Origin of the sequence: Pseudomonas sp. CFBP13509, assembly GCF_005233485.1 — a bacterium.
GTDB lineage: Bacteria > Pseudomonadota > Gammaproteobacteria > Pseudomonadales > Pseudomonadaceae > Aquipseudomonas > Aquipseudomonas marginalis.
On record NZ_QGAA01000006.1, the window covers coordinates 282238 to 336600 of the forward strand.

Genomic DNA, 54363 nt, shown 5'->3' on the forward strand with positions numbered 1-54363 from the left:
ATGTGCGCGTGCATGTGCAGGTGGTGCCCACCGAGGCGGGCGGCAAGATGACCCTGCGCGTTGAAGACAGTGGGCCAGGGTTCGACGTGGAGCAGGTGCTGGCCCGGCCGCTGGACATTGATTGCCTGTCCGGTCGGGGCCTGAGCCTGGTGCGTCAACTCAGCAGCGAGGTGCGCTGGTCCGACGGCGGGCGCAGTGTCTGCGTAGAGTTTTGCTGGGGGGCTCTGGCATAATCCGCCGATTCTTGATCAAGGAGCGAGCAAGTGGCTGAGATTCATATGGACCCGGACGTGTTGTCGGGTTTGCAGGAGGTCATGGAAGGCGAGTACCCCAAGCTGCTCGATACCTTCCTCGATGATTCCCAAAAACGCGTCGAAGCGTTGCGCAAGGCACGGGACGACGCCAAGGCACTGGGGCGTATCGCCCATAGCTTCAAGGGCAGCAGTGGCAACCTCGGCGCAGTGCGGTTGGCGTACCTGTGCCAGCGCTTGGAGGCGGAGTCGGTCGAGGCCGCGGCGGACCTGGGGGCGCTGGTGGATCAGATCGATCATGAGTTTGCCTTGGTGAAGCCGATGTATGAGTCGGAGCGGCAGCGGTTCCAGATTTGATTCCATCAGTTTGAAAACCTGGCCCGACTCTTGCTCTACCTCCTGATACTGCATCCCCGATCCCCATGCAGTGGAGACCTTTACCTATGCCAGTCGCCCCGAATTCGCTTCTCCAGGCTGCCCCTGCGGCCAAGCCTCAAGCGCCTGCCGTCAATCCACCGGCAGTGGCTGCGGACCCACGGGACAAGGGCCCTGGCTTCGCTCAGGTGTTCGCCAGCCAGGGTTCCAAACCCACGGTCAAGGCTGATGACAACTCGGCCAAGCCCACGCGGGACAAGCCTGCCGATGCCAGCGCCAAGCCTGCGGCGGGCAACGACAAACCTGCCGCCGCCACGCCAGCGGTTGCCGATAGCGGCAATACCTTGCCTGCCAAGCCTGCGGCATCGTCCGACGACACTGCCAGCAAGGATGACGCTGCACCTGTGGATCCGGCCCTGGCGCAGCAGCCTGCGGTGGACCCGGTGGTCGACCCGGCATTGATTGCCACGGTCACCCCGGTGGTGGTGGTGCCAGTACCGGTGGAAACCCCGGCACCCGTTGCCGCTGCCAAGGATGATAAGGCCGCACCCGTGGTTGCGGCGCCAATCGCAGCGACCGAGGACGCCACGCCGGCCTTCGACCCTGAGGCCGATCCCCTGGACGCCATGCCGGCCGTACGCCTGGCAATGGAGCAGGGCGGGCACGTGTCGGCCAGCAGCCAGGCACCGGCCAAAACTGCCCCGACGACCACCCAGGACCAGCCAACCGCCGCCCAGAACTTTGCCGCTGGCCTGGCCACCATGGTCGACCAGCAAGCCACCAAGGACAGTACGGACCAGGGTGGCGACAAGGCCTTCAGCGGCTTGATCGAAGGCGGCCTCAAGGACTTGAAGGAGGCCAGCAGCGACACCCGCGTCGATGACTTCGCCAACCGCCTGGCCGCATTGACCCAGGCGGCCACGCCGAAAACCGCGAATGCCTTGCCGCCGGTGACGAATGCGCCGCTGGCCATGCATCAGAGCGGCTGGACCGACGAGATCGTCAACCGTGTGATGTACCTCTCCAGCGCCAACCTCAAGTCGGCGGAGATCCAGTTGCAACCGGCCGAACTCGGGCGCCTGGACATCAAGGTCAACATGACCGCCGACCAGCAGGCCCAGGTCAACTTCATGAGCGCCCACCCGGTGGTGCGTGAAGCCCTGGAAAGCCAGTCCGGTCGCTTGCGCGAGATGTTCGCCCAGCAGGGCATGGGGCAGGTGGATGTGAACGTGTCCGACCAGTCCCGTGGCCAGGAGCAGCAGCAACAGCAGGCGCAGACGGGGGGCGTTAGTCGTAGCGGGCGGGGTGGCGACAGCGGCGACAGCGGCAGCCACATTGAAGTGGCCGAAGCCGTGGCGCCCGTGACTTCGACGGTGATCGGCTCCAGCGCCGTCGATTACTACGCCTGATGTAAGTCTGGCATAGGACAAAATGTGGGAGGGGGGCTTGCCCCCGATGAGCATAAGTATCTACACATCTTGAGCCGAGTCCCCTGCGTAGCAGCTGTCGAGCCTTGGCGAGGCTGCGTTTGCGGCGCGTCTGACACACCGCCGACGCAGCCTCGCCAAGGCTCGACAGCTGCTACGCGTTATCCTACTGAAGTTGTGTAGATACTTATGCCCCGATGAGGGTGTGTCAGTTCATGCATCAGTTGACTGATACACCCTCATCGGGCAAGCCCCCTCCCACACTTGATTTGTGGTGTTCCCTCGTCTGCGTTCAGCCAACCAACTCTGGCATAACACTTGCTCTTGCCTTTCCGTAGATCTATGAATCCCCGAATAGTGACGGATTATTGGCATGGCGAAGAGCGACGACGCAGCAAAAGCACCCGCACCCGCAGGCAAAGGCAAGCTCAAGCTTATCCTGATGATTGTCGTGGGCCTGCTCCTGGCCATCGGCGCCTCGGTGGGCGGCACCTGGTACATCATGCACAGCAGTGCCAGCAAGCCGGCACCTGCCGCCGAAACCGCCACTAACGCCAAGCAACCGGCAATCTTCGAGCCGATGCTTCCGGCCTTTGTCGCCAACTTCAATCAGAACGGTCGTCAACGCTACCTGCAGGTGAGCATCACTTTGCTGGCGCGTAACCAGTCGGACCTGGATGCCCTCAAGGTGCATATGCCCGTGATCCGCAACAACCTGGTGATGCTGTTTTCCGGGCAGAGTTTCGACACCCTGGCCACCCCGGTGGGCCAGGAAATGCTGCGCCAGAAGGTCACTGCCAGCGTGCAGGAAGTGGCCCAGAAGGAGCTCGGCAAAGTCGTGATCGAGCAGGCGCTCTTCACTAATTTCGTATTGCAGTAGGATCACCCCATGGCCGTGCAGGACCTGCTGTCCCAGGATGAAATCGACGCGCTGTTGCATGGCGTCGACGACGGTCTGGTACAGACTGAAATGGCTGCCGAGCCCGGCAGCGTCAAAAGTTATGACCTGACCAGCCAGGATCGCATCGTCCGTGGACGCATGCCGACCCTTGAGATGATCAACGAACGTTTCGCCCGTTACACCCGGATCAGCATGTTCAACATGCTGCGCCGCTCGGCGGACGTGGCGGTGGGCGGCGTGCAGGTGATGAAGTTCGGCGAGTACGTGCACTCGCTGTACGTGCCCACCAGCCTCAACCTGGTCAAGATCAAGCCATTGCGCGGTACCGCGCTGTTCATCCTCGACGCCAAGCTGGTGTTCAAGCTGGTGGACAACTTCTTCGGCGGTGACGGCCGTCACGCCAAGATCGAGGGCCGTGAATTCACCCCTACCGAATTGCGCGTGGTGCGCATGGTGCTGGAACAGGCCTTCATTGACTTGAAGGAAGCCTGGCAGGCGATCATGGAAGTCAATTTCGAGTACATCAACTCGGAAGTGAACCCGGCCATGGCCAACATCGTCGGGCCGAGCGAGGCCATTGTGGTGTCCACGTTCCACATCGAGCTCGATGGCGGTGGCGGCGACCTGCACGTGACCATGCCGTACTCGATGATCGAGCCGGTGCGCGAAATGCTCGACGCCGGCTTCCAGTCCGACCTGGACGACCAGGACGAACGCTGGGTCAAGGCCCTGCGCGAAGACCTGCTGGATGTCGACGTGCCGCTGAGCGCCACCGTGGCCCGGCGCCAGTTGCGCCTGCGGGATATTTTGCACATGCAGCCGGGGGACATTATCCCGGTCGAATTGCCGAACGAAATGATCATGCGCGCCAACGGCGTGCCGTCGTTCAAGGTCAAGCTGGGGTCCCACAAGGGCAACCTCGCTTTGCAAGTGGTTGAGCCGATCAACCGTCGCTGATCCCTATTTATGAATGTTTGCTCCGCCGAGGACATGTAATGGCTACCGAACACGAAAACACTTCCGCCGAAGACCAGGCCCTGGCTGACGAGTGGGCTGCGGCCCTGGAAGAGACCGGCGATGTTGGCCAGGATGATATCGACGCACTGCTGGCCGCTGATGCCGCCACAGCACCAGCGGGTAATCGCCTGCCCATGGAAGAGTTCGGCAGCGTGCCGAAGAACAACGACCCGGTGACCCTCGATGGGCCGAACCTGGACGTGATCCTCGACATCCCGGTGTCGATCTCCATGGAAGTGGGCAGTACCGACATCAACATCCGCAACCTGCTGCAACTCAACCAGGGCTCGGTGATCGAGCTGGATCGCCTGGCCGGTGAGCCGCTGGACGTGCTGGTCAACGGCACCCTGATCGCCCACGGCGAAGTGGTGGTGGTCAACGAAAAGTTCGGCATCCGCCTGACCGACGTGATCAGCCCAAGCGAACGCATCAAGAAGTTGCGCTGATATGAAACGGCTGATGGTGGGACTGTTCGCCGCGCTGCCATTGGTGGCGTGGGCGGCGGAGCCGGCGGCCCAAGTTGCCGCTGCGCCCGTCGGCGGCAGCGTTGGCGGGCAACTGACGCAGCTGGTGCTGGGCCTGTTGCTGGTGGTCGGCTTGATCTTCGTGTTGGCCTGGCTGATGCGTCGTGTGCAGAGCATCGGCCCGGGCAATGCCCAGGTCATCGAAATGATCGGCTCGCGCGCCCTCGGCCCGCGTGACCGGCTGGTGCTGGTGCAAGTGGGCGAGGAACAGATCCTGCTGGGCATTACCCCCGGCCGAATCACGCCGCTGCATGTGCTCAAGACCCCGGTGCCAACCACCCAATCCCAGCCCGCCACGCCAGAATTCGCCCAGCGCCTGATGGAATTGCTGGGCAAGGATCAGAAGGATAAGAAGTAATGCGCGTTTTATTGACGCTCATGCTGTTGCTGGCCGCGCCATTGGCGCTGGCCGCCGACCCGTTGTCGATCCCGGCGATTACGCTGGGTACCAACGCGGCGGGGGCCCAGGAGTATTCGGTCAGCCTGCAGATCCTGCTGATCATGACTGCGCTGAGCTTTATCCCGGCGTTTGTCATGCTGATGACCAGCTTCACGCGGATCATCATCGTGTTCTCGATCCTGCGTCAGGCCCTGGGCCTGCAGCAGACGCCGTCGAACCAGATCCTCACCGGCATGGCATTGTTCTTGACGCTGTTCATCATGGCGCCGGTGTTCGACAAGGTTAACCAGCAAGCCCTGCAGCCGTACCTGGCCGAGACCATCACGGCCCAGGTTGCGATTGACCGGGCGCAAGGGCCGATCAAGGATTTCATGCTGTCGCAGACCCGCTCCAGCGACCTTGAGCTGTTCATGCGCCTGTCCAAGCGTACCGACATCGCGACCCCGGACCAGGCGCCGCTGACCATCCTGGTGCCGGCGTTCGTCACCTCGGAACTGAAGACCGCATTCCAGATCGGCTTCATGATCTTTATCCCGTTCCTGATCATCGACCTGGTGGTGGCGAGCGTGCTGATGGCCATGGGGATGATGATGCTGTCGCCGCTGATTATTTCATTGCCGTTCAAGATCATGCTGTTTGTGCTGGTGGACGGCTGGGCGCTGATTATCGGCACGTTGGCCGGCAGTTTCGGAGGGGTGTGATTTGTTAGGTGAAGCAGCATGACCCCAGAAGTCGCCGTCGACCTGTTCCGTGAAGCACTGTGGCTGACCACCGTGATGGTTGCCGTGCTGGTGGTGCCGAGCCTGTTGGTGGGCCTGCTGGTGGCGATGTTCCAGGCCGCGACCCAGATCAACGAACAGACCTTGAGTTTCCTGCCGCGCCTGCTGGTGATGCTGATCACCCTGATTGTCGCCGGCCCGTGGCTGGTGCAAACCTTCATGGAATACATCCTGCAGCTGTACGGCAGTATTCCGCAGTTGATCGGCTGACCCGATGCAGTCCTTGCTGGCATTGACCGACACCCAGATCAGCACGTGGGTGGCCTCGTTCATCCTGCCGTTGTTCCGGGTGACGGCGGTGCTGATGAGCATGCCGGTGTTCGGTACTACCCTGGTGCCGCGCCGCATCCGCCTGTATTTCGCCGTGGCGATCACCGTGGTGCTCGTGCCTGGCCTGCCGCCGATGCCCCCGGTCAACGCACTCGACCTCAGTGCCTTGATGCTGATTGCCGAGCAGATCCTGATCGGCTCGCTGCTGGGCTTTTCGCTGCAACTGTTCTTCCAGGCGTTCGTGATCGCCGGGCAGATCATCTCGATCCAGATGGGCATGGGCTTCGCGTCCATGGTCGACCCCACCAACGGCGTATCGGCGGCGGTGATCGGGCAGTTCCTGACCATGCTGGTGACCTTGTTGTTCCTGGCCATGAACGGCCACCTGGTGGTGTTCGAGGTGTTGACCGAAAGCTTCACCACCTTGCCGGTAGGCTCCGGGCTGGTGGTCAATCACTTCTGGGAGCTGGTGGGGCGTCTCAGTTGGGTGCTCGGTGCCTCGCTGTTGCTGGTACTGCCGGCGATCACGGCCTTGCTGGTGGTCAACATCGCGTTTGGCGTCATGACCCGCGCGGCGCCACAGCTGAACATTTTCTCCATTGGTTTCCCCTTGACCCTGGTGCTGGGCATGGGGATTTTCTGGGTCGGCCTGGCCGACATTCTCAATCAGTATCAACCGCTGGCGACCGACGCCTTGCAGTTCCTACGTGATCTGGCACGGGCGCGCTGAGCCATGGCCGAGAGCGAGAGTGGTCAGGACAAGACAGAAGACCCCACGGAGAAGCGTAAAAAGGACTCCAGGGAAAAGGGCGAGATTGCCCGTTCCAAGGAGCTCAACACCGTTGCGACCATGATGGCCGGATCCGGTGCCTTGCTGATCTATGGTGGCGGCCTGGCGCTGGACTTGATGGAGCTGATGAAGCACAACTTCACCTTGCCCCGCGATGTGCTGCTCAACCCTGGCTCCATGGGTCAATACCTGCTGCACTCGGGCAAGATCGCGATATTGGCGGTGCAGCCGATCCTGATCACCCTGCTGCTGGCCGCACTGATCGGCCCGGTCGCCCTCGGCGGCTGGCTGTTCGCCGCCGGCAGCATGGCACCCAAGTTCAGCCGCATGAACCCTGCGGCCGGTCTCAAGCGCATGTTCTCCGCCAAGGCCCTGGTGGAGCTGCTCAAGGCCCTGGCCAAGTTCATCCTGATTCTGTTCGTGGCACTGATGGTGTTGTCGTCCGACATCGACGACCTGCTGCGCATCGCCCATGAACCCCTGGAGTCGGCGATCATCCACAGTGTGCAGGTGGTGGGCTGGAGTGCGCTGTGGATGGCCGCCGGGCTGATCATCATCGCGGCGGTGGATGCGCCGATCCAGTTGTGGGAAAGCCACAAGAAACTGCTGATGACCAAGCAGGAAGTGCGCGACGAGCACAAGGATCAGGAAGGCCGCCCCGAGGTCAAGCAACGCATCCGCCAGCTGCAGCGGGAAATGTCCCAACGCAAGATGATGGCCTCGGTGCCCGACGCCGACGTGGTCATCACCAACCCGACCCACTACGCCGTGGCCCTCAAGTACGACCCGGAGAAGGGCGGCGCGCCGATGCTGCTGGCCAAGGGCAGCGACTTTACCGCGTTGAAAATCCGCGAAATTGCCGTGGCCCACGACATCCTGCTGCTGGAATCGCCGGAGCTGGCGCGGTCGATCTTCTACTCCACCGACCTCGACCAGGAAATCCCGGCGGGGTTGTACCTGGCCGTGGCCCAGGTGTTGGCGTATGTCTATCAGATTCGCCAATATCGCGCGGGTAAGGGGAAACGCCCGGATCCGCTCAAGGACCTGCCGATTCCGCCGGAGTTGCGCCGCGACTCTTGACCTTCCCCCCGTGGTGCTGGACGAGCTTCTTTGTGGTGAGCGGGCTTGCCCCGCACCTGCCTGCGCGGCAGCCCCTTGACCGTCGCCAGCCTCTACCACTCGTCGTTAAGCCCCGTCTACCTGTCAACTTTGACAGTAGTCGCCGTCGCCTTATCGCGGTTTTATAGCTCCGGGAATTCCACGCACTTTGCGGTGCGTGAGGTAGAGGGTATTGCGATGGAGGTGATGAAAGGCACGGTCGAGACATACGACCACAAAACAGGCGTGGGCGTGATTGCAATGGATCGCGACGACGAACGTGTGCGGGTGGACCTCACGAGTTCTACTGGGATTTGGCTCAAGCAAGGTCAGAGAGTGCAGTTTTCGAGAATCCACCGCCCTGAGGGCGTATTCGCGTCAAACATCAAGATTATCCAGTGAGTCTCGCCTGGTTTTCTGGGCGGGGTGTCAGGAGAGCGGCAATGTCGACAGGCACGGTGAAATGGTTTAGCGGCGAAAAAGGATACGGCTTTATCAGTCAGGATGGGGGTGGAGATGTCTTCGTCCACTATTCGGCGATCAAGGGCGACGGCTACAAGACGCTCGAAGAGGGGCAAAAAGTAGAGTTCGAGGTTGCCCAGGGGCCCAAAGGTGCTCAGGCTGAAGACGTCCACGTCCTTTGATCGTTGTGATCGTTCTCGCAGGGCGATGCTTGATCAACCGGGCCGCGACGCCAGACCGCTGCGTGTGAAGCGGTGTACGGAGACTGGAAATCGAGTTTCCTGTGGGCAGCCCAGAATCACGGTCGAAAATTTCCTCAGTAACGGCTGATGTCCACCGACCCAAATGTGGGAGGGGGCCCCCGATAGCGGTGTATCAGTGACCTGCCCTTGGCCTGACACACTGCTATCGGGGAGAAGCCCCCTCCAACATTTGGCCCCGATTTCACCTCGACAAGCTCAGTTGGCCGTTGGGCCTTTGCTAGTGAGTTGTACTTGCTACCTGTCAACTTTAACAGTAGCCGCCGCCACGGTATCGCGGTCTGATGGGGCGGAACGCGCACGTTGTGCGTAAATCTTGTTGAGGAAGGAGGGGGTTCTGATGATCACTACCGACAGCGGTCTTCAGTATGGGGACACGACAGAGGGTGAAGGTGTTGAAGCCAAGGCTGGCCAGCGTGTCAGCGTTCATTACACGGGTTGGCTTTGGGAAAATGGCGTACAAGGGGCCAAGTTTGACTCGAGCCGTGATCGCAACGATCCATTCGTGTTTGCATTGGGTGCGGGTCAAGTTATTCGTGGGTGGGATGAGGGTGTGCAAGGAATGAAGGTCGGCGGGCAGCGAAGGTTGATCATCCCTCCTCAGCTTGGGTATGGGGCAAGGGGCGCTGGGGGGGTAATCCCACCAAATGCAACACTCTGCTTTGATGTGGAATTGCTCGGTGTTTGATTGTTCTCTCACTGCCAGAGGAACATGACATCTCGCAAGGTCACAAAGACCCGCAGGCCGGGAATATGCGACCTCTTTAAAAGCTTACCCCGTTCGAAAGTGTGGAAAGGGATTGCCCCTGATTGCAGTGTGTCAGACCCTGAGTAGGTGAATGATACCGCCATCGGGGCAAGCCCCCTCCCACCTAGGGTCCGTATTATCCGTTGCTTGCTGCGGTCGTTATTGCGGCGCCAGCGTGCACACGATCCGCCAGTAACTGCGCCAGTTCGATCAACTGCGTCACTCCCAGCAATTGCTCTCGTTTCGAGCCTTCCAGGTCAAAGGCCAAGTTACAGCTCAGCGCGTTGGCCGAGGCGAGGGTTTCGCTGAGGTTGACCAGGAGGTCTTCGGTGCTGATGCCGTCGATGACGGTGAAGAGTACTGTGGTCGGGGGATTTGGGGTGGGTTTGATCATTGTGAAGTTCCTCGGTAAAGGTGAAGCTGCCACAGATCGCCGCGACGCGATGGAAGGTGGCAGCTGTGCACAGGTTCGCGGACCGGTTACCAAGGAACCCGGCATACCCGAAGGTATCCCGCGCACAGCCGCCATAACGCCGCACAGTAGACGATAAAAAACCGCTTACTGAAAGGGAGATGGTGCTTTTGTTCCGTAGTAAACCGGGCCGCGACGCCCGTCCGCTGCTTTTGCAGTGGTGTTCGGAGACTAGAGAGCGCAGCTCCTAGGGGCAACCCCAAATCCTTGTCAGAAATTTCCTCGATAGCCCCGGCTGTGCACAGCTCAAAATGTGGGAGGGGGCTTGCCCCCGATAGTGGTGGATCAGTCAAAGCATCAGTGCCTGACACTCAGCAATCGGGAGCAAGCCCCCTCCCACAGTCCAATCGATTTATACCCGCTGGATTGTGTCCTTTATGAGGAGGTCCGAAACTAAAAGCAAAGTTGGAAGGCTTCTTGCAATACCGCCTCCAGGACGCCTCCCGGCGTCAAAAGTTTGCTTCAAGGAAACGAGGAATACCGGTGGTGGATCGCTCTCAAATGTTCAGCACGGCCCGTGGCACCCTGACTGACCTCTCGCGGGGCAATCTGGGTGTGCCGTTGTTGTTGCTGGTCATGCTGGCAATGATGATGTTGCCGATGCCGCCGTTCCTGCTGGACGTGTTCTTCACCTTCAACATCGCCCTGTCCGTCGTCGTGCTGCTGGTGTGCGTCTACGCCTTGCGGCCGCTGGATTTCGCGGTGTTCCCGACGATCCTGCTGGTGGCAACCCTGTTGCGCCTGGCGCTGAACGTGGCGTCCACCCGTGTGGTCATGCTCCACGGCCAGGATGGCCACGCCGCTGCCGGTAAGGTGATCCAGGCCTTCGGTGAGGTGGTGATCGGCGGTAACTACGTGGTCGGTATCGTGGTGTTCGCGATCCTCATGATCATCAACTTCGTGGTGGTGACCAAGGGCGCCGGGCGGATTTCCGAGGTGAGCGCACGCTTTACCCTCGACGCCATGCCCGGCAAGCAGATGGCTATCGACGCCGACCTCAACGCCGGCCTGATTGACCAGAACCAGGCCAAGACCCGCCGCTTGGAAGTCGCCCAGGAAGCCGAGTTCTACGGTTCCATGGACGGTGCCAGTAAATTCGTGCGCGGTGACGCCATCGCCGGCCTGCTGATCCTGTTCATCAACCTGATCGGCGGCATGGCGGTCGGGATCTTCCAGCACGGCATGACCTTCGGCGATGCGGGCAAGGTGTACGCCCTGCTGACCATCGGTGACGGTTTAGTGGCGCAATTGCCATCACTGTTGTTATCTACAGCTGCCGCCATCATGGTGACCCGTGCTTCGGGCTCCGAAGACATGGGCAAGCAGATCAGCCGCCAGATGTTTGCCTCGCCCAAGGCCTTGGCTGTGGCGGCCGGCATCATGGCGATCATGGGGATCGTGCCGGGCATGCCCCATGTGTCGTTCCTGAGCATGGCGGCCCTGGCCGGCGGCGCTGCCTACCTGTTCTGGAAAAAGCAGAATGCGGTCAAGGTCCAGGCCCTGCAAGAAGTTGCGCGCCAGCAGGAACTGCTGCCATCCCCGGCCCGCGCCCAGGAAACCAAGGAGTTGGGCTGGGACGACGTGACCCCGATCGACATGATTGGCCTGGAAGTGGGCTACCGCCTGATCCCCTTGGTGGACCGCAACCAGGGCGGCCAGTTGCTCGCGCGGATCAAGGGCGTGCGCAAGAAGCTGTCCCAGGACCTGGGCTTCCTGATGCCCACCGTGCATATCCGCGACAACCTCGACCTGGCCCCCAGTGCCTACCGCCTGACCCTGATGGGCGTGATCCTGGCCGAAGCCGAGATCTACCCGGACCGCGAGCTGGCAATCAACCCCGGCCAGGTATTCGGCAGCCTCAACGGCATTACCGCCAAAGATCCGGCTTTTGGCCTGGAGGCGGTGTGGATCGAAATCAGCCAGCGCAGCCAGGCGCAGTCCCTGGGCTACACCGTGGTGGACGCCAGTACCGTGGTCGCAACCCACCTCAACCAGATCCTGTACAAGCACTCCCACGAGCTGATCGGCCACGAAGAAGTCCAGCAATTGATGGGCTTGCTGGGCAAGGCCTCGCCAAAACTGGCAGAAGAGCTGGTGCCGGGCGTGCTGTCGTTGTCGCAACTGCTCAAGGTGCTGCAGGCGCTGTTGGCCGAACAGGTGCCGGTACGCGACATTCGCAGCATTGCCGAGGCTATCGCCAACAATGCCGCCAAGAGTCAAGATACCGCCGCGCTGGTGGCGGCGGTGCGTGTCGGATTGTCCCGCGCAATCGTGCAAAGCATTGTAGGGCTTGACTCCGAGCTGCCTGTGATCACCTTGGAACCAAGGTTGGAACAGATATTGCTCAATAGTATTCAGAAGGCAGGACAAGGCCAGGAAGAGGGCGTTCTGCTGGAGCCAAGCATGGCTGAGAAACTGCAGCGTTCGTTGATCGACGCCGCACAGCGCCAGGAAATGCAGGGCCAACCGGTGATTCTGCTGGTGGCGGGTCCGGTCCGGGCGATGCTGTCGCGGTTTGGACGTCTGGCAGTACCGAATTTGCACGTTTTGGCTTATCAGGAAATTCCTGACAACAAGCAAGTGACTATCGTCGCGACAGTAGGGCCCAACGGCTGAGGGTAGTGGGTTATGCAAGTTAAGCGTTTTTTCGCCGCCGATATGCGTCAGGCCATGAAACTGGTCCGCGATGAGCTGGGCGCCGATGCCGCGATTATCGGTAATCGTCGTATTGCCGGCGGTGTCGAGCTGACGGCTGCCCTGGACTACACCCCCTCGGCATTGGCGCCGCGTGTGCCGAACATGGAGCTCGAAGACGAACTGCGCAAGACTGCTTCGCGCATCGTCTCGGCCCAGGCTGAGCTGAGCATGCGTGGCGACAGCGATGCCACCACCAATCGCCAGTTGTTCGCCGGCCTGCCGCTGACCGCCGCCGAGCCGCTGGTTGAGCCAACGTTCATCGAACCGCCACGTCCTGCCGCGCCAGCCCCGGCCGCCGCAGTCGACCAGCGCGTCTTCGACTCAATGCGTTTTGAACTCAACGGCCTGCGCGAATTGCTGGAAGTGCAACTGGGTTCACTGGCCTGGACCCAACTGCAAGGCAGCAAACCGCACCAGGCCAACCTGTGGCGCCGCTTGCAACGCATCGGCCTGTCCGGCCCGTTGTCCCGCGACCTGTTGGCCCTGACCACCGAAATCGAAGAGCCTCGCCAGGCCTGGCGCATGTTGCTGGCCCACCTGGCGCGGATGATCGCCACCCCGGAAATCGAACCCCTGGAAGAGGGCGGTGTGATCGCCATGGTCGGCCCTGCCGGCATGGGCAAGACCACCACCCTGGCCAAGCTGGCGGCGCGCTATGTGCTCAAGTACGGCGCGAACAGCATCGCGCTGGTGAGCATGGACAGCTACCGCATCGGCGCCCAGGAACAGCTCAAGACCCTGGGCCGTATCCTCAATGTGCCGGTCACCCACGTCGACCCGGGCCAATCCCTGGCCAACGCGCTCGATCCGTTGCTGCGCAAGCGCGTGGTGCTGATCGACACCGCCGGCCTGCAGGCCAGCGATCCGGCGTTGCGCCTGCAACTGGAAAGCCTGGCCGGGCGTGGTATCAAGTCGAAAAATTACCTGGTGCTTGCAACCACCAGCCAGAAACAGGTTCTTACCGCTGCGTACCATAGCTACAAGCGTTGCGGTCTGGCCGGCTGCATCCTGACTAAACTGGATGAAACCGCCAGCCTGGGCGAAGTGTTGAGCCTGGCTATCAGCCATGAACTACCGGTTGCCTACCTGACCGACGGCCCGCGGATCCCGGATGATTTGCATCTGCCGCGCCGTCATCAACTGGTCAGCCGCGCTGTCAGCGTGCAAATGCAAGAAGAGCCTAGCGAGGAAGCGATGGCCGATATGTTCGCCGACCTTTACCACAACCCGGCAAAGCGGGTGGGTTGAGGCGCGATGAACACCGTGAAATGTACCTACATCGATGGTCTGCAAGCGATTCACGCGGCCAAGCCATGTAGCCTGCGTCTAAGCAAGACAAGGTAAAGAAATAAAATGGGCAGCATGCATCCCGTACAGGTGATCGCGGTGACCGGCGGCAAAGGTGGCGTCGGAAAAACTAACGTGTCAGTGAATTTGTCCCTGGCCCTGGCAGAGCTTGGCCGTCGCGTCATGCTGCTGGATGCTGACCTGGGGCTGGCGAACGTCGACGTTCTGCTGGGACTGACGCCCAAACACACCCTGGCCGATGTGATCGAGGGGCGCTGTGAGCTGCGCGACGTGCTGCTCCAGGGCCCAGGCGGGATCCGCATCGTGCCGGCCGCCTCCGGCACCCAGAGCATGGTGCACCTGAGCCCGGCGCAGCATGCCGGCCTGATCCAGGCATTCAGTGACATCGGCGACAACCTCGACGTGCTGGTGATCGACACCGCCGCCGGGATCGGCGAGTCCGTGGTCAGCTTCGTGCGCGCGGCGCAGGAAGTCTTGCTGGTGGTCTGCGATGAACCCACCTCGATCACCGACGCCTACGCCCTGATCAAACTGCTTAACCGTGACTACGGCATGAACCGCTTCCGCGTCCTGGCCAACATGGCCCAGAGCCCGCAGGAAGGTCGCAACCTGTTCGCCAAGTTGACCAAGGTCACGGATCGCTTTCTCGATGTCGCCTTACAATACGTCGGTGCAGTTCCCTACGACGAGTGTGTGCGCAAGGCTGTGCAAAAGCAGCGTGCAGTCTACGAAGCGTTCCCTCGTTCCAAGTGCGCATTGGCGTTCAAGGCTATTGCCCAGAAGGTCGATACCTGGCCGTTGCCTGCCAACCCTCGGGGGCATCTGGAGTTTTTCGTCGAGCGATTGGTGCATCAGACGAGTGCAGGACCGGTGCTATGACAGCGAACGGCTATAACGCTTACAAGAAGTCTGCCCGTGACAGCCAGGGCGAGTTGATCGAGCGCTATGCGCCACTGGTCAAGCGCATCGCCTATCACCTGCTGGCACGCCTGCCCGCCAGCGTCCAGGTCGAAGACCTGATCCAGGCGGGCATGATCGGCCTGCTCGAAGTGTCGACCAAGTACGACGCGAGCAAGGGCGCGAGCTTCGAGACGTATGCGGGCATCCGCATCCGTGGCGCGATGCTCGACGAAGTGCGCAAAGGCGATTGGGCGCCGCGTTCGGTGCACCGCAATACACGCATGGTCAGTGACGCAATTCGTGCAATTGAAGCAAAAACCGGTCGCGACGCTAAAGATCACGAAGTTGCGGCCGAACTCCAATTGAGTCTCGACGATTATTACGGGATTTTGAACGATACCTTGGGCAGCCGCCTGTTCAGTTTCGACGACCTGTTACAGGACGGCGAACACGAAGGGCTGCATGAGGACGGCGCGAGCACGCATATGGAGCCGTCGCGTGACCTGGAAGATGAGCGTTTCCAGGGAGCGTTGGCGGACGCCATTGCCAACTTGCCGGAGCGCGAGCGGTTGGTGTTGGCGCTGTACTACGACGAAGAGCTGAACCTCAAGGAAATCGGTGAGGTCCTGGGGGTCAGCGAATCCCGTGTCAGCCAGTTGCACAGCCAGTGCGCGGCCCGCTTGCGGGGGCGTCTGGGAGAGTGGCGAGCGCGCTGACAGGCAGTGTGGGGAGCATTGCAAAGCGATACCGCGAAGGTGATAGCCTTCGCGGGCTCGGGCCGTGGTGCCCTCGGCAGTCCTTTTTGTGTAATGCCTGTTGATTGAAATGGCGCGTCCAGGTGCTGGGCGCGTTTAAGACTGCTTGGAGGTCGAATTGGACAAGAACATGAAAATCCTCATCGTTGATGACTTCTCAACGATGCGGCGGATCATAAAAAACCTGTTGCGTGACCTTGGGTTCACAAACACGGTCGAGGCGGATGACGGCCTTACGGCGATTCCGATCCTCAACAGCGGGAGCATCGACTTTCTGGTAACGGACTGGAACATGCCGGGGATGACCGGTATCGACTTGTTGCGCCACGTGCGTGCCGACGAAAAATTGCGCAGCCTTCCCGTGTTGATGGTGACCGCCGAAGCCAAGCGTGAACAGATCATCGAAGCCGCCCAGGCCGGGGTCAACGGTTACGTGGTCAAACCATTCACTGCACAGGCCTTGAAAGAGAAGATCGAAAAGATCTTCGAACGCATCCACGGCTGATGCCATCGCGGGGGAGCTATGGAGCATAAAGAAACGTCACAGGGAGACTTTGAGTCGACCCTGAAAAAGCATGCTCACCAGTTGGTCGACAGCCTTGAAAAAGGCCAGTTCGGCGATGCGGTGCAGTTGATCCATGAGCTCAACCAGACCCGTGACCGAGGCCTGTACCAGGAAGTGGGCAAGCTCACACGCGAGCTGCACAGCGCGATCGTCAATTTCCAGATTGACCCGCACATGCCCCAGGCCGAAGAGATTTCGCAGATCACCGACGCCACCGAACGCCTGTCCTATGTGGTCAGGCTGACCGAGGCGGCGGCCAACCGCACCATGGACCTGGTGGAAAACGCCACGCCCCTGGTCAACGGCATGGCCACGGAAGCCCACGCCCTGAGCGTTGACTGGGGCCGCTTCATGCGCCGTGAAGTCGGTGCGGAAGAGTTTCGTGAGCTGGCACGTCGGGTCGAAGGGTTTTTGTCGCGCAGCGAGCAGGAAAACCGCACGGTTTCCAGCAACCTCAATGACATTCTGCTCGCCCAGGATTACCAGGACCTGACCGGTCAGGTGATCAAGCGTGTGACCCAGTTGGTCACCGAAGTGGAAAGCAACCTGCTCAAATTGGTACTCATGGCCGGCCAGGTCGACCGTTTTGCCGGCATCGAACATGACCGCGAAGCGATCCTCTCTGAAAAAGATCCACAAAAACATCTCGCCAAGGGTGAAGGTCCGCAGATTCATGCCGATAAACGTGAAGACGTTGTGTCAGGTCAGGATGACGTAGATGACCTGTTATCCAGTTTAGGCTTCTAAGGAGCACCCACATGAGCTTCGGCGCCGATGAAGAGATCCTTCAGGATTTCCTTGTAGAGGCCGGCGAAATTTTAGAGCAACTGTCCGAACAACTGGTCGAGCTGGAAAGCCGCCCGGATGATGCGAACCTGCTCAATGCAATTTTTCGCGGTTTTCATACTGTAAAAGGGGGCGCCGGCTTCCTCCAGCTCCATGAGCTGGTGGAGTGCTGCCACATCGCCGAGAACGTGTTCGACATCCTGCGCAAGGGTGAGCGTCACGTTGATTCGGAGTTGATGGACGTGATTCTCGAAGCACTGGATGCGGTCAACGGCATGTTCAGCGAAGTGCGCGAGCGTGCCCCGATCACCGCAGCCACTCCGGAACTGCTGGCCGCCCTGGCGCGCTATGCAGAGCCGGCCGACACCTCGGCAGCGCCGGTGGTCGAAGCCGTACCGGAACCGGTGGCGGAGCCTGAAGCGGATGTGACGGACAGCGAGTTCGAGCAACTGCTCAGCTCCCTCAGTGCCGTCAAGGCCGAAGCCGAAGCGCCGGCTGCGGTTGCCCCGGTTGCCCCGGCTGCCGCGCCGACCAGCGAGGACATTACCGACGCTGAGTTCGAGTCCCTGCTCGATCAATTGCACGGCAAGGGCCAGTTCGCCGCCGACGCCGTGGCGCCTGCCGGTGCCGCCGCCGGTGCTGCGCAGGCGCCTGCCGCTTCTGCCAGCACCGACATCACTGACGATGAATTCGAAGCGTTGCTCGACCAGTTGCATGGCAAGGGCACCTTCGCGGCCGATGCCTTGCCGGCAGTCGCCGCTACGGCCGCGGCCCCGGCAGCACCCGCTGCCGGCGCCAAGCCTGCGGACGATGGGTTGATCTCCGATCACGAATTCGAAGCACTGCTGGACGATCTGCACGGCAAGGGCAAGTTCACCGAAGTCGCCCCGGCCGCTGCTGCAGCCACGGCGGCACCGGTTGCCGCCAAAGCCGCCGCGCCCGCCGCCAAGCCTGCGCCTGCGCCGGCTGCTGCCCCGGCTCCAGCGCGTGCCGCTACGGCGCCGGTCGCGGAAAAACCGGCCAGTGAAGCCGAAACCACCGTACGGGTCGATACCGCGCGGCTGGACGACATCATGAACATGGTCGGCGAGCTGGTACTGGTGCGTAACCGCCTGGTGCGCCTGGGCCTGAGCAGTGGCGATGAAGCCATGCAGAAGGCCGTGTCGAACCTCGACGTGGTCACCGCCGACCTGCAGACCGCGGTGATGAAAACGCGCATGCAGCCGATCAAGAAAGTCTTCGGCCGCTTCCCGCGCCTGGTTCGCGACCTCGCGCGCCAGCTGAAGAAAGAGATCAACCTGGAACTGGTGGGTGAAGAAACCGACCTCGACAAGAACCTTGTCGAGGCCCTGGCCGACCCGCTGGTCCACTTGGTGCGCAACGCTGTCGACCACGGTGTCGAAACCCCGGAAGAACGCGAAGCCTCAGGCAAGTCCCGTGGCGGCAAGGTGATCCTGGCGGCGGAGCAGGAAGGCGACCACATCCTGCTGTCGATCACCGATGACGGCAAGGGCATGGACCCGAATATCCTGCGCAGTATCGCCGTCAAGCGTGGCGTGATGGACAAGGACGCCGCCGACCGCCTGACCGACACCGAGTGCTACAACCTGATCTTCGCCCCCGGCTTCTCGACCAAGACCGAGATTTCCGACGTGTCGGGCCGTGGCGTGGGCATGGACGTGGTGAAGACCAAGATCAGCCAGCTCAACGGCTCGATCAACATCTACTCGACCAAGGGCCAGGGCTCCAAGATCGTCATCAAGGTGCCGTTGACCCTGGCGATCATGCCGACCCTGATGGTGATGCTGGGCAACCAGGCGTTCGCCTTCCCGCTGGTCAACGTCAACGAGATCTTCCACCTCGACCTGTCGCGCACCAACGTGGTCGACGGCCAGGAAGTGGTGATCGTGCGGGACAAGGCGTTGCCCCTGTTCTACCTCAAGCGCTGGCTGGTTGCATCGGCCGCCCATGAAGAGCAGCGCGAAGGCCATGTGGTGATTCTCTCCGTGGGCACCCAGCGTATCGGCTTTGTCGTCGATCAACTGGTTGGCCAGGAAGAAGTGGTCATCAAGCCTTTGGGCAAAATGCTGCAGGGAACCCCGGGCATGTCGGGTGCGACCATCACCGGTGACGGTCGGATCGCGCTGATTCTCGATGTTCCGAGCATGCTCAAGCGTTACGCCGCTCGGCGTATTTGATTCTGGTGGGGCATAGGCGGTATTGCCCGCCCCACCTAACGGAGTGTTTATGGCAGTCAAGGTCCTGGTGGTGGACGATTCGGGTTTCTTCCGCCGCCGCGTCTCGGAAATTCTTTCCGCCGATCCAAGCATCCAGGTGGTCGGCACGGCCACCAACGGCAAAGAGGCGATTGATCAAGCCATTGCGTTGAAGCCGGACGTGATCACCATGGACTACGAGATGCCGATGATGGATGGCATCACGGCAGTCCGGCACATCATGCAACGCTGCCCGACCCCGGTATTGATGTTCTCCTCGCTGACCCACGAAGGCGCCCGAGTGACCCTCGACGCGCTGGATGCGGGGGCGGTGGACTTCCTGCCGAAGAATTTCGAAGACATCTCGCGCAACCCCGAGAAGGTCAAGCAACTGCTGTGCGAGAAAGTCCACAGTATTTCCCGCAGCAACCGCCGCAGCCTGTTCAGCGCGCCAGCCCCTGCGCCGGCACCGGTTGCTGCGCCGGCGGCGCCTGCCGGTTCCACGTTTGGCCGCCCGGCGCCTGCGCCGGTTGCACGGCCTGCCGCGCCGCCGGTGCGCACGTCCGCACCGGCGGCTGCCCATTCGCCTGCGCCCAAGCGCAAGGCTTATAAACTGGTCGCCATCGGCACCTCCACCGGCGGCCCGGTCGCCTTGCAGCGCGTGTTGACCCAATTGCCGGCCAACTTCCCGGCGCCGATCGTGTTGATCCAGCACATGCCCGCCGCGTTCACCAAGGCCTTTGCCGAGCGCCTGGACAAGCTCTGCCGCATCAGCGTCAAGGAAGCCGAGGATGGCGACATCCTGCGTCCTGGCCTGGCGTTGCTGGCTCCGGGCGGCAAGCAGATGATGGTCGACGGCCGTGGCGCGATCAAAATCCTGCCGGGTGATGAGCGCCTCAACTACAAGCCGTGCGTGGACATCACCTTCGGTTCGGCGGCCAAGTCCTACGGCGACAAAGTTCTGGCGGTGGTGCTCACCGGCATGGGCGCCGACGGTCGTGAAGGCGCGCGCCTGCTCAAGCAGGGCGGCAGTGCGATCTGGGCCCAGGACGAGGCCAGCTGCGTGATCTATGGCATGCCCATGGCCATCGTCAAGGCTGACCTGGCCGACGCCGTCTACAGCCTGGACGATATCGGCAGGCATCTGGTGGAGGCCTGCCTCTGATGGATGTATTGAGCCTGATCGGCATCATCCTGGCGTTTGTCGCCATTATTGGCGGCAACTACCTCGAAGGCGGTCACCTGGGCGCCCTGGCCAACGGCCCGGCGGCGCTGATCGTGATTGGCGGCACGGTGGGCGCCGCGTTGCTGCAGTCACCGATGAGTTCGTTCAAGCGCGCGATGCAAATCCTCATCTGGATCATTTTTCCGCCGCGTGTCGACCTGGCCGGTGGCATCGATCGCGTCGTCAACTGGAGCCTCACCGCGCGCAAGGAAGGCCTGCTGGGCCTCGAAGGCGTGGCCGATGCCGAACCCGACAGCTATTCGCGCAAAGGCCTGCAATTGCTGGTGGACGGCGCCGAGCCGGAAGCGATCCGCAGCATCCTCGAGGTGGATTTCTACACCCAGGAAAGCCGCGACATCAACGCCGCCAAAGTGTTTGAAAGCATGGGCGGCTACGCGCCGACCATTGGCATCATCGGCGCGGTGATGGGCCTGATCCACGTGATGGGCAACCTGGCCGATCCGTCGCAACTGGGCAGCGGCATTGCCGTGGCGTTCGTTGCCACCATCTACGGGGTGGCCAGTGCCAACCTGGTGCTGTTGCCGGTGGCCAGCAAGCTCAAGTCGATTGCCATGCGCCAGTCGCGCTATCGCGAGATGCTGCTGGAAGGCATCCTGTCGATTGCCGAGGGCGAGAACCCGCGCTCCATCGAATTGAAGCTCCAGGGCTTCATGGATTGATGGTCATGAACCCTGTAGGAGCGAGCTTGCTCGCGAAAATCGTCAACGATAACGCGGGCATCCTGGATGAACGCGTTGCTCTCGGGTTTTTCGCGAGCAAGCTCGCTCCTACAGTTGATTTGTTTTGCGGAGGTAATCGCCTGTGAGCCGTCGCCGTCGCGAGCCTGAAGAACATGTCAACCACGAGCGGTGGCTGGTGTCCTATGCGGACTTCATCACCTTGCTGTTCGCCTTTTTCGTGGTGATGTACTCCATCTCGTCGATCAACGAAGGCAAGTACAAAGTCATTTCCCAGGCGTTGATCGGCGTGTTCAACGACGCCGACCGTTCGCTCAAGCCGATCCCGATTGGCGAAGAGCGGCCCAAGACCGTGACCCCGGCCAAGCCGCTGGTCAATGACAGCGACGAAACCGCTGCCGGTGTGGGCGGCACCAGTGATCCGCTGAAAAGCATCGCCGATGACATCAGTGCCGCGTTTGGCGACCTGATCAGCTCCAACCAGATGACCGTGCGCGGCAATGAGTTGTGGGTGGAGATCGAGCTCAATTCCAGCCTGCTGTTCGCCAGTGCCGATGCGTTGCCCAGCGACCAGGCGTTCACCATCATCGACAAGGTGGCGGCGATCCTCAAACCGTTTGAAAACCCGATCCACGTTGAAGGCTTTACCGACAATGTGCCGATCAGTACTGCGCAGTACCCGACCAACTGGGAGCTGTCATCGGCCCGTGCCGCGAGCATCGTGCGCATGCTCGCGATGCAGGGCGTGAACCCTGGACGCCTGGCGTCGGTGGGGTATGGCGAGTTCCAGCCGGTGGCCAATAACGCCACGCTCGAAGGCCGCGCACGCAACCGTCGGGTGGTGCTGGTGGTGTCCCGAAACCTGGAGGTGCGCCGTAGCCTGACCGGCACCGGTACCGCCAATGCAACACCGGATGCGGCCTTGAAGCGCGCTGGCACACAAACTGCACCGGCCCCTGCAAAGCCGCCGGTTCAGCAGAGTGCCGTCAATTCTCCGTCGCCGGCTCAATAACCTTATGCAATGTCTCGGTCGCGCGTGTGCCCACCGGGAGGAACCATCCGAATGAGAGTCTGGGCAGTTGCCAATCAAAAAGGTGGAGTCGGCAAGACCACCACCTCCATCGCTTTAGCCGGCTTGCTGGCCGAGGCGGGCAAGCGTGTGGTCGTGGTCGACCTCGACCCCCACGGCTCGATGACCAGCTATTTCGGCTACGACCCGGATGCGCTGGAGCACAGCAACTACGACCTGTTCCTGCACAAAGGCAACGTACCGGCCGACCTGCCCGGGCAATTGCTGCTGCCCACCAGTAACGAAAGCATTTCCCTGCTGCCGTCGAGTACCGCGCTGGCCACCCTGGAGCGCCAGTCGCCGGGGCAGAGCGGCCTGGGCCTGGTGATCGCCAAGACCCTGGCGCAACTGTGGCAGGACTTCGACTACGCGATCATCGACAGCCCGCCGTTGCTCGGCGTGCTGATGGTCAACGCTTTGGCGGCCAGCCAGCAACTGGTGATCCCGGTGCAGACCGAGCACCTGGCGGTCAAGGGCCTGGAGCGCATGGTCAGTACCCTGGCGATGATCAACCGTTCGCGCAAACAGGCGTTGCCCTACAGCATCGTGCCCACCCTGTTCGACCGCCGCACCCAGGCGTCCCTGGGCACCTTGCGCGTCCTGCGCGATGCCTACCCGGAGACCATCTGGAACGGCTACATCCCGGTGGACACCCGCCTGCGTGATGCCAGCCGTGCCGGGCTCACGCCGTCGCAGTTCGACGGCAAAAGCCGGGGCGTGCTGGCGTACCGGGCGTTGCTCAAGCACCTGCTGTCCCAGCAGCTTGTGGCGCAGGTGGCCTGATGATGAACCGTCCCGTCGAACTCAAGGTCAAGACCCGGCCGCAACTGGCACTGGAATCCTACCTGGATGCCTTGCTGCAGGACGCGACCGCGGAAGAATTACAGGAGCCTATCCTGGTGCTGGAGCCGGCGGTCGAAGTGCCGTCGTCGAGCAGCCTGGATGAGTTCCAGTTGGCTGTATTGGAAGAGCAGGCCCGCGATGCACTCGTCGTCCCGGTCAGCGTCCCGGTGGTCGCGCCCGTCGTGCCTGTGGTGGTCGAGCCGGTCGTGGAAGTGCACCTGCCACCGAGCATCACGCCACCGCCGGTGAGCGGCGATGATCGTCCGGCCTGGGCGGCCGAGCCATTTGAATGTCTGCTGTTCGACGTCGCCGGGTTGACCCTGGCGGTGCCGTTGGTGTGCCTGGGCTCGATCTACTCGTTGGAGGGCCAGGAACTGACGCCATTGTTCGGGCAGCCGGAGTGGTTCCTGGGCATCCTGCCGAGCCAGGCCGGTAACCTCAAGGTGCTGGACACCGCGCGCTGGGTGATGCCCGACCGCTACCGCGATGACTTCCGCCAGGGCTTGCAATACGTGATCTCGGTGCAGGGCTACGAATGGGGGCTGGCGGTGCATCAAGTCAGCCGCTCGCTGCGCCTGGACCCGAATGAAATCAAATGGCGCAGCCACCGGGGCCAGCGGCCCTGGCTGGCAGGCACCGTGATCGAACACATGTGCGCGTTGCTGGACGTTGCCGAACTGGCCGAGTTGATCGCCAGCGGTGCCGTTAAGGCGATGCCGGTGAACAAACGCAGTTGATTGGACAATAAGGGCCGCGCGAGCGTGCGGCCAAAAGAAGTACACACGCCGCCTACATCGGCATTTGAAGGGGTCAGAGATATGAACAAGTCAGCGTCCGCACAAGGTTTGGATGATCCGATCCTGCAATGGGTTACCTTCAAACTGGACAACGAAACCTACGGTATTAACGTGATGCGCGTGCAGGAAGTGCTGCGCTACACCGAGATCGCTCCGGTTCCCGGTGCGCCAAGCTATGTGCTGGGCATCATCAACCTGCGCGGCAACGTGGTGACGGTGATCGACACCCGCCAGCGTTTTGGCCTGGACACGGTCGAAGTCAGCGACAACACGCGTATCGTCATCATCGAGGCCGACAAGCAAGTGGTCGGTATCATGGTCGACAGCGTCGCGGAAGTGGTCTACCTGCGCCAATCGGAAGTGGAAACCGCGCCGAACGTGGGCAACGAGGAATCGGCCAAGTTCATCCAGGGCGTGTGCAACAAGAACAACGAACTGTTGATTCTGGTTGAGCTGGACAAAATGATGAGCGAAGAAGAATGGTCGGAACTGGAGAGCATCTGATTGTTCCTTGAGGTCGCGGTGATTGTCCTGGCCCTGTTGTGGGCCGGGACCTTGGGTTTTCTGCTGCGCTATATACGCCAGCAGCGCGAATTGGCGATGCAGCAGGCCGAGCGCGATGCGGTGCGTGATCGACGGGTGCTGGAGTTGGTCAAGCGGGTCGATCACTTCCAGCAGAGTGCGGTGAAGGTCGGGGACGAGGTGCATGAACTGCGCGCCATCCTCGCGCCGTTGCCGGACAAACTGGCGCAGATCGAGCAGCGTGATCCTTCCAGCCTGTCATTTGCCCAGGCGGCGAAGCTGGTGGGCATGGGCGCTACCGTGGATGAACTGACCCAGTCGTGTGGCTTGACCCAGGCTGAGGCGCAGTTGATGAGTAAGTTACACAAGAGCTGATTGCGCCGTGTGAACCGTGCGCCTCTCTCTATGCCTTGAATGCCGGCTGCGGCTGATTGTGTCGGATGTGTCACAGTGCCATGGTTCTCCGTGGCACTTTTACTTCTTTGTGATGACCCATCTACGCATGTAGGAAACTTCACTCACAAGGATGCGAAATGTCTGTTGATCCCCCTCTCGAGCAAAACCCTCTGTTTGGCTGCCGTCTTGGGTCGCCACCTCCGCGCTTACCGCGCAATCAAATGCCGTGCTTCAAGATCGACCGCGTAGTGCTCAGTGGCGATCAGGCTGAAGATGTCCAGTAAACCCTGTCGATGATCCGTTGCAAGGACGTTGCATCGGTGCCAGCGGCATTGACCTCACGTTGAGCCACGGGCCATGCCAGGGACGCGTTGGCGAATCTCCAGTGTGCGATGGCCGCCGCTGATCCATCACTGAAGGGAAGCAGCGAATGAACGATCTACGCAATGGACTGTACGGCGTCGCGCTGGTATTGGCGGCGGCAGGGTTGGGCGGTTGCGCCTCGTCGATGACGGTCACCGGCGAGCCGGGGGTGAAGATGGGCCAGGGTTATGCCCAGGTGCTCGCGGTGGTCAGCCGCAACAACACTGTGACCAAGCAGGTCGACGGCCAAGGCTTCCGGGCTGAGGGTTACTCGCCGATGTTCAAGGACTGCCGGATCAAATACTTCATCTTCCAGGGCGCTGATGGCTTGCAGCAGGTGAAGTAGGAGCCGGCGCCAGAGCTGTCGGTCAAGCAGAATTGCCGTCAGCCGTAAGCGGCCCTTTATTCCTCTGCGAGTTGACTGCTGATGACATTTTACGTGTGGTTCCCGTGGCGCTGCTGGTGCGCGCGGTGCCGGGGCGTGATTGCCTGGACTGGAACGTGCCGGGCGCCGGGGTGATGGCGTCGACGAAAGCGGGCTTCCCCGATCACAACGGCGAAAGCCTGGGCATGCCTGGGTCGCTGGATTAATTTTTCAACGCCCATGGCTTTTTTTCGGTCGCCCAGGGTCCACATCCTTCAAGCACCTTTGAATCCAGGAGTAAGCCACCCATGACTACCCCCAAGGCACTGTTGATCCTCCACGGCAAGCAAGCCCTCAACGAGGACGTGCGCAGCGCCGTGCTGGCCCGGCGCAGGCAGGGTGGGGAGCTGGCGGTACGGGTGACCTGGGAGGGCGGTGACGCAAAGCGCCTGGTCAAGGAAGCCTTGGAGGGCGGCTATACCCACATCGTTGCCGGCGGCGGCGACGGCACCTTGCGCGACGTGGCCGAGGCCATGGCCGAGGCCAAGGGTGAAGCCAGCCTGGTGCTGATGCCCCTGGGGACCGCCAATGACTTCGCCAAGGCTGCCGGCGTGCCATTGGAGCCCGCCCAGGCCCTGGCGTTGCTGGATGTGCCGCCCCGTGCGATCGACCTCGGCCAGGTCGGCGGGCAAATCTTCCTGAATATGGCCACCGGCGGCTTCGGCAGCCAGGTCACCGCCAATACCTCCGAAGACCTGAAGAAAGTCCTCGGTGGCGCCGCCTACCTGTTCACCGGCCTGACGCGCTTCAGCGAGTTGAAGGCCGCCTATGCCGAGCTGGACGGGCCGGATTTCCACTGGAAGGGCGAGCTGCTCGCGCTGGGCATCGGCAACGGTCGCCAGGCGGGCGGTGGGCATGTGCTGTGCCCTGGGGCATTGGCCGACGATGGCTTGCTGGACGTCAGTATCCTGCCGGCGCCCCAGGAAGTGGTCGGCACCTTGCGCGAGCTGATGGGGAACGGCTGGGAGCTGGACGCGATGTTCGTGCGGGCACGCCTGCCGTGGGTCAACATCAAGGTCGCGCAGGGCTTGTACATCAACCTCGATGGCGAGCCGCTGGAAGGTGACGACCTGCACTTCGAGGCCTTGCCCAAGGCCCTGCGCGTGCATTTGCCGGTGGGTTCGCCCCTAGTCGTCCAGGCTGATGATCTGCTCGCGCACGGCAAATAACACCAGGCCCGCCACGTCGAATATCTGCAGGCGCTTCATGATTTGCGAGCGGTGGGCTTCTACGGTCTTGATGCTCAGGCCCAGGCCGTGGGCGATCTCGCGGGTGGATTTGCCGCGCACGATCAGGCGCAGGATTTCCAGTTGGCGGGCCGTGAGGTTATGGCTGTGGCTGGCGGGCGTGGTCGGCCCCTGGCTGCGCACCAGCGCCTGGTTGATCACGGTATGGGCGATCGCCGGGCTCAGGTAGCGCTCGTTGTTGCGCAAGGCCAGCAACGCGTGTTCCAGCTCGTTGGCAGTGGTGTCCTTGAGCAGGTAGCCGTGGGCGCCTGCCTCCAGCGCACACATGATCAGCTCCGGGTCGGTGTGCATCGACAGGATCAGCACCTTGCTCCTGGGGTGCGCATGCTTGAGTTGCTGTAGCGCCTCGAGGCCGCTGGTGTGCTTCATGGACAGGTCCAACAGCACGATATCCGGCAGCAAGGTATTGAACTGCTCCAGCAATTGCGCGCCATCGCTGGCTTCGCCGGTCACCGTGTAGCCGGGAATATCCTGGATCAGCGCACGTACGCCGGCCCTGATCAGTGCATGGTCATCCACCAGGAGTAATGTGCAGGTCACTCGATAACCTTAGGGGCGCTGGCCCGTTCGAGGGAGCGAGGCGCCCAGGGGAAAAGCGCGTCTATCCGTGTGCCGTGGCCTGGTTGGCTGCTGACGGATAATGAACCGCCAAGCTGGTCAATGCGCTCGGACATGCCAGCCATGCCCCGTTGGCCTTCCAGGCCGGGGTTGATGGCGGGCGAAAAGCCCTGGCCGTCATCGCAGATGGTCAGCGACAGGCCCTCGGGCAGGCGCTGCAGGCGCACCAGCAGGTTGCGCGCCTGGGCGTGGCGCAGCATGTTGGTCACGGCTTCCTGGGTAATGCGAAAGGCCGCCACGGCCATTTCCTCAGGGATGCCGCTCAGCCGTTGTTGGCATTCAAGGCTCCAGTGCACCGGGGTGTTTTCCAGGGTTTTGAGCAGGTGCGCGCGCAGGCTGGCTTCCAGGCCCAGGCTGGCGAGCTGCCGGGGGTTGAGGATGGCGGACACGTCGCGCACCTTGGCCAGGGTCTCGTTCAAGGTGTTGCACAACACAGTGCACTGGCTTTGCAATTCATCCGGCAGGCGGCGCTTGAGCCATTCGCTTTGCAGCTTGGCGGCTGTCAGCAACTGGCCGATATCGTCATGCAGTTCACGGCTGAGGCGATGACGTTCGTTTTCCTGCACTTGCAGCAGACGATCGGCCAACTCCTGGGGCTGGAACTTGATGGATTTACGCGAGCGCCACTGTTGCAGGCCAACCACCACCAAGGTGGCCAGGTTGAGCAGCAGCACCAGCAGCGGCAACGGCGCGGAGCGGCTGTAGGCCCACAGGCTCAGCAGTAGCGAGCCGAGGCACAGGGCGAGGATCAAACGGCGTGCGTTACTGCGGGACGCGGACCTTGCGATGAATGTCTTGAGGCTGGCATGCATAGCGGATGGAGCCAATGAAGGTTCGCTGCGGGAAGACCGGTCGCGGCTGACCGGGCTCTGTTTGGAATACGTTCTTGAATCGTTCTCAAGCAGGCTGAAGTTGAGTCACTTCAAGCGGGTGCATAGTACCACCACTCTTACCGTTGGTCGCCAGGTGCCGTGCCTGGCGGGCCTATTTAAACGCGCAACAACTCGAGGAATGATAATCCCAGAGTTAATGAAGTGAGGTTGTATTATTTCAAAGGGTTTGTATCGTTAATGGCTAATTGATATTGAATCGCCATTTTTCTCCAGCGGATTAGTTGGAGTCGTCGTTTTTAGATAACCCCGTGCTTGAATGCGACCTGATAACGCTTCAAGACAAATGGTGCATACGTTGTTGCGGATTGTAACTGAAACCCTTTTGCGGAATGTGCAGGGTGACCGTGTCAATCAACTTGGTCTGTTCTTCTTTATCCAGGGTCAGCTGGCCTGTTTTTGCATCGATCAGTTCCAGCTGCCAGGCCAGCAATGTCAAGCAGTCATGCAGGGCTTCCAGGGCTTGATCATGTAACTGCAAAGGACTTTCGGCGTTGGCGATCACGTCCTGGATATGCCGCGAGAATTCGCTGATCGCTTGCAGGGCCAGGCAATCGGCCTTTTCGGCGAGCTTGATCAGGCTGATTTTCATGCAGTCGATGGCGTCACTGTCGTTGCGGATCAAATGCAGGTGGCTCAGGCATTCTTCCGACTTGGTCAGCAGCTTTTCAGCCTCGCGCAGGAACTCAGGAAGTGCAACTTGCCACTCGTTACCGTCGTTCATCATGCAAGTCTCCACAACATAAGGTCGGGTGATGAGAGGTCGCACCGGGTGAATGGCGTAAAACTACCGCTGAAAGATAACGGGAATCTGTAGGTTGCTTCTGAGTTTTCAGTAGGACGTTTATTTGAATGACGGCGACGGCTGTGCGTGGCCCCCGTGAGCGGGCTCGATTGCACACCTTCAGTTGCCGTCACGTGAACGTCTGGAAAACCCATAAGACGAGGGCTGGGGATGGCAAACAAAAGCCTGACTCCATTCATGCAATGAGAATGGCGTCACATTAATGGCTATTAGATATTGCGAACATCAGGTTGGGCCTGATTGTGCCTAGGGGAATCCCTTACATGACGGAACCTTGCGTCGATTTGAATGTCGCGCAACGTCGCTGCACCGCCATATGAACAGGCCTCAGCAGTAAAGCATGATGTCAGTGTGACATCAATGAATTTACGTGGCATTTTACCGGGGTCAAGGTCCGGCGTTTGCCGCCGATAACAAGCTAACTGCACAAACACTTCGCGCATTACTTTCCAGCGCACACCAGGAGCTCTTAATGGCCGGCATTCTCGACACGGTAGACCAACGCACGCAACTGGTGGGTGAGAATCGCCTGGAGATCCTCATGTTCCGCCTGGCCGGGCGGCAGCTGTTCGCCATCAACGTGTTCAAGGTGCAGGAAGTCCTGCAACTGCCCAAGCTGACCCTGATGCCCCAGCGCCACCCCTTCGTGTGCGGCGTGGTCAACCTGCGGGGCCAGACCCTGCCAGTGATCGACTTGTCCCAGGCCATCGGCATGCGTCCGCTGGTGCCGGGCCCCAACAGCACCATTATCGTCACCGAGTACAACCGCTCGGTGCAGGCGTTCCTGGTGGGTGGCGTGGACCGCATCGTCAACATGAACTGGGAAGCCATCCTGCCGCCGCCGACGAGCGCCGGGCGCCAGCATTACCTCACCGCCATCAGCAAGGTCGACGACCAGTTGGTGGAGATCATCGACGTGGAAAAAGTCCTCGCCGAGATCGTGCCGTACAACGCCAAGGTCTCCCGCGAAAAACTCGACGACCCGGTGCTGGAACGCGCCCGTGGCCGCGAAGTGCTGCTGGTGGACGACTCCAACGTGGCCCTGTCGCAATTGCGCGACACCCTCGGCCAACTGGGCGTGAAGATGCACATCGCCAGCGACGGTCTCAAGGCGTTGAATATGCTCAAGGCCTGGGCCGACGCCGGCCATGTGATGACCGACAAGCTGCTGATGATCTTCACCGACGCCGAAATGCCCGAGATGGACGGCTACCGCCTCACCACCGAAATCCGCAACGACCCACGGCTGCGCAAGCTCTACGTGGTACTGCACACTTCGCTGTCAGGCAGCTTCAACGACTCGATGGTGAAGAAGGTCGGCTGCGACAACTTCCTGTCCAAGTTCCAGCCGGACAAGCTGGTGGATGTGGTACGTCAGCGCCTGATGCTGGACGAAGCGTCCGCTTGACCTTAGGGTGACGGCTTTGCCCCTCAGGAATGTTGGCCCATGCTTCGTCTCAGCGCGTTGTACCGTTACCCCTTGAAGTCCGGCAAGGCCGAAACTCTGCAACAGGTCGGCCTGGATAAACTGGGGTTGGACGGCGATCGACGCTGGATGCTGGTGGATGAGGCCAGCGGGCGTTTCCTCACCCAGCGCGCCGTGGCAAAGATGAGCCAACTGTCGGCGCTGTGGAACAGCAGCGGCGGCCTGACCCTGAGTTCGCCTGGCTACGCGCCGCTGGATGTGGCGCTGCCCGGCAGCGCGGCTGAGTTACGTGGCGTGACCATCTGGCGCGACACCTTGCGTGTGCCGGACGCCGGCGACGAAGCCGCCGCCTGGGTCAGCGCCTTTATCGGCAAGCCCACGCGGCTGGTGCAGATTCCTCTGGAGCGGGCGCGCACTACCCAGGCAGGTTACGGCCGCGATGATGACCAGGTCGCGTTCGCCGACGGTTATCCGTTGCTGGTGATCGGGCAAGCGTCCCTCGACGACCTCTCGCAGAAAGTCGGCCGTCCCATGGACATGCTGCGCTTTCGCCCCAACCTGGTGATCGAAGGCAGCGACGCCTTCGCCGAAGACGGCTGGAAGCGCCTGCGCATCGGGGATGTGGAGTTTCGCGCAGTCAAGCCCTGCTCACGCTGCATTCTCACCACCATCGATCCGCACACCGGCGAGCGCAGCCCCGACCGTGAGCCTTTTGTGACGCTGGAGGCCTACCGCAAGACCGAGGACGGCGCGATTTTTGGCCAGAACCTGGTCAACGATGGTGTGGGCCGCCTGGAAGTGGGCATGCCGGTGATCATCCTCGAATAAACCATGGGCCCATAAAAAATGCCCGTCTCGCAGGAGACGGGCATTTTTTTTGCGGCGCAGCGATCAGCCGCGGTATTCGCACAGGTAAGCGGTGTCTACCGCGACCTTCAGCTGGAACTTGCTGTTGGCCGGTACGTTGAACTGGCTGCCGGCGGCGAAGGTTTCCCAGTCGTTGGCGTCGGGCAGCTTGACGCTCAGGGCGCCGGACACCACGTGCATGATTTCACGCTGGGCGGTGCCGAATTCGTATTCACCCGGGGCCATCACGCCGATGGTCGCCGGACCTTCTGCGGTGCCGAAAGCGATCGACTTGACGGTGCCGTCGAAGTACTCGTTGACTTTGAACATGGGCGAATCCTCGGAAAAAGTTGATGCTTTACGCTCATCCTGTAGGAGCGAGCTTGCTCGCGAAAAACCTGAGAGCGCCGCTGGGTGCCAGGTTTACCGCGTTATCGTTAACGACCTTCGCGAGCAAGCTCGCTCCTACAGTTGAGCAGCAAGGAAAAGGGGGAGTCAGTATGCCCAAGGCTTCGGGCGCTGCCTAGACCGGCAAAATCAGCGGCAGCAGGCGCGCGGTGTTGCGTGCATCTTCCAGCGCTCGATGTTGCTGGCCCTGGAACTGCATCCCCGCCAATTGCAGGGCGCCATTGAGCCCCAGGGGCTTGTCCAGGCGCCGGGCCTTGGCGAAGCGTTGCTTGAGGTTGACATGGGGCGTGGGGGCCATGGCGCTGGTCAGGCCATGGCGCTGCCACTCGAGCTCCAGCTGTACGCGATCGTAGTCACCCCAACTGGCCCAGCCTTCCAGGCGCGCCTGATGCTGGCCCAGCCAGCGCTCGAACAGCGGCCACACCTCGATGAACGGTGCAGCGCCGTCGATATTTGCCTGGGTGATATGGGTCAGCTGGCGACAAAAGGGCGTGAGCAAGGGGCGGCGCAGCGGCCGCACAAAGCGCTGGAAGTGGTCCAGCTCGCGGCCCTGGCGGTTCACCAGGCTCGCGCCGATCTCGATGACTTCCATCTCCGTCACGGGCCAGCCGCCTTCATCCGTTGTGGCTTCAAGGTCAATAATCAGCCAATGAGGCATCGCGCAGGTTCCCGTACTCGTCCTTTCCTGTTGGGGATAGAGCGTAGACCGGCCTTGTAGTTCCGACTAGGGGGTTATTCGATCTCCAGCAGAACCTGGCGATTGCGTACCTGATCGCCTGTTGTGACCTGCACGGCCTTGACCACGCCGTCCCTGTCGGCCTTGAGTGGATGCTCCATTTTCATGGCTTCGAGCACCAGCAGCAGTTGGCCTTTAGTCACCTGTTCACCGGTGCTGACGCGGACGTCGACGATGGCACCGTCCATCGGTGCCTTGATCGTGCCGCTGCCGGCGTCGGCCTGGCGCCCGGCAACCTGCTGGGTGCGGTTGGTGACGGTAAGGCCAGGCAGCCACAGCCGGGAGCCCTCCAGGTGATAGGCGATGCGACGGCGAACGCCGTTGAGCACCAGGGTGGCGCGACGGCCATCGGTGCTGAGTGGCAGGGCGGCGGCGGTGACGGTGTGGGTTTCGCCGTCGGCCTCCAGGCGAAAGGTGCAGGGAACACGGGCGTTGTTGCGCCATCCCGCGAGGCCGTGGGGATGCTGGTCGGCGCTGTGTTGGTAAAACAGCGCGGCGGCCAGGGCGAGTTGATCACTTGTCGCGGCCGGGCGCGGTATTTCGCTGAAGTGCTCGGCGATAAACCCGGTGCTGAAATCACCGTCGATAAAGCCTGGGTGCTTGAGCAGTTCAGCCAACAAGCGCTGATTGGTCGTCACCCCCAGCAACAGCGTGTCTTCCACCGCCCGCAGCAGCTTGCGCCGGGCTTCTTCGCGGGTGGCGCCATGGGCGATGAGCTTGCCGAGCATCGGGTCATAGAACGGGCTGATGGTTTCGCCTTCGCACAGCCCATGGTCAACCCGTACGCCCACGGCCGGTTCCCAGCGCAGCACCTCACCGGTTTGCGGCAGGAAGCCCTGGGCCGGGTCTTCGGCATAGAGGCGCACTTCCATGGCGTGGCCGTTCAGGCTCACCTGCGCCTGCTCGAGCGGCAGCGGCTGGCCGGCGGCGATTTGCAGTTGCCAGGCCACCAGGTCGAGGCCGGTGATCAGCTCGGTGACCGGGTGCTCCACTTGCAGGCGGGTGTTCATTTCCAGGAAGTAGAACCGGCCGTTGCGGTCGAGCAGGAACTCCACGGTACCGGCGCCGAGGTAGTTTACCGCGCGTCCGGCCTTGAGCGCGGCTTCGCCCATGGCCTGGCGCAGTTCGGGCGTCATCACCGGGCAGGGCGCTTCCTCGATGACTTTTTGATGACGGCGCTGGATCGAGCAGTCCCGTTCGCCGAGGTAAATCAGGTTGCCGTGGCGGTCGCCGAACAGTTGGATCTCGACGTGGCGCGGCTCGATCAGCGCCTGTTCGAGGATCAGTTCGTCACTGCCGAACGCATGCCTGGCCTCCGAGCGGGCGCTGTGCAGGCTTTCCAGCAGCGCCTCCGGCTGGTGGACCAGGCGCATGCCACGGCCACCGCCGCCGGCGCTGGCCTTGATCATCAGCGGGTAGCCGATGCGCTCGGCTTCACGTTGCAGGCAGGTGTCGTCCTGGGCGCTGCCCTGGTAGCCGGCGATGCAAGGCACCCCGGCCTCGAGCATGGCGAGCTTGGAGCGGCGCTTGCTGCCCATCAGTTCGATGGCCTCGGCGCTGGGGCCGATGAAGGTCAGGTCGGCGTCTTGGCACGCGCGGGCGAAATCGGGGTTTTCCGAGAGGAAGCCGTAGCCGGGGTGGATGGCATCGGCGCCGGTTTTTTCCGCGGCCTCGAGGATGGCCGGGATATTGAGGTAGGACTGTTGTACCGCCGCGGGGCCGATGCGCACGGCTTCGTCGGCCATCTGCACGTGCAGGGCCTCGGCGTCGGCGTCGCTGTAGACGGCGACGGTGCGGTAGCCCAAGGCCTGGGCCGTGCGTTGGATGCGGCAGGCGATTTCGCCGCGGTTGGCGATCAGGATTTTTGTGAACTGCGGCATTTTTTGCTCCGTGTGTATATCCGTTATTTAGGTAACGGCCACTTAGGGTTCCGCTCTTACAGCGGGTCACTTTTGGAAGGACCCAAAAGTAACCAAAAGGTCCTCGCCCCAACACTCGGCACCTCGCCTAGGCNCGTGGGCCGCCGCGATGGGCCATCCTTGGCCCAGCGCGGCTAACCCGGCGTCCTGCCGGGTTACCCACGCTCCAAAGCCTGCGTTCGGCCAGCGTGTTTGACGGGGCGATTTGAGATCAAAAGCCAAAGCGCGGCGGCCTTAGAGCCGACCGGAGTTGAGTCTGGTGTACTGGGTTAAAAATGTGGGAGGGGGCTTGCCCCCGATGAGCATAGGTATCTACACAACTCTTAAAGGCTGACACATAACTCTGTGGTGAGCGGGCTTGTCGAATCGTCGCACCGCCCCTCCCACATTTGGATCTCCATCCAGCAGGTAGACCTCAGGCTGCTTTTGCTCTGGCTTTTGATCTTGATCTCAGGCGCCCCGTTAACCACGCTGGCCGAACGCAGGCTTGAATCCGTGGGTAACCCGGCAGGACGCCGGGTTAGCCGTCCTGGGCCAGGGATGGCCCATGACGGCGGCCCACGGATTCAAGCCTGCGTTCGGGCATACCGAGCCTAGGCGAGGTACCGAGTGGTGGGGCGAGAGCCTTTTGGTTACTTTTGGGCTCTTTCCAAAAGTGACCCGCTGTAAGAGCGGAACCAATAGCAGCCGTTACCGCAGCAACGGATATGTACTCATTCCAACCGGTCAACTCCAACGACATGGTCGGCCCGAAGGCCGCCACGGGAGCAAGCGCCCGCGCCACAGATACCCATGCTCATCAGGGGCAAGCCCCCTCCCACATTTGGATCGGTGTGCATCAGCCAGCCCACCCCCAGAACTGCAACCACCAGCCATAGCCCACCAGCCCGTTGCTCAGCAGTACGCACAACCACCCCAGGCAGCGCGGTCGGGTTCCAAGCCCCTGGAGCTGCCGCCAGCCCAACCACAAGCACCAGCCAATCGCCGCGCTCAACACCAGTGCACGAGCCGGTTGCACCCACGTCAATGCCAACCCTTCATAGCGCAACAACTTCACCGTCGTCGCCGACAGCCCCAGGAACAGCCCTGCACCCCCCAGGGGCGTGAGTGTCAGTGCCAAGGGCCGAAACAGTGCGCGGTCGCCGGCCACAGACGCGGCCAGGCGCAGCAGCAGCCAGCAGCCACCGCCGAGCAGCAGTGCGCTGCCAGCCAGGTACAGCACGATGCACAGGCCATCGAGCCAACTGAAGCTGTCGTTGAGTGGCGGGTAGTGGGTGAGCAGCCACCAGGGCGCGTTGTCTTGCAGCAGCCATAGCCAGTCGCGGCTTACCAGCCATTCGGCGAGTGTTTGTTTGAGCGCGATAAACCACGGGCTTACGGTCCATTGGAACGCGCCCATGGCCAGGCCGATCACGCCAAACAGCAGCAGGCGCGCATCCCACGGTGAGCCGGGTTGATGGGGCGCGTGGAGAATCTCCTGATTGCATGAGCGGGCGATCAGTTGCACCGCGCCGCGTTGCCCGCTGCAACGGCCACAGGCGTGGCAGTCGCTGGCGCCTTGCAGGCGGCGGATGTCCAGGAGTGGCGCGCAGTTGGGCAGCGGCAGGCGCGGGGCGTCGTTGGCTTTCCAGCGTTGTTCATCCACGGCGAAATGCACCGGCGCCAGGCGGGCGAGCAGGGCGAACACGCCGCTCACCGGGCACAGGTAACGGCACCACACGCGCTTGCCGCGCACGAACAGCAGGCCGACCGCCACCGCCGCCAACGTCGAGCCGCCGAGGATCAGCAATGCTGCCTGGGCGTAGTCGTACACGCTGATCAACTGGCCGTAGAGCGTGGTGAGGCAAAAGCCCAGGGTCGGCCAGCCGCCCCAACGCAGCCAGCGCGGTATGCCGAGGCCGCGCCCGTGCTGGCTGGCCCATTCGCTCAGCGAACCCTCCGGGCACAGCACGCCGCACCACAGGCGCCCGAACAGCACCATCGACAGCAACACGAACGGCCACCAGATCCCCCAGAAGATAAATTGCGCGAGCAGCGTCAGGTTGTTCACCATGCGCGCTTGGCTATCGGGCAACGGCAGCACGGCGGGCAGCACCAGCAACACGGCGTAGACCAGCACCACCACCCATTGCGCAGCACGGATCAAGCGCCCATGGCGGCGCATGCCATCGCCCAGTTGCTGCAACCAGCTCATGCCGCGTGCCGGGCGCGACGCAGGCCGTTGCCCACCCATAGCCAGTAGCCGAGCAGTACCAACACGGTGATAAGGCTGGGGGCCGCCCGGTAGCCGGCAAAGTCGGCCAGCAGCGCGCCGAGGCCATGGCTGTCGCTGAGCAGCGCGCTGCTGTCCCAGCGGCTGTCACCGATTGCGGCGTAGACCCACTCGGGCATGTCCATACCCAGCAGTTGCCCACTGATACGGTCCACGGCCGCGATCAGCAAGGCGCCGCCGAGCAGCAACAGCAGCGCCTCGCTGAGGGCGAAAAACAGTGACCAGGAGATAAAGCGCCGACTGCCGTGCAACAGCAGCACGGTGAGCCCCGCCAGTGCCAGGCCGAGCAGGCCGCCAAGGGCGAACAGGCCTTGCGCCTCATCGTGCAGGCGCGCCCCGGCGCCATACAAGAACACCACGGTTTCACTGCCTTCGCGACTGACCGCCAGCAGCGCCAGTAACAACACCCCCCAGCCGCCCTGGCGCGCCAGGCGCTCATCGGCCTCGCGTACCAGGCTGTGTTTGAGCGTGGCCGCGTTGCGGTGCATCCAGAACACCATCTGCACCATCAAGCCGCTGGCCAACAGGGTCAGCGCCGCTTGCAGCCACTCGCCCTGTGGGCCGGTCATGGTGTCACCGGCCCACAGCATCAAACCGGCCAGCCCGGCCGAACACAGCAACCCCAGCAGCACCCCGGCCCAGAGGAAGCGGGCCAGTTGCGCATGGCCGGCCTGGCGGCTGATCCAGGCCTGCAGGATACCGATCACCAGCAGGGCCTCGACGCTTTCACGCCAGACAATAAACATCGATTGATTCATCAACGGCTCCTATTCGGCGAGGATGCTGCCTTCGGGCAACTGTGGGTTGAACTCGTCGAAGAACGGGTACAACCCCGGCTTGAGCGGGTGGATCACCACAAAGGTGGTCACCCCCGCAGACAACACCTTCTCGACCCGCAACGGCGTGCTTTCGAATTCGGCCGGGCCTTGGCCGATGTTCTTGAGCACGATCTTGAAACGCTCTTCGGCCTTGACCACCAGTTGTGGCGGGTCGAAGTGGCCGTCCTGCAGGCTCAACTCATAGGTGGGCAACGGCGCCGCCACTGCCGCACCGCTTAGCAGCAGGCCGCCGAGCAACAGGGCGCGGCGCATCAATAGCCGCCTTTTTTGCCGATGCCGGCGTAGACGAATTCGTAGTGCACTTCGCAGCGTTCGAACCACGGGGCGACCCCGGTTTCCTTGTCGGTATGACGGCCCAGGGAGTGGTGGCCGGTGGGCGGCAATACGCTGAAGGTGAGGGTGTATTTGCCCGGGCCTTGCAGCTTGACGTTATCGCCATAGTGCGGCCCGTCGTTGGCGACCATGGCGTGGAAGTCGCCGCTGATGGGCGTGTCGCTGCCTTGTTTCTTCAGGGTGAAAGACAGGTTGAGGTAGGGCACGAAACTGCCTTCCTGAAACCCTTGGGCGTTGTCCGCCGTGGCGCGTACATCGGCCTCCAGGTGCACATCGGAATCGGCCGTGGCGCGCATCATGCCGGCGGGTGCCATCTCGATCGGCTGGAGGTACACCGCGCCGATTTCCAGGCCCGGGCAGTGTTGCGGTTCGCCGATTGGATACTCCTTGGCAACTGCCACGGAGGTGCTCAGCAGCAGGGCAAGGCACAGCAAAGAAGGGGTACGCATGGAGGCTTCCTGATGGGTGTGGAGAGAGAACCCGAGTCTAGGAAGATCAGCAGTAAATAATAATGATTCTTGTCAAGTTCCGAGGATATTTCATCTTGGCCAGGCTTGATGCCGGTCAAGGTTGTACAGGCTGTATGGGGGTAGGTTGCAGGGAGTGTTCGTCGCCAGGGAGTCGACTCATGGCCAAGCCTTTTCCGCTGCACCCCAAGCATCCCGAACGTATCTGTTGGGGCTGTGATCGCTACTGTGCTGCCACCGACCTGGCTTGCGGCAATGGCGCCGACCGCACCATGCACCCGGCCGAGATGATCGGGGATGACTGGTACGAGCATGGCGACTGGGGGCTTGCGCCCGAGCCGCCGGTGGCGGATGAGCCGTCAGCTGCCTGAGCGGGGTTTTTCCTTGTCGTCTTTAGGGGGGGCAGCCGGCCTGACGGGTTTGCTCGGCGGTTTGGCGGTGTCCTTGGTTTTTTTGTCGCTGTCCGAGGGGCTGCTGGGGTAGGTCCCCGGTGGCAGGGCGGAGCCGGCGGCGCTGTCGCCACTCAAGGCGTTGGCGGCAGGTTCCGGGTTATCGCCAAAGGCGGCGAGGGCGGGGCCGGAGAGCAGGGCTGACAGGCCGACGATAAGCACAATCCGTTGGGACGATCTGGTCTTCATGACGCTATCCCCTATCGTGTAGATGTATCAGGAGCCTGGATGAATGCCAGGCTCCGGTCCTGCCTCGATCAAGCCGCCATGGGCTTGCTTGATTGCGACTTTTTATGCGCCGCTTTCATGGCTTCCATTTCGGCGCCCAACTCTTCAAGCAGCGCCTTGCCGAGCAGTTTTTTGGCCTGAGGGAACATCTCGGTTTCCTCTTCTTCGATATGGTGCTCGAGCAATTCCTTGACCACCTTGACGCGGCCGGAAAACTCGGTGGTCGACGGTTCGGTCTGCTTCAGGTCGGGCAGCACCAGGGCGTCGACGGTGCGGTGCTCTTCCTTGGCCTCGTGGTACATGATGTCCTGTTCCTTGCCGCCGGCCTTTCTGAACGCCGGGTAGAGGATTTCTTCTTCCAGCCTGGTGTGCAGGCTGATTTCCGCTTCCAGCTTGGCCAGCAGCTCCGTGCGCTTTTTCACCCCGCGTTCGGTGGACTCACTCAATTGAGTCAACAGGGCCTTTACGCGTTCGTGGTCGGCTTTGAGCAGGTCAATGGCATTCATCGGTGACACCTCACGGGAAACTCAGGGCGCGTCGATATGCACGCCTCGTCCCGTGCAGTGGTGCATCAGGCGTACCAACTTGAGCGATTTTAAATTGGCCTTTTAATTCAATTGGTTGAAGAGGATTGCAGAGAGCGCCTGTCGTGCAGGTTGCATGGTCGGCCTGGGGGGAACGTTGCATTCCACCACCCAGGAAAATTTAAATGAACCCTCGCGGCCGATGCTTGAACTAACGCATACGACCTAGGAGGTGAAGCATGGAAATTCAATATATCTGGATTGCGTTGGCGGTAGTTCTGCTGCTTTTGGAATTGTGGGCGATCAATATCGTATTGCGCAGCACCAGTGGCTGGGAGACCAAGGGCTTATGGCTGGTGATCCTGATCTTCGTACCGCTGGTGGGCCTGATTGCGTGGGCTATGTTCGGGCCCAAGCGGGAGATGCCGGAACAGCGTAAAAGCTGAGTGGCCGGGGTAACGCAAAACAGGCGCCGAAAGGCGCCTGTTTGCGTTCAACGTTGGCGGTTCAACCAGCGACAGCCTGGGCAATCGCCTCGTTGAAAGCAGGCAGATCGTCCGGTGTACGCGAGGTGATCAAGGTCCAGCCATTGGCCTGGCATTGCTTGACTTCGGTATCGACCCACCCGGCCGCGCCAGCGTTTTCCAGGTCGATGCGCACGCTTTTGTACGAGGTCAGGGTCTTGCCCTTGATTACGCCGGCGTCGATCAGCGTCCATGGGCCGTGACAGATCGCCGCGATGGTTTTACCGGCTTGGGCAAAGTCCTTGATCAGGCGCAGCGCCGCCGCGTCCTGGCGCAGGGTATCGGCATTGACGGTACCGCCAGGGATCACAAGGGCGTCAAAGTCGCTGCTGGCCACGTCCGACAGTTGCACGTCGGATTCCACGGTTTTGTCCTTTTCGGTGTCGCCGACAAAGGTCTGGGTGGAGCCGCCTTTGCTGGACGCGTGGGTCACCGTGGCGCCATAGCCACGCAGTGCTTCCAGGGGCTTGAGCAGTTCGTCGCGCTCGATGCCGGTGTTGGAGGTGATGACCAGAATCTTCTTGCCGTTGAGTTGCGAACTCATGATCGAATGTCTCCTTGAGTCAGGAATGAATTAATGGTCGTGCTTGGCTTGCAGCTCCTTGGCCATTTTCAAATGGGCTTCAAGGGTTGGCAGCGTCTTGGTGGCGAAGGCTTTCAGCTCGGCATTGTCCGAGGAAGCAGCTTCCTTCTTGAACAGCTCGACGGTTTTTTCATGGGCGTCGACCTGGTTGTTGGCGTAGGCCTTGTCAAATGATTCGTCGCGCAGTTCCAGGATGGCTTTCTTGGCCTTGTCAGTCAGGGCCGCGTCATCCGGCACTTCGATGTCGAGTTTTTTTGCCAGGGCCATCAGTTCCTGATTGGCCTTGGTATGGTCGGTGACCATGTGCTGGGCAAACGTCTTCACGTCGGCCGAGCTGCTTTTTTCGAGGGCCAGTTTGCCGGCTTCCACCTCGGTGATACCGCCTTGGGCTGCGTCATCGACGAAGCTGTTGGAGGTGGCGGCCATGGCGTTGGATATTGCGCCCGCAACCAGTACGAAAGTCAGGCCCATTTGTTTCATCAGCAGAGTGGTCATGATGGAGCTCCTTGAAAGTGGCGGGATGCCGTTACCTGACTGTTGAGCCGAGGCCGGGGCAAAAGGTTTAAATTTTTTTGTTCCTGTTTGTCCGCGGCAATTTCCTTGAACTATCGACATTCACAGGCCTCTGCTGCGTAAGTGCCCGCCGCTTTCGCGAGCCTTCAACTGCCAGGAGATTTCACTGTGACTGCCGATAAAACCCCAGACCCGATCAGTTCCGAACAGGCGCAAAAAGGTACTGATAAAGCCGCCAAGGGCCAGCCACTGGAACGCCCGAATCCCAGCACCGAAACCGTCGACAAAGTGCTGACACCCACCTCGATCAAGGACACCGAACGCCAGGCCGACGCCATCAACGAACGGGCGGATGATGCCGAGCGCAAGCTGGGGCACTGAGCATGGCCAAGTCTATTTCAGCGGCTGAACTGGGCATCGATCTCAAGCCTGGGGATGACGCCAGCCTGTTCAAGTGGCTTGTCGCCAGCTTCCTGATGGGCAAGCGCATCCAGGCGCCGATTGCGGCGCAGGCCTACAAGGTGATCGTTGAGGAAGAGGGGCGCGATACGGCGCGCAAGCTGCAACATTGCACCTCCAAGGAATTGGTGGCGATGTTGGGGCGTGGCCACTACGTGCGGTACGACGAAAGCACCGCACAGCGCCTGCTGGACCTGAGTGCCAAGCTGAACGCCGAGTACGCCGGCAAGATCAGCCACATCCGCAGTGCCAGCGAAAACCGCCAGGCGTTCGAACAGCGCCTGGGTGAATTTGACGGCGTGGGGCCCAAGACCATCGAGATTTTCATGCGCGATGCGGCCAAGGTGCTGTCGTGGTGAGCAGGCTTGTTGTGGCTAGTGAGCTTGCTGTGGTGAGCAAGCTTTTTTGGGGTGAGTGAGCTTGTTGTGGTGAGCGGGCTTGCCCCGCGCTGGGCTGCGAAGCGGCCCTAAAACCAGTCACCGCGTTCAGGCAGGCAGGATAATGACGGTGGCCTTATGAGGGGCCGCTACGCGCCCCAGCGCGGGGCAAGCCCGCTCACCACAAAAAAAGCCTGCCAGCCACACCGCCATTTGATGCCCTGTACCTACTCGACCTCGACCCGCAACACCTCCACCCCTAACTGCTCATACGCCTCCACACTCGGCACATGCCACTCGGTGATCAACGTGTGAATACGGTTGCACGGCGCCACCACAAACGGTTCAACCGCACCCAGTTTGTCGGCCATGGTCACCGCCACCACATGGGAGGCGCTGTCGAGCAGGGCCTGCTTGACCGCGACTTCATCAAAATGCAGCGAGCTGATGCCCACTTGCGGATGCAGTGCGCATACCCCGGTAAACAGCAGGTCGGCCTTGATGCCCTGGATCAGGCGCACCGCCTCGTGACCGCTGGTGGACAAGGTGGCCGGGTTGAGTTGGCCGCCGGCAAGTATCACTTTCACATCGCGGTGGTCGGCCAGGGCGATGGCGATCATCGGTGATGGCGTGACCACCGTGAGGCGGATCGAATGCGGCAATGACTGGGCGATCTGCAAGGTGGTGGAGCCGGAATCGAACAGCACGATCTGGCCGTCTTGCACCTGGTCGGCGGCGAGTTGCGCGAGTTGACGCTTGGCTTCATTGGTCTCGCCGACGCGGGTGAAGAAGTCCTTGCCGGTGTCCTTGGGCCGGGGCAGGGCGCCACCGTGCACGCGCTGCAACAGGCCGGCGGCGGCGAGTTCGCCGAGGTCGCGGCGGATGGTGTCCTGGGACACGGCGAAGTGCTCCACCAGCTCCGAGGCAGTGACTTTGCCGTCGCGTTCCAGCAGTAACAGGATCTTTTGTTTGCGCAGGGAAGGCAGGTCGATGGCGTGATGGGTGTTGTGCATGTTTGTGCGCTTTTTTGCGGGTTTGTGCGAGATTAGTCTGCAGTCGATATAAACGCAATGGTTGGTTGCCCACCCGTGGGGCGGTTACTCTCTGCGCTCAGTTCAGGGAGAGGTGACCTAGATGTCGTTGATTACAACCATCGAAGATTTACGCAAGCTGGCGCAAAAGCGGGTGCCACGGATGTTCTACGATTACGCCGATTCCGGGTCCTGGACTGAAAGCACCTACCGCGCCAATGAAAGCGATTTTGCCCGGATCAAATTCCGCCAGCGCGTGGCGCGCAATATCGATGAACGTTCGATCCGCGCCACCATGCTCGGCCAGGACATGGCCATGCCCGTTGCCTTGGCCCCCACCGGTCTGGCGGGCATGCAACATGCCGATGGCGAGATTCTTACCGCCCGGGCCGCCGCCGCGTTTGGCCTGCGCTATACCTTGTCGACCATGAGTATCTGTTCGTTGGAGGACATCGCCGAACAGGTCGGCAAGCCGTTCTGGTTCCAGCTGTATGTGATGCGCGACCGTGGCTTTGTCGAGCAATTGATCGAGCGTGCCAAGGCGGCCGGTGTGGACGCACTGGTGCTGACCCTGGACCTGCAGATCCTCGGGCAGCGTCACAAGGATTTGATCAACGGCTTGTCGGCACCGCCCAGGTTGACCTTGCCGAACCTCCTCAACATGGCCACCAGGCCGCGCTGGGTGATGGGCATGCTCGGTACCCGGCGGCGTGGCTTCGGCAATATCGTCGGGCATGTGAAGGGCGTCGCGGACATGGGTTCGCTGTCATCGTGGACCGCCCAGCAATTCGACCCGCGCCTGAGCTGGGACGATGTGGAATGGATCAAGCAGTGCTGGGGCGGCAAGCTGATCATCAAGGGCATCCTCGATGTGGAAGACGCGCGCCTGGCTGCCAATTCCGGGGCGGATGCACTGGTGGTGAGCAACCACGGTGGCCGCCAGTTGGATGGTGCGCCGTCGAGCATCAGCCAGTTGCCGGCGATTGTCGACGCGGTGGGCGAGCGCATTGAGGTGTGGCTGGACGGCGGCATTCGCTCCGGCCAGGACGTGCTCAAGGCGATGGCACTCGGCGCCAAGGGCACCATGATCGGTCGCCCGCATTTGTATGGTCTGGGCGCGATGGGCGAAGCAGGGGTGACCAAGGCGCTCGAGATCATCGCCCGTGAATTGGACGTGTCGATGGCGCTGTGTGGCTATAACGATATACGCGATGTGAATCGCGAGATTCTGCTGCCGGGTACATTTCCAAAAATCGTTTAATCAGCAAAAAAATCGTAAAAAAATAAAAAGAGTTGTCCACGAAAACCGTGGGTATCTCTGTGGATAACTTTGCGAACGCCCGGCAGGGTTGGCGATTTAACCAAAGGTTAATATTTGATCAACTGCCGGCGAGGGCCAGTATGGGCAGGGTTTGCGCTTGACAGCCAAGCGCGAACCCAGTGCCGAAAAACGGATTTATGACTCGTTGTCACGGCCGGTTGCGTGGGTGACAACCTGGGCGGGCATCTTCGCTTGCATCAGGTTGTCGAGTGCCTGGCGATAGCTGCGACCGGCCAGGCTCATGCTGTTGTTGTGGCTGGCACCCGGCACCAATAAGAGGCGTTTGGGTTGCCGGGCCGCTTCAAATAGTTGCTCGCTGAAGCGGGGCGGCACATAGCGATCATCCAGGCCATGCACCACCAGCAATGGCATATGGATATCGGCGATCTTGTCGATGGAGTCGAACTTCTGCGACAGCAACCAACGCACCGGCAGCGAAGTATTGGCCACCGCCGCGGCTACATCGGCCAGGGAGGTGAAGGTGGATTCGATGACCAGCCCACGTACCGGCAGTGGCGTTTGCTTGCCCAGTTCGGCGGCCAGGTCGATGGCTACCGCGCCGCCGAGTGAGTGCCCGTAGATCAGGCGCTTGCCGGGGTCCGGTTGCAGCACCTGGAAGCGTTCCCAGGCGATGCGCGCGTCTTCGTAGACCGTGGTTTCCGAGGGCAGCTCGCCGTGGCTCTGGCCAAAACCGCGATAGTCGATGGCCAGCACCGAGTAACCCAGGGCGTGCAATTGCTCGATGCGAAACAGCTGCCCGGTGAGGTTCCAGCGCACGCCATGCAGGTAGAGGATCGCCGGCGCGTCCTTGTTGGCTGCCGGGTACCACCAGCCATGAATGTTCTGCCCCGATTTGAAACTGGCGGGCTTGAGCTCGAATTCCTGCACCGCCTTGGGTAAGCCGCTGTACCAACTGGCGGTGCCGGGCTCGATGCGAAAAACCAGCTCGCGCTCCTTGTGTTGCAGCACCGCGCAGCCCACGGGCAGGCCGACGATCAACAGTGCCATGCACAGCAGGGGAAACCAGCGCAGGCTCAGGCGCGATAGAAAACGAGAGGGCATGAAGATTCCAGGGCAAAGGTGAAGTGGGGGTTTTACCAGATGGCCTACACAGGCAGGTATAAATTCGACGGCCGCCCACGGCGATTGCTTGCAAAGTGTTACAGCATTTGACGCCATTGATGCCAGCGCGACATGCTCGCGCTCTTTTGAGCAAAGGACTGACCATGGACAACAGCCCCGTTCGCATCACCGCCGAAGAAACCCTCTCGGACAACTGGTACCTGCTGAAAAAATACAGCTTCGACCTGCGTCGCCGCGACGGCAGTTGGCAAGCCCAGACCCGCGAGGTGTATGACCGCGGCAATGGCGCGACCATCCTGCTGTACAACCGCGAGCAACGCACCGTGTTGCTGATTCGCCAGTTCCGCATGCCCACCTTCGTCAATGACTATCCCGGTTACCTGATTGAAGCGGCGGCGGGGTTGCTGGACAACGCCAGCCCCGAAGAGCGCATTCGCCTGGAGGCGGAGGAGGAAACCGGTTATCGCGTCGGGCATGTGGAGAAGATCTATGCGGCGTTCATGAGCCCCGGGTCGGTCACTGAGCGGATTCACTTTTTCCTCGGCGAGTACCAGCCGGGGGACCGGGTCGGCCATGGCGGCGGCCTGGAAGAGGAGGGCGAGGACATCGAGGTGCTGGAGCTGGGTTTTGAGCGCGCGCTGGCCATGGTGCAGAGCGGCGAGATCGCCGACGGCAAGACCATCATGCTGTTGCAGCACCTGGAGTTGCGCATGCTGAAAGAAGGCTGGTGAGCCCTTTCCAGCCATCCCCCTCAAACAGCACGTACATGCAATTTTCCTGACGCTGTCCTCGGCAAACTCCCCTCATCGCTGAAATTTCAAGGCAGAGGGGCATACCATGGACCCAGCACCACAGACAGGGCCCGACGAAGTCGTCACCCTGGTCGTCAAACACCTGATCAAGGCCGGCCGCGAAGCCGACTACGAAGCCTGGCTACGCCGCACCGTGCGCATCGCCGGCGAGCGTCCCGGCCACCTCGGTGTCGACGTCGTGCGCAGCAAACAGAACGGCCTGGCGCTGTTCACCTGCGTATTGCGCTACCGCTCTACCGATGACCTGGAAACCTGGCTCAATTCCCCTGAGCGCAACACCTTGATCGCCGAAGCCACGCCGATGCTGGCCGACGGCGACAAGACCGAAATCGGTGCACTCAACGAATTCTGGTTCACGCCCCTGGCCGACAGCGCCGCCAAGCCGCCGCGCTGGAAGCAGGCGGTGGTGACCCTGTGCGTGATCCTGCCGCTGACCCTGCTGGTGCCGATCGTGTGGGCCCCGATCCTCGGCCTGCACCCGTTTCTCTCCAACTACGTGGTCGCGACCTTCCTGGTCACCGTGACCATCGTCCTGCTGGTGGTCTACCTGCTGATGCCGGCGGCTACCCGCCTGTTCGCTCCCTGGCTTGAAGCCTCTGTAAAGGAAACCCTATGAACGCCGATCTGATTCTGTTCAATGGCCAGTTCCACACCGTGGACCGGGAAAACCCGCGGGCAACTGCCGTCGCCATCCGCGAGGGGCGCTTCGTTGCCGTCGGCACCGATGGCGAGGCCATGGCCCTGCGTGGCAGCGGCACCCAGGTCATCGACCTCAAGGGCCGTACCGTGATCCCTGGCCTCAATGACTCGCACCTGCACCTGATCCGTGGCGGGCTGAACTACAACCTCGAGCTGCGCTGGGAAGGCGTGCCGTCCCTGGCCGATGCCCTGCGCATGCTCAAGGAGCAGGCCGACCGAACCCCTACGCCGCAATGGGTGCGGGTGGTCGGTGGCTGGAACGAATTCCAGTTCGCCGAAAAACGCATGCCGACCCTGGAAGAACTCAACCAGGCCGCACCGGATACCCCGGTGTTCGTGCTGCACCTGTATGACCGTGCCTTGCTCAACCGCGCCGCCCTGCGCGTGGCCGGCTACACCAAGGACACGCCGAACCCGCCGGGCGGCGAGATCGTGCGCGACAGCCACGGCAACCCCACCGGCATGCTGGTGGCGCGGCCGAATGCGATGATCCTCTACTCGACCCTGGCCAAAGGCCCGAAACTGCCGCTGGAATACCAGGTCAACTCCACCCGCCAGTTCATGCGTGAACTCAATCGTCTCGGCCTGACCAGCGCCATCGATGCCGGCGGTGGTTTCCAGAACTACCCCGATGACTACGCGGTGATCGAGCAACTGGCCAAGGATGAGCAACTGACGGTACGCATCGCCTACAACCTGTTCACCCAGAAGCCCAAGGAAGAACTCAGCGACTTCAAGAACTGGACCGGCAGCGTCACCCTGCACCAGGGCGATGACTACCTGCGCCACAACGGTGCCGGTGAAATGCTGGTGTTCTCGGCGGCGGACTTTGAAGACTTCCTCGAACCCCGTCCCGACCTGCCGCTGACCATGGAGCAGGAGCTGGAACCGGTGGTGCGCCATCTGGTGGAGCAGCGCTGGCCGTTCCGCCTGCATGCCACCTATGACGAGTCCATCTCGCGCATGCTTGATGTGTTCGAGAAGGTCAACCGCGACATCCCGTTCAATGGCTTGCCGTGGTTCTTCGACCATGCCGAAACCATCACCCCGAAGAATATCGAGCGGGTCCGCGCCCTCGGTGGTGGTATCGCGATCCAGGACCGCATGGCGTTCCAGGGCGAATATTTTGTCGAGCGCTACGGCGCCAAGGCCGCCGAAGCCACGCCACCGATCAAGCGCATGCTGGCCGAAGGCGTGCCGGTAGGGGCGGGCACCGATGCCACGCGGGTCTCGAGCTACAACCCGTGGACTTCGCTGTACTGGATGGTCAGCGGCCGCACCGTCGGTGGCCTGGAGCTGCACGCCGAAGGCCTGCCGCGCCTGACCGCGCTGGAACTGTTCACCCATGGCAGCGCCTGGTTCTCGTCCGAGCAGGGCAAGAAAGGCCAGATCAAGGTCGGCCAATTGGCGGACGTGGCGGCGCTGTCGGCGGACTTTTTCAGCGTCGATGAAGAAGCCATCAAGTGGATCGAATCGGTGCTTACCGTGGTTGGCGGCAAGGTGGTCTACGGCGCCGGCGACTTCGAAGACTTTGCACCGCCGCGGGTGCCCGTGCTGCCGGACTGGTCGCCGGTGGTCAAGGTGCCGGGGCACTGGCGTCCGAGTTCGCCTGTGCAGGCTCAAGTTCACCAATGCAGCGGCCCGTGCGGCGTGCATTCCCACAGCCACGAAAAGGCGCGCCTTTCCAGCGTGCCGGTCAGCGACTTCCAGGGTTTCTGGGGGGCGTTTGGCTGCTCGTGCTTTGCGTTCTGATACCTAAACCCACAAAGGAGTTAACCCATGACTTACAAGCGCTTGAACAAAGATGACGCCGTGGTGCTGTTGGTGGATCACCAGACCGGCCTGATCTCCCTGGTGCAGGATTTCTCCCCCAACGAATTCAAGAACAACGTATTGGCCCTGGCCGACGTGGCGAAGTTCTTCAACCTGCCGACCATCCTGACCACCAGTTTTGAAGGCGGTCCCAACGGCCCACTGGTGCCGGAACTCAAGGCACTGTTCCCGGACGCGCCGTACATTGCCCGTCCTGGCCAGATCAACGCCTGGGACAACGAGGATTTCGTCAAGGCGGTCAAGGCTACCGGTCGTAAGCAGATCATCATTGCCGGTGTGGTGACGGACGTGTGCGTGGCGTTCCCGACCCTGTGCGCCCTCGACGAAGGCTTCGAGGTGTTCGTGGTCACCGACGCCTCCGGTACCTTCAACGAAACCGTGCAACAAGCCGCCTGGGCGCGTATGACCGCCGCCGGTGCGCAACTGGTGAACTGGTTCGCCGTGGCCTGCGAGCTGCAAGTGGACTGGCGCAACGACATGGAAGGCCTGGCCAACCTGCTGTCGCCGCGCATCCCCAACTACCGCAACCTGATGAACAGCTACTCGGCGTTTACGGCCAAGTAACCGGTTTTCAAGTCTGTAGGCAATCCCCTGTGGGAGGGGGCAAGCCCTAATGCCTAGTCAGTTAAGCGTACATCGCCTCCTGTAGGAGCGAGCTTGCTCGCGAAAAACGTCAAAGATAACGCGTGCTTCCTGAATGAACGCGGCGCCTTTGAGTTTTTCGCGAGCAAGCTCGCTCCTACAAAAAGCCTTAACTGACTGGCATTAGGGCAAGCTCCCTTCCACATTTGATTTGTGGTGTTGCGACCATCCAGTTATAAAACAGCCCATCGTCTACCGAGAAGCGACAATGAACCCCTTCGAAGACATGCGCCTGTTCTGCCAGGTCATGGAATCCGGCAGCTTCACCGCCGCCGCCGAACAATTGGGCCTGTCCAAGCAATTCGTCAGCCGCCGCCTGATCCAGCTGGAAGATCGCCTCGGCGTGCGCCTGCTCAACCGCTCCACGCGCCGCCTGGATGTCACGCCCCTGGGCCAGAGTTACTACGAGTCCGCCTTGCGCCTGCTCGGCGAAGTCGAGCAAGTGGAGCAGGGCATCGCCGGCCAGAACAGTGAACCGCGCGGCACCATTCGCCTGAGTGCGCCGTTGTCGTTCGCCATGGCGCACCTGGGTTGCCTGTTGCCGGTGTTCTTGCAGCGCCATCCCCAGGTCTCGGTGGAAGTTGACCTCAGCGACCGCCCGGTGGACCTCATCGGTGAGGGCTACGACCTGGTGCTGCGCATCGGCACCCTGGAAGATTCCACCCTCATCGCTCGCCGTATCGCCAGCATCGAGCGCGTGTATTGCGCCAGCCCCGAGTACCTGGCACTGCGCGGTACGCCGCTTAAACCCGAAGACCTCGCCGAACACGACTGCCTGCCCTACGGCCATGGCCGCCAGGTGCAATGGCGCTTCAAAGGCAAGCTGCAAGCACTGAATGTCACCGGCCGTATGCGCGTGAATAACGGCGAGTTGCTGCGCGATACCGCCGTCGCCGGCCTGGGCGTCACCTACCTGCCGACCTTCATCGTCGGCGACGCGTTGAAGGACGGGCGCCTGGTCACGCTCCTCGATGATTTTGCCCCCGAAGCCCTGACCCTGTCGGCGGTGTATCCCCAGCATCGGCAAAGCTCACGGCCGGTGCAGGCGCTGGTGGAGTTTCTGCGCGAACGCCTGGCTAGCGGCTGTTGAACAGCTGGCGGATCAGGTTCGGGGTGCTGCCGGTCCAGCGCTTGAATGAGCGCCGGAAATTCGCCGCATCGTTGAAGTTCAGGTACGCCGCCACTTCATCATTGCTGTAGCCCTTGACCTGGTACAGGTGCAACGCCACCTGCTTGCGCACTCGGTCCACCTGCTGTTGAAAACCGGTGTCGTGCTTGTGCAACTTGCGCTTGAGGGTCGCCGGGCTCATGGCGAAGGCCTGGGCCGCCTGTTCGAGGCTGGGCGGCTGGCGCACCTGGTCGCGCAGGTACTCGTAGAGGCAGTCGAGAAAGCTGCCGGCAAAGCCCAGCTGCTCGATCTGCTCGCGGGCTTGCCGACGTGCAACCTGGCCGGCCGTGGTCGAGGCGCCCGGCCAGGTGCGGGTGAGGTATTCGCGCGGGATCGTCATCATGTCCAGCGGGCGCTCGAAGCGCGTGTCTTCGCCCAGATGCACCCAGTACTGCTCGATATAACGCGGTTCGGCATGGCTGAAACTGCACGCCCACGGCAGGCGTTCGCCGCTGAGCCATTGGCTCATGGCAACCAGCGAGGTCATGCTGGCTTCCAGCAGGAAGCGCCAGTGTTCGCCGGCGCCGCAACTGTCCAGCCAGTACAGGTAGGCGTGGTGCTCATCCAGCTCCAGTTGCAGGGTGGCCAACGGGCTGAGCAGCACCTGTTGCTGGATCAGGATATCCAGGGCCTGGTGCAGGTTCTGCGCATGCCCAAGGGCGTGGCTGGCGGCGCCGTAATAGCCCGGTAGCAGGCGCTGGCCAAACAGGAAGCTGCTGTCGTCGGCGTCCAGTAACTTGCGGCTGTTGCCGATCAAGCCGAAAAACTGCTGCGGGCTCAGGTGCGCGGTGCCGGCCAGGATGTCCTCGTGAAACAGCCCGGTGCCGCGCAGCAGGCGATGGCTGTCGATGTCGCGGGACAAGGCCAGGTCGATCAGCGTGGCGGGTTGGTAATGCCCTGGGATAAAGCGGCTGTCGGCTTCATACCAGCTGGTTTTCACGGCCATCTCAGGCACTTTTCGCAAGGGGTTGCTTGGCCCTGGCCAATGCCAGGTTCAGGCGCTTGAGCAAGTCCTGGGGCGGTTCTTCAAGGGCCATGACCACGGCGGTGGTCGCCGCCAGTTGCAGGCGTTCGCCCTGTTGCCGGGTCTTGTGGGCCAGGCCGCGCACCGCTTGCTGCAACTCCAGCGCCAGCTCCTTGGCCTGGCGCTCGCCGGTATTGGGCAGCAGCACCACAAAACGGTCGCCGGCCAGGCGGCACAGCAGGTCCTGGCGGCGCAGGTTGAGCAGCAGCAAATGGCTGAGGGCCTGCAACACCGCGTCGCCCTCGGCATGCCCGTAGGCCTGGTTGATCGCGGCGAAGTTGTCCAGGTCCAGGGCCAGCAGCGACAGCGGTTGTTGCTGCTCGCGGCTGTCCTGCAGGCTGTCGGCCAGTTGGCGCTTGAGGTAGTCGGCGCCGGCCAGCGGTGTGAGTTTGTCGAACAGCCGATGCTCACGGAACAGCCGCTCGCGTTTTTCCATCTGAGCGCTGATCGCCAGTTGTTCGCGGTGCCAGTGGTAGATGCCGATGGTCAGCAGGATCATGCCCACCGGCATCGGCCCGGACTCGAGCCAATGGTCCCAGGTGATGCTGTCGGGCAGGCGGATAAATTCGTCGAGGCTGTCGATCCACCAGGAGAAAAAGATGCACGACAGGCCCAGCGCCAGGTAATTGGTGACGCGCCCGGCGGGGCGGCTTTTGAGCACCAGGCCCAGCCATACCAGAGCGAGCAGGGCGGAACCGCCTTCGCCGAAGATATCCAGCCACACCCATTCGCTGACGCTTTTCAACTCGCCGCAGGCCAGGTGCAGGATCAGCCCGAGGTTGGCCGCGATCAGCAGCAACGAGAGTTTCCAGCGGTGGGGCTTGAGCACGGAAAACATGGCCGCAGGTCCTTGGGCAAATGAGTGGTGGGCGCCAGCACAGCAGATGGATGTGACCGTTGGATGACGGTGGAGGAGGGTCGAATCAGCTCAGCTCAAACACACGGGCGATCAAAAAATGTGGGAGGAGCTTGCTGTGGTGAGCGAGCTTGATGTGGTGAGCAGGCTTGCTGTGGTGAGCGGGCTTGCTGTGGTGAGCAGGCTTGCTGTGGTGAGCGGGCTTGCCCCGCGCTGGTCTGCGAAGCAGGCCCCCCGTATCCTCAGTGAACCCGTCGGAGGACAAGCCCCCTCACCACAGCAAGCCCCCACCCACATTCGATCTACTGAGGTCATTTCAGCTCATTTCAAACCGGAAATCGGCTAAACCCCCCGGTTTATGGGCCTGCCACAGACCTGCTGTCACAGAACCGTCATCCCCCACCCCTAGCGTGCCCTCCCAGTTGCCGGGCCCCTTGCCTGGCGCCAACGGATTCTTGGGGAGGATTGCATGTACAAGCGCACCGGGCTCGTCAGCTTTACGCTTACCGCCTTGGCCCTGGCGATGGCCAGTGAACGGTTGAGCGCCGCCGAAGCGAGCGCCACCGAGCACGTCGAGGTGGTCGGCCAGGCTGCCGCCATCGACCAGGCGCTCAAGGAGCAACGCAGCGCCGACAGCATCAAGAGCGTGGTGCATGCCGACGGCGTGGCCCAGTTGCCGGATCAGAACGTCGCCGAAGCGGCGCAGCGCCTGCCGGGCATCAGTGTGGAGCGCGACCAGGGCGAAGGGCGTTTTGTCAGCGTGCGCGGCCTGGGCCCGGACCTCAACAGCGTCACCATCAACGGCACCCTGGTGCCCGCCCCGGAAAGCGCGCGCCGCGCCGTGGCCCTCGATGTACTGCCTTCGGAACTGGTGCAATCGCTGTCGGTGATCAAGACCCTCACCCCGGACATGGACGCCAATTCCCTCGGCGGCACCGTCGATGTGCAAAGCCTCTCGGCCTTCGACCATAAAGGTTTGTTCTACACCGGCAGCAGCGAAGCCAGCTACGACAAGAACACCCACCAGACCAGCCCGAAATTCTCCGGCGCCGCCAGTAACCGTTTCAGCCTCGGCGACGGCATCGACAACTTCGGCGTCGCCGCAGCGCTGAGTTGGCAGAAACGCGACTTCGGTTCGGACAACGTCGAAACCGGCGGCGCCTGGGACTTCACCGACGGCGCCCGGCTCAACGAGTTCGAACAGCGCGACTACGACATCAGCCGCGAGCGTGCCGGCGGTGGCCTGAACTTCGACTACAAGCCCGACGACCTCAGCAGCTACTACCTGCGCACCCTCTACAGCCGCTACACCGACACCGAAACCCGCAACTCCACCAGCATCGAGTTTGCCGACCCCCAGGCCCCGGGCCAACTGGGTGATGCCGAGGGCAAGCGCAAGCTGAAAAACCGTGAGGAAACCCAGGAAATCCAATCCTATGTATTCGGCGGCGAACGCATGCTCGGCCTGTGGACCTTAAGCGGCCAGGCCGGCTACAGCCAGTCCAGCGAAGACAGCCCGGCGCATATCGCCGGCGCCACCTTCGACGGCGGCGACTTTGCAGGCAGCGGTTTCTACGACAAGGACAAACCCCGCCCGATCATCGGCAGCGGCTTCTACGACGCCAGCAACTTCAGCCTCGACAAGGTCGACTGGGAAAAACAGAACACCACGGACACCGAGAAAAACCTGCGCCTGGACCTGGCTCGCGACTATGACCTGAGCGGCTATGCGTCCCAGGTCAAGTTCGGCGGCAAGGTCAGCCGCCGCAACAAGGACAACGACCTGGAGGCCTGGGTCTACGAAGACTTCGACACCCTCGGCTTCAGTGCCGACCAACTCAACCTCAGCCGCTTCCAGAAGGGCAGCGTCGACTATCGCCTGGGCAACTACGGCCCCGGCATCAGCCCCGGTGCCATCAAGCAGCTGATCGGCAGCCTCAACCCGGCGGACTTCTATGACGAGACCGAATCGCGGGTCAACGACTTCACCATCCGCGAGGACATCAACGCCGGCTACCTGATGAACACCCTCGACGTTGACGACTGGCGCTTTATCGCCGGGCTGCGCTACGAAGGCACCGAGTTCGAAGCCA

The 54363-nt window shown here is 61.8% G+C and carries 63 protein-coding genes (2 of these 63 cut by a window edge); 44 read left to right on the forward strand and 19 right to left on the reverse strand.

Features of this window, described 5'->3' with window-relative positions:
* From PspCFBP13509_RS12700 to PspCFBP13509_RS12765, 14 genes are all read left to right on the forward strand, one after another.
* A protein-coding gene (locus PspCFBP13509_RS12700) for an ATP-binding SpoIIE family protein phosphatase (protein WP_065924959.1) crosses the window boundary here: on the forward strand, window positions 1-233 show its end. It extends 1486 nt beyond the left edge of the window; 233 of the gene's 1719 nt are visible here — the last part of the coding sequence; the start codon falls outside the window, past its left edge; the stop codon is at window positions 231-233.
* A 30-nt stretch (window positions 234-263) separates the two neighbouring features.
* Window positions 264-608 carry an Hpt domain-containing protein gene (locus PspCFBP13509_RS12705; RefSeq protein ID WP_065924960.1) on the forward strand — a complete coding sequence of 115 codons (345 nt, stop codon included), beginning with the start codon at window positions 264-266 and terminating at the stop codon, window positions 606-608.
* An 86-nt stretch (window positions 609-694) separates the two neighbouring features.
* Window positions 695-2035: a flagellar hook-length control protein FliK gene (locus PspCFBP13509_RS12710; RefSeq protein WP_137212125.1), complete on the forward strand. Its 1341-nt coding sequence runs from the start codon at window positions 695-697 to the stop codon at window positions 2033-2035.
* Between the two features lie 391 nt (window positions 2036-2426).
* Window positions 2427-2933 carry a flagellar basal body-associated protein FliL gene (fliL, locus tag PspCFBP13509_RS12715; RefSeq protein ID WP_065924962.1) on the forward strand — a complete coding sequence of 169 codons (507 nt, stop codon included), beginning with the start codon at window positions 2427-2429 and terminating at the stop codon, window positions 2931-2933.
* A gap of 9 nt (window positions 2934-2942) precedes the next feature.
* On the forward strand, window positions 2943-3911 hold the full coding sequence (gene fliM / locus PspCFBP13509_RS12720; RefSeq protein ID WP_065924963.1) for a flagellar motor switch protein FliM: 969 nt from the start codon (window positions 2943-2945) through the stop codon (window positions 3909-3911).
* 38 nt (window positions 3912-3949) lie between these two features.
* A complete protein-coding gene (gene fliN / locus PspCFBP13509_RS12725) occupies window positions 3950-4417 on the forward strand; it encodes a flagellar motor switch protein FliN (protein WP_027603860.1) in 468 nt (155 codons plus the stop codon).
* Between the two features lies 1 nt (window position 4418).
* The gene (gene fliO, locus PspCFBP13509_RS12730; protein ID WP_065924964.1) at window positions 4419-4853 is read left to right on the forward strand and encodes a flagellar biosynthetic protein FliO; all 435 of its coding nucleotides are present in this window, start codon (window positions 4419-4421) and stop codon (window positions 4851-4853) included.
* Window positions 4853-5596, forward strand: a complete 744-nt coding sequence (fliP, locus tag PspCFBP13509_RS12735; RefSeq protein ID WP_065924965.1) for a flagellar type III secretion system pore protein FliP — start codon at window positions 4853-4855, stop codon at window positions 5594-5596. The genes fliO and fliP overlap by 1 nt, the downstream gene beginning before the upstream one ends.
* 18 nt (window positions 5597-5614) lie before the next feature.
* Complete coding sequence (gene fliQ / locus PspCFBP13509_RS12740) at window positions 5615-5884, forward strand: flagellar biosynthesis protein FliQ (RefSeq protein WP_027603863.1); 270 nt, start codon at window positions 5615-5617, stop codon at window positions 5882-5884.
* Between the two features lie 4 nt (window positions 5885-5888).
* Window positions 5889-6674 (forward strand): flagellar biosynthetic protein FliR, encoded by a 786-nt coding sequence (gene fliR, locus PspCFBP13509_RS12745; protein ID WP_027603864.1) that lies wholly within the window; start codon window positions 5889-5891, stop codon window positions 6672-6674.
* A 3-nt stretch (window positions 6675-6677) separates the two neighbouring features.
* Window positions 6678-7814, forward strand: coding sequence for a flagellar biosynthesis protein FlhB (flhB, locus tag PspCFBP13509_RS12750; RefSeq protein ID WP_065946824.1), 1137 nt, complete (start codon window positions 6678-6680; stop codon window positions 7812-7814).
* Window positions 7815-7859: 45 nt separating this feature from the next.
* Window positions 7860-8234, forward strand: a complete 375-nt coding sequence (locus PspCFBP13509_RS31735) for a cold shock domain-containing protein (protein WP_242001067.1) — start codon at window positions 7860-7862, stop codon at window positions 8232-8234.
* Between the two features lie 41 nt (window positions 8235-8275).
* The gene (locus PspCFBP13509_RS12760) at window positions 8276-8476 is read left to right on the forward strand and encodes a cold-shock protein (protein ID WP_137212126.1); all 201 of its coding nucleotides are present in this window, start codon (window positions 8276-8278) and stop codon (window positions 8474-8476) included.
* 418 nt (window positions 8477-8894) lie between these two features.
* Window positions 8895-9242 (forward strand): FKBP-type peptidyl-prolyl cis-trans isomerase, encoded by a 348-nt coding sequence (locus PspCFBP13509_RS12765; RefSeq protein ID WP_065924969.1) that lies wholly within the window; start codon window positions 8895-8897, stop codon window positions 9240-9242.
* A 196-nt stretch (window positions 9243-9438) separates the two neighbouring features.
* Here the strand turns inward: PspCFBP13509_RS12765 and PspCFBP13509_RS12770 are convergent, their stop codons facing one another.
* Window positions 9439-9696, reverse strand: a complete 258-nt coding sequence (locus PspCFBP13509_RS12770) for a DUF6124 family protein (protein ID WP_065924970.1) — start codon at window positions 9694-9696, stop codon at window positions 9439-9441.
* A 579-nt stretch (window positions 9697-10275) separates the two neighbouring features.
* On the opposite strand from PspCFBP13509_RS12770, the gene flhA reads away from it, so the two are divergent.
* From flhA to yegS, 17 genes are all read left to right on the forward strand, one after another.
* Window positions 10276-12390, forward strand: coding sequence for a flagellar biosynthesis protein FlhA (gene flhA, locus PspCFBP13509_RS12775; RefSeq protein ID WP_370737638.1), 2115 nt, complete (start codon window positions 10276-10278; stop codon window positions 12388-12390).
* A gap of 12 nt (window positions 12391-12402) precedes the next feature.
* Window positions 12403-13719 (forward strand): flagellar biosynthesis protein FlhF, encoded by a 1317-nt coding sequence (gene flhF, locus PspCFBP13509_RS12780; protein ID WP_065924971.1) that lies wholly within the window; start codon window positions 12403-12405, stop codon window positions 13717-13719.
* 105 nt (window positions 13720-13824) lie between these two features.
* Entirely contained in the window at window positions 13825-14658 is an 834-nt protein-coding gene (gene fleN / locus PspCFBP13509_RS12785) for a flagellar synthesis regulator FleN (RefSeq protein WP_003192912.1), read from the forward strand.
* Window positions 14655-15395, forward strand: a complete 741-nt coding sequence (gene fliA / locus PspCFBP13509_RS12790; protein ID WP_065924972.1) for an RNA polymerase sigma factor FliA — start codon at window positions 14655-14657, stop codon at window positions 15393-15395. Before fleN ends, fliA begins: the two co-directional genes overlap by 4 nt.
* Window positions 15396-15564: 169 nt before the next feature.
* Complete coding sequence (locus PspCFBP13509_RS12795) at window positions 15565-15939, forward strand: chemotaxis response regulator CheY (RefSeq protein ID WP_160385018.1); 375 nt, start codon at window positions 15565-15567, stop codon at window positions 15937-15939.
* Window positions 15940-15957: 18 nt separating this feature from the next.
* Window positions 15958-16746: a protein phosphatase CheZ gene (locus PspCFBP13509_RS12800; RefSeq protein ID WP_065924973.1), complete on the forward strand. Its 789-nt coding sequence runs from the start codon at window positions 15958-15960 to the stop codon at window positions 16744-16746.
* 11 nt (window positions 16747-16757) lie between these two features.
* Window positions 16758-18983 carry a chemotaxis protein CheA gene (locus tag PspCFBP13509_RS12805; RefSeq protein ID WP_137212127.1) on the forward strand — a complete coding sequence of 742 codons (2226 nt, stop codon included), beginning with the start codon at window positions 16758-16760 and terminating at the stop codon, window positions 18981-18983.
* 49 nt (window positions 18984-19032) lie between these two features.
* Window positions 19033-20166, forward strand: a complete 1134-nt coding sequence (locus tag PspCFBP13509_RS12810; protein ID WP_074847404.1) for a protein-glutamate methylesterase/protein-glutamine glutaminase — start codon at window positions 19033-19035, stop codon at window positions 20164-20166.
* Window positions 20166-20906 carry a flagellar motor protein gene (locus PspCFBP13509_RS12815; RefSeq protein WP_027603872.1) on the forward strand — a complete coding sequence of 247 codons (741 nt, stop codon included), beginning with the start codon at window positions 20166-20168 and terminating at the stop codon, window positions 20904-20906. Before PspCFBP13509_RS12810 ends, PspCFBP13509_RS12815 begins: the two co-directional genes overlap by 1 nt.
* Window positions 20907-21048: 142 nt before the next feature.
* Window positions 21049-21936 (forward strand): flagellar motor protein MotD, encoded by an 888-nt coding sequence (gene motD, locus PspCFBP13509_RS12825; RefSeq protein ID WP_065924143.1) that lies wholly within the window; start codon window positions 21049-21051, stop codon window positions 21934-21936.
* Between the two features lie 51 nt (window positions 21937-21987).
* Window positions 21988-22776, forward strand: a complete 789-nt coding sequence (locus tag PspCFBP13509_RS12830; RefSeq protein WP_065924144.1) for a ParA family protein — start codon at window positions 21988-21990, stop codon at window positions 22774-22776.
* A 2-nt stretch (window positions 22777-22778) separates the two neighbouring features.
* Window positions 22779-23573, forward strand: coding sequence for a CheW domain-containing protein (locus PspCFBP13509_RS12835; protein ID WP_065924145.1), 795 nt, complete (start codon window positions 22779-22781; stop codon window positions 23571-23573).
* Between the two features lie 81 nt (window positions 23574-23654).
* On the forward strand, window positions 23655-24137 hold the full coding sequence (locus tag PspCFBP13509_RS12840) for a chemotaxis protein CheW (RefSeq protein WP_005790025.1): 483 nt from the start codon (window positions 23655-23657) through the stop codon (window positions 24135-24137).
* A complete protein-coding gene (locus PspCFBP13509_RS12845; protein WP_065924146.1) occupies window positions 24138-24530 on the forward strand; it encodes a DUF2802 domain-containing protein in 393 nt (130 codons plus the stop codon). It abuts the gene before it with no gap.
* Between the two features lie 451 nt (window positions 24531-24981).
* Complete coding sequence (locus tag PspCFBP13509_RS12850) at window positions 24982-25260, forward strand: hypothetical protein (protein ID WP_137212129.1); 279 nt, start codon at window positions 24982-24984, stop codon at window positions 25258-25260.
* Window positions 25261-25355: 95 nt separating this feature from the next.
* Entirely contained in the window at window positions 25356-25505 is a 150-nt protein-coding gene (locus PspCFBP13509_RS31420; RefSeq protein WP_159440255.1) for a hypothetical protein, read from the forward strand.
* A gap of 81 nt (window positions 25506-25586) precedes the next feature.
* Entirely contained in the window at window positions 25587-26507 is a 921-nt protein-coding gene (gene yegS / locus PspCFBP13509_RS12855; protein WP_065924148.1) for a lipid kinase YegS, read from the forward strand.
* On the opposite strand, the gene PspCFBP13509_RS12860 is transcribed toward yegS, so the two are convergent.
* The 3 genes from PspCFBP13509_RS12860 to PspCFBP13509_RS12870 all read right to left on the reverse strand — a co-directional run bounded on the left by PspCFBP13509_RS12860 (window position 26466) and on the right by PspCFBP13509_RS12870 (window position 28820).
* The gene (locus PspCFBP13509_RS12860; protein ID WP_065924149.1) at window positions 26466-27125 is read right to left on the reverse strand and encodes a response regulator transcription factor; all 660 of its coding nucleotides are present in this window, start codon (window positions 27123-27125) and stop codon (window positions 26466-26468) included. The genes yegS and PspCFBP13509_RS12860 overlap by 42 nt on opposite strands.
* Window positions 27122-28015 (reverse strand): sensor histidine kinase, encoded by an 894-nt coding sequence (locus PspCFBP13509_RS12865; protein ID WP_065924150.1) that lies wholly within the window; start codon window positions 28013-28015, stop codon window positions 27122-27124. Before PspCFBP13509_RS12865 ends, PspCFBP13509_RS12860 begins: the two co-directional genes overlap by 4 nt.
* A 355-nt stretch (window positions 28016-28370) precedes the next feature.
* Entirely contained in the window at window positions 28371-28820 is a 450-nt protein-coding gene (locus PspCFBP13509_RS12870; protein ID WP_174562740.1) for a hypothetical protein, read from the reverse strand.
* 550 nt (window positions 28821-29370) lie between these two features.
* Here PspCFBP13509_RS12870 and PspCFBP13509_RS12875 point away from each other — a divergent pair.
* Complete coding sequence (locus PspCFBP13509_RS12875) at window positions 29371-30306, forward strand: chemotaxis protein CheV (RefSeq protein ID WP_027603884.1); 936 nt, start codon at window positions 29371-29373, stop codon at window positions 30304-30306.
* Window positions 30307-30345: 39 nt separating this feature from the next.
* On the forward strand, window positions 30346-31152 hold the full coding sequence (locus PspCFBP13509_RS12880; RefSeq protein ID WP_065924151.1) for an MOSC domain-containing protein: 807 nt from the start codon (window positions 30346-30348) through the stop codon (window positions 31150-31152).
* 63 nt (window positions 31153-31215) lie between these two features.
* On the opposite strand, the gene ppnP is transcribed toward PspCFBP13509_RS12880, so the two are convergent.
* The 7 genes from ppnP to PspCFBP13509_RS12920 all read right to left on the reverse strand — a co-directional run bounded on the left by ppnP (window position 31216) and on the right by PspCFBP13509_RS12920 (window position 38126).
* Window positions 31216-31500 carry a pyrimidine/purine nucleoside phosphorylase gene (gene ppnP / locus PspCFBP13509_RS12885; RefSeq protein ID WP_027603886.1) on the reverse strand — a complete coding sequence of 95 codons (285 nt, stop codon included), beginning with the start codon at window positions 31498-31500 and terminating at the stop codon, window positions 31216-31218.
* A gap of 193 nt (window positions 31501-31693) precedes the next feature.
* A complete protein-coding gene (locus PspCFBP13509_RS12890) occupies window positions 31694-32236 on the reverse strand; it encodes an exonuclease domain-containing protein (RefSeq protein ID WP_065924152.1) in 543 nt (180 codons plus the stop codon).
* Window positions 32237-32310: 74 nt separating this feature from the next.
* Window positions 32311-34194, reverse strand: coding sequence for an acetyl-CoA carboxylase biotin carboxylase subunit (locus tag PspCFBP13509_RS12895; RefSeq protein ID WP_065948323.1), 1884 nt, complete (start codon window positions 34192-34194; stop codon window positions 32311-32313).
* An 877-nt stretch (window positions 34195-35071) separates the two neighbouring features.
* Window positions 35072-36427 (reverse strand): 4Fe-4S binding protein, encoded by a 1356-nt coding sequence (locus PspCFBP13509_RS12905; RefSeq protein ID WP_065948148.1) that lies wholly within the window; start codon window positions 36425-36427, stop codon window positions 35072-35074.
* Window positions 36424-37263, reverse strand: a complete 840-nt coding sequence (locus PspCFBP13509_RS12910) for an FTR1 family iron permease (protein WP_137212130.1) — start codon at window positions 37261-37263, stop codon at window positions 36424-36426. The genes PspCFBP13509_RS12905 and PspCFBP13509_RS12910 overlap by 4 nt, the downstream gene beginning before the upstream one ends.
* 9 nt (window positions 37264-37272) lie before the next feature.
* Entirely contained in the window at window positions 37273-37596 is a 324-nt protein-coding gene (locus tag PspCFBP13509_RS12915) for a cupredoxin domain-containing protein (RefSeq protein ID WP_137212131.1), read from the reverse strand.
* The gene (locus PspCFBP13509_RS12920; protein WP_065927209.1) at window positions 37596-38126 is read right to left on the reverse strand and encodes an iron transporter; all 531 of its coding nucleotides are present in this window, start codon (window positions 38124-38126) and stop codon (window positions 37596-37598) included. The genes PspCFBP13509_RS12915 and PspCFBP13509_RS12920 overlap by 1 nt, the downstream gene beginning before the upstream one ends.
* A 179-nt stretch (window positions 38127-38305) precedes the next feature.
* Here PspCFBP13509_RS12920 and PspCFBP13509_RS12925 point away from each other — a divergent pair, with 179 nt between their 5' ends.
* A complete protein-coding gene (locus tag PspCFBP13509_RS12925) occupies window positions 38306-38515 on the forward strand; it encodes a DUF3079 domain-containing protein (RefSeq protein WP_053130271.1) in 210 nt (69 codons plus the stop codon).
* On the opposite strand, the gene PspCFBP13509_RS12930 is transcribed toward PspCFBP13509_RS12925, so the two are convergent.
* The gene (locus PspCFBP13509_RS12930; RefSeq protein WP_137212132.1) at window positions 38504-38782 is read right to left on the reverse strand and encodes a hypothetical protein; all 279 of its coding nucleotides are present in this window, start codon (window positions 38780-38782) and stop codon (window positions 38504-38506) included. The genes PspCFBP13509_RS12925 and PspCFBP13509_RS12930 overlap by 12 nt on opposite strands.
* Before the next feature lie 68 nt (window positions 38783-38850).
* A complete protein-coding gene (locus PspCFBP13509_RS12935; RefSeq protein ID WP_027607159.1) occupies window positions 38851-39327 on the reverse strand; it encodes a hemerythrin domain-containing protein in 477 nt (158 codons plus the stop codon).
* Window positions 39328-39584: 257 nt separating this feature from the next.
* Between PspCFBP13509_RS12935 and PspCFBP13509_RS12940 the strand changes: the two genes are divergently transcribed.
* A complete protein-coding gene (locus tag PspCFBP13509_RS12940) occupies window positions 39585-39791 on the forward strand; it encodes a PLD nuclease N-terminal domain-containing protein (RefSeq protein ID WP_065927207.1) in 207 nt (68 codons plus the stop codon).
* Between the two features lie 61 nt (window positions 39792-39852).
* Here the strand turns inward: PspCFBP13509_RS12940 and PspCFBP13509_RS12945 are convergent, their stop codons facing one another.
* Both PspCFBP13509_RS12945 and PspCFBP13509_RS12950 read right to left on the reverse strand, forming a co-directional pair.
* Window positions 39853-40413 (reverse strand): type 1 glutamine amidotransferase domain-containing protein, encoded by a 561-nt coding sequence (locus tag PspCFBP13509_RS12945; RefSeq protein ID WP_065927206.1) that lies wholly within the window; start codon window positions 40411-40413, stop codon window positions 39853-39855.
* Window positions 40414-40443: 30 nt separating this feature from the next.
* Window positions 40444-40947: a DUF4142 domain-containing protein gene (locus tag PspCFBP13509_RS12950; RefSeq protein ID WP_065927205.1), complete on the reverse strand. Its 504-nt coding sequence runs from the start codon at window positions 40945-40947 to the stop codon at window positions 40444-40446.
* A gap of 186 nt (window positions 40948-41133) precedes the next feature.
* On the opposite strand from PspCFBP13509_RS12950, the gene PspCFBP13509_RS12955 reads away from it, so the two are divergent.
* Window positions 41134-41346, forward strand: coding sequence for a hypothetical protein (locus PspCFBP13509_RS12955; protein ID WP_137212133.1), 213 nt, complete (start codon window positions 41134-41136; stop codon window positions 41344-41346).
* A gap of 2 nt (window positions 41347-41348) precedes the next feature.
* Window positions 41349-41783 (forward strand): DNA methylase, encoded by a 435-nt coding sequence (locus PspCFBP13509_RS12960; protein WP_065927203.1) that lies wholly within the window; start codon window positions 41349-41351, stop codon window positions 41781-41783.
* Between the two features lie 245 nt (window positions 41784-42028).
* Here PspCFBP13509_RS12960 and PspCFBP13509_RS12965 read toward each other — a convergent pair whose 3' ends face one another.
* Window positions 42029-42814 carry a DeoR/GlpR family DNA-binding transcription regulator gene (locus tag PspCFBP13509_RS12965; RefSeq protein ID WP_137212134.1) on the reverse strand — a complete coding sequence of 262 codons (786 nt, stop codon included), beginning with the start codon at window positions 42812-42814 and terminating at the stop codon, window positions 42029-42031.
* A 121-nt stretch (window positions 42815-42935) separates the two neighbouring features.
* Here PspCFBP13509_RS12965 and PspCFBP13509_RS12970 point away from each other — a divergent pair, with 121 nt between their 5' ends.
* Window positions 42936-44093 (forward strand): alpha-hydroxy acid oxidase, encoded by a 1158-nt coding sequence (locus PspCFBP13509_RS12970; RefSeq protein ID WP_065927201.1) that lies wholly within the window; start codon window positions 42936-42938, stop codon window positions 44091-44093.
* Between the two features lie 195 nt (window positions 44094-44288).
* Here the strand turns inward: PspCFBP13509_RS12970 and PspCFBP13509_RS12975 are convergent, their stop codons facing one another.
* The gene (locus PspCFBP13509_RS12975; RefSeq protein ID WP_065927200.1) at window positions 44289-45215 is read right to left on the reverse strand and encodes an alpha/beta hydrolase; all 927 of its coding nucleotides are present in this window, start codon (window positions 45213-45215) and stop codon (window positions 44289-44291) included.
* A gap of 164 nt (window positions 45216-45379) precedes the next feature.
* Between PspCFBP13509_RS12975 and PspCFBP13509_RS12980 the strand changes: the two genes are divergently transcribed.
* From PspCFBP13509_RS12980 to PspCFBP13509_RS13000, 5 genes are all read left to right on the forward strand, one after another.
* The gene (locus PspCFBP13509_RS12980; RefSeq protein ID WP_065948154.1) at window positions 45380-45967 is read left to right on the forward strand and encodes an NUDIX domain-containing protein; all 588 of its coding nucleotides are present in this window, start codon (window positions 45380-45382) and stop codon (window positions 45965-45967) included.
* A 106-nt stretch (window positions 45968-46073) separates the two neighbouring features.
* Window positions 46074-46664, forward strand: coding sequence for an antibiotic biosynthesis monooxygenase (locus tag PspCFBP13509_RS12985; RefSeq protein WP_137212135.1), 591 nt, complete (start codon window positions 46074-46076; stop codon window positions 46662-46664).
* Entirely contained in the window at window positions 46661-48499 is a 1839-nt protein-coding gene (locus tag PspCFBP13509_RS12990; RefSeq protein WP_027607150.1) for an amidohydrolase, read from the forward strand. Before PspCFBP13509_RS12985 ends, PspCFBP13509_RS12990 begins: the two co-directional genes overlap by 4 nt.
* 27 nt (window positions 48500-48526) lie before the next feature.
* Entirely contained in the window at window positions 48527-49144 is a 618-nt protein-coding gene (gene ycaC / locus PspCFBP13509_RS12995) for an isochorismate family cysteine hydrolase YcaC (RefSeq protein ID WP_027607149.1), read from the forward strand.
* 286 nt (window positions 49145-49430) lie between these two features.
* Window positions 49431-50312 (forward strand): LysR family transcriptional regulator, encoded by an 882-nt coding sequence (locus PspCFBP13509_RS13000; protein ID WP_065927198.1) that lies wholly within the window; start codon window positions 49431-49433, stop codon window positions 50310-50312.
* On the opposite strand, the gene PspCFBP13509_RS13005 is transcribed toward PspCFBP13509_RS13000, so the two are convergent.
* Together PspCFBP13509_RS13005 and PspCFBP13509_RS13010 are read right to left on the reverse strand one after the other, a co-directional pair.
* Window positions 50299-51336, reverse strand: coding sequence for an AraC family transcriptional regulator (locus PspCFBP13509_RS13005; RefSeq protein WP_137212136.1), 1038 nt, complete (start codon window positions 51334-51336; stop codon window positions 50299-50301). The genes PspCFBP13509_RS13000 and PspCFBP13509_RS13005 overlap by 14 nt on opposite strands.
* 1 nt (window position 51337) lies before the next feature.
* Entirely contained in the window at window positions 51338-52252 is a 915-nt protein-coding gene (locus PspCFBP13509_RS13010) for a GGDEF domain-containing protein (protein ID WP_024074876.1), read from the reverse strand.
* A gap of 487 nt (window positions 52253-52739) precedes the next feature.
* Here PspCFBP13509_RS13010 and PspCFBP13509_RS13015 point away from each other — a divergent pair, with 487 nt between their 5' ends.
* A protein-coding gene (locus tag PspCFBP13509_RS13015) for a TonB-dependent receptor (protein ID WP_137212137.1) crosses the window boundary here: on the forward strand, window positions 52740-54363 show its 5' portion. It continues 890 nt past the right edge of the window; 1624 of the gene's 2514 nt are visible here — the first part of the coding sequence; the start codon lies at window positions 52740-52742; the stop codon falls past the right edge of the window.

Bases quoted from the DNA above. Each gene is read 5' to 3' on its own strand.
- PspCFBP13509_RS12710 (WP_137212125.1), top strand. From the start codon at position 695: ATGCCAGTCGCCCCGAATTCGCTTCTCCAGGCTGCCCCTGCGGCCAAG.
- fliL (WP_065924962.1), top strand. From the start codon at position 2,427: ATGGCGAAGAGCGACGACGCAGCAAAAGCACCCGCACCCGCAGGCAAA.
- fliM (WP_065924963.1), top strand. From the start codon at position 2,943: ATGGCCGTGCAGGACCTGCTGTCCCAGGATGAAATCGACGCGCTGTTG.
- fliN (WP_027603860.1), top strand. From the start codon at position 3,950: ATGGCTACCGAACACGAAAACACTTCCGCCGAAGACCAGGCCCTGGCT.
- fliO (WP_065924964.1), top strand. From the start codon at position 4,419: ATGAAACGGCTGATGGTGGGACTGTTCGCCGCGCTGCCATTGGTGGCG.
- fliP (WP_065924965.1), top strand. From the start codon at position 4,853: ATGCGCGTTTTATTGACGCTCATGCTGTTGCTGGCCGCGCCATTGGCG.
- fliQ (WP_027603863.1), top strand. From the start codon at position 5,615: ATGACCCCAGAAGTCGCCGTCGACCTGTTCCGTGAAGCACTGTGGCTG.
- fliR (WP_027603864.1), top strand. From the start codon at position 5,889: ATGCAGTCCTTGCTGGCATTGACCGACACCCAGATCAGCACGTGGGTG.
- flhB (WP_065946824.1), top strand. From the start codon at position 6,678: ATGGCCGAGAGCGAGAGTGGTCAGGACAAGACAGAAGACCCCACGGAG.
- PspCFBP13509_RS12760 (WP_137212126.1), top strand. From the start codon at position 8,276: ATGTCGACAGGCACGGTGAAATGGTTTAGCGGCGAAAAAGGATACGGC.
- PspCFBP13509_RS12765 (WP_065924969.1), top strand. From the start codon at position 8,895: ATGATCACTACCGACAGCGGTCTTCAGTATGGGGACACGACAGAGGGT.
- PspCFBP13509_RS12770 (WP_065924970.1), bottom strand. From the start codon at position 9,696: ATGATCAAACCCACCCCAAATCCCCCGACCACAGTACTCTTCACCGTC.
- flhA (WP_370737638.1), top strand. From the start codon at position 10,276: ATGTTCAGCACGGCCCGTGGCACCCTGACTGACCTCTCGCGGGGCAAT.
- flhF (WP_065924971.1), top strand. From the start codon at position 12,403: ATGCAAGTTAAGCGTTTTTTCGCCGCCGATATGCGTCAGGCCATGAAA.
- fleN (WP_003192912.1), top strand. From the start codon at position 13,825: ATGGGCAGCATGCATCCCGTACAGGTGATCGCGGTGACCGGCGGCAAA.
- fliA (WP_065924972.1), top strand. From the start codon at position 14,655: ATGACAGCGAACGGCTATAACGCTTACAAGAAGTCTGCCCGTGACAGC.
- PspCFBP13509_RS12795 (WP_160385018.1), top strand. From the start codon at position 15,565: ATGAAAATCCTCATCGTTGATGACTTCTCAACGATGCGGCGGATCATA.
- PspCFBP13509_RS12800 (WP_065924973.1), top strand. From the start codon at position 15,958: ATGGAGCATAAAGAAACGTCACAGGGAGACTTTGAGTCGACCCTGAAA.
- PspCFBP13509_RS12805 (WP_137212127.1), top strand. From the start codon at position 16,758: ATGAGCTTCGGCGCCGATGAAGAGATCCTTCAGGATTTCCTTGTAGAG.
- PspCFBP13509_RS12810 (WP_074847404.1), top strand. From the start codon at position 19,033: ATGGCAGTCAAGGTCCTGGTGGTGGACGATTCGGGTTTCTTCCGCCGC.
- PspCFBP13509_RS12815 (WP_027603872.1), top strand. From the start codon at position 20,166: ATGGATGTATTGAGCCTGATCGGCATCATCCTGGCGTTTGTCGCCATT.
- PspCFBP13509_RS12830 (WP_065924144.1), top strand. From the start codon at position 21,988: ATGAGAGTCTGGGCAGTTGCCAATCAAAAAGGTGGAGTCGGCAAGACC.
- PspCFBP13509_RS12835 (WP_065924145.1), top strand. From the start codon at position 22,779: ATGAACCGTCCCGTCGAACTCAAGGTCAAGACCCGGCCGCAACTGGCA.
- PspCFBP13509_RS12840 (WP_005790025.1), top strand. From the start codon at position 23,655: ATGAACAAGTCAGCGTCCGCACAAGGTTTGGATGATCCGATCCTGCAA.
- PspCFBP13509_RS12850 (WP_137212129.1), top strand. From the start codon at position 24,982: ATGAACGATCTACGCAATGGACTGTACGGCGTCGCGCTGGTATTGGCG.
- yegS (WP_065924148.1), top strand. From the start codon at position 25,587: ATGACTACCCCCAAGGCACTGTTGATCCTCCACGGCAAGCAAGCCCTC.
- PspCFBP13509_RS12865 (WP_065924150.1), bottom strand. From the start codon at position 28,015: ATGCATGCCAGCCTCAAGACATTCATCGCAAGGTCCGCGTCCCGCAGT.
- PspCFBP13509_RS12870 (WP_174562740.1), bottom strand. From the start codon at position 28,820: ATGATGAACGACGGTAACGAGTGGCAAGTTGCACTTCCTGAGTTCCTG.
- PspCFBP13509_RS12875 (WP_027603884.1), top strand. From the start codon at position 29,371: ATGGCCGGCATTCTCGACACGGTAGACCAACGCACGCAACTGGTGGGT.
- PspCFBP13509_RS12880 (WP_065924151.1), top strand. From the start codon at position 30,346: ATGCTTCGTCTCAGCGCGTTGTACCGTTACCCCTTGAAGTCCGGCAAG.
- ppnP (WP_027603886.1), bottom strand. From the start codon at position 31,500: ATGTTCAAAGTCAACGAGTACTTCGACGGCACCGTCAAGTCGATCGCT.
- PspCFBP13509_RS12890 (WP_065924152.1), bottom strand. From the start codon at position 32,236: ATGCCTCATTGGCTGATTATTGACCTTGAAGCCACAACGGATGAAGGC.
- PspCFBP13509_RS12895 (WP_065948323.1), bottom strand. From the start codon at position 34,194: ATGCCGCAGTTCACAAAAATCCTGATCGCCAACCGCGGCGAAATCGCC.
- PspCFBP13509_RS12905 (WP_065948148.1), bottom strand. From the start codon at position 36,427: ATGAGCTGGTTGCAGCAACTGGGCGATGGCATGCGCCGCCATGGGCGC.
- PspCFBP13509_RS12910 (WP_137212130.1), bottom strand. From the start codon at position 37,263: ATGAATCAATCGATGTTTATTGTCTGGCGTGAAAGCGTCGAGGCCCTG.
- PspCFBP13509_RS12915 (WP_137212131.1), bottom strand. From the start codon at position 37,596: ATGCGCCGCGCCCTGTTGCTCGGCGGCCTGCTGCTAAGCGGTGCGGCA.
- PspCFBP13509_RS12920 (WP_065927209.1), bottom strand. From the start codon at position 38,126: ATGCGTACCCCTTCTTTGCTGTGCCTTGCCCTGCTGCTGAGCACCTCC.
- PspCFBP13509_RS12925 (WP_053130271.1), top strand. From the start codon at position 38,306: ATGGCCAAGCCTTTTCCGCTGCACCCCAAGCATCCCGAACGTATCTGT.
- PspCFBP13509_RS12930 (WP_137212132.1), bottom strand. From the start codon at position 38,782: ATGAAGACCAGATCGTCCCAACGGATTGTGCTTATCGTCGGCCTGTCA.
- PspCFBP13509_RS12935 (WP_027607159.1), bottom strand. From the start codon at position 39,327: ATGAATGCCATTGACCTGCTCAAAGCCGACCACGAACGCGTAAAGGCC.
- PspCFBP13509_RS12940 (WP_065927207.1), top strand. From the start codon at position 39,585: ATGGAAATTCAATATATCTGGATTGCGTTGGCGGTAGTTCTGCTGCTT.
- PspCFBP13509_RS12945 (WP_065927206.1), bottom strand. From the start codon at position 40,413: ATGAGTTCGCAACTCAACGGCAAGAAGATTCTGGTCATCACCTCCAAC.
- PspCFBP13509_RS12950 (WP_065927205.1), bottom strand. From the start codon at position 40,947: ATGACCACTCTGCTGATGAAACAAATGGGCCTGACTTTCGTACTGGTT.
- PspCFBP13509_RS12960 (WP_065927203.1), top strand. From the start codon at position 41,349: ATGGCCAAGTCTATTTCAGCGGCTGAACTGGGCATCGATCTCAAGCCT.
- PspCFBP13509_RS12965 (WP_137212134.1), bottom strand. From the start codon at position 42,814: ATGCACAACACCCATCACGCCATCGACCTGCCTTCCCTGCGCAAACAA.
- PspCFBP13509_RS12970 (WP_065927201.1), top strand. From the start codon at position 42,936: ATGTCGTTGATTACAACCATCGAAGATTTACGCAAGCTGGCGCAAAAG.
- PspCFBP13509_RS12975 (WP_065927200.1), bottom strand. From the start codon at position 45,215: ATGCCCTCTCGTTTTCTATCGCGCCTGAGCCTGCGCTGGTTTCCCCTG.
- PspCFBP13509_RS12980 (WP_065948154.1), top strand. From the start codon at position 45,380: ATGGACAACAGCCCCGTTCGCATCACCGCCGAAGAAACCCTCTCGGAC.
- PspCFBP13509_RS12985 (WP_137212135.1), top strand. From the start codon at position 46,074: ATGGACCCAGCACCACAGACAGGGCCCGACGAAGTCGTCACCCTGGTC.
- PspCFBP13509_RS12990 (WP_027607150.1), top strand. From the start codon at position 46,661: ATGAACGCCGATCTGATTCTGTTCAATGGCCAGTTCCACACCGTGGAC.
- ycaC (WP_027607149.1), top strand. From the start codon at position 48,527: ATGACTTACAAGCGCTTGAACAAAGATGACGCCGTGGTGCTGTTGGTG.
- PspCFBP13509_RS13000 (WP_065927198.1), top strand. From the start codon at position 49,431: ATGAACCCCTTCGAAGACATGCGCCTGTTCTGCCAGGTCATGGAATCC.
- PspCFBP13509_RS13005 (WP_137212136.1), bottom strand. From the start codon at position 51,336: ATGGCCGTGAAAACCAGCTGGTATGAAGCCGACAGCCGCTTTATCCCA.
- PspCFBP13509_RS13010 (WP_024074876.1), bottom strand. From the start codon at position 52,252: ATGTTTTCCGTGCTCAAGCCCCACCGCTGGAAACTCTCGTTGCTGCTG.